At 61.4% G+C, this 56,335-nt stretch carries 55 protein-coding genes (1 of these 55 only partly in view); 25 read left to right on the top strand and 30 right to left on the bottom strand.

Annotated elements, in window-relative coordinates:
- The 4 genes from E4021_RS07905 to queG all read left to right on the top strand — a co-directional run.
- Positions 1 to 1,014, top strand: the 3' portion of a protein-coding gene (locus E4021_RS07905) for a thioredoxin domain-containing protein (RefSeq protein WP_168797516.1). Its footprint begins 999 nt before the window's first position; only the last 1,014 of its 2,013 coding nucleotides appear in the window; its start codon lies beyond the left edge, outside the window; its stop codon occupies positions 1,012 to 1,014.
- A 6-nt stretch (positions 1,015 to 1,020) separates the two neighbouring features.
- Entirely contained in the window at positions 1,021 to 2,004 is a 984-nt protein-coding gene (locus tag E4021_RS07900) for a PorP/SprF family type IX secretion system membrane protein (protein WP_136458102.1), read from the top strand.
- A gap of 148 nt (positions 2,005 to 2,152) precedes the next feature.
- On the top strand, positions 2,153 to 3,385 hold the full coding sequence (porK, locus tag E4021_RS07895; protein WP_136458100.1) for a T9SS ring complex lipoprotein PorK/GldK: 1,233 nt from the start codon (positions 2,153 to 2,155) through the stop codon (positions 3,383 to 3,385).
- Between the two features lie 67 nt (positions 3,386 to 3,452).
- On the top strand, positions 3,453 to 4,406 hold the full coding sequence (gene queG / locus E4021_RS07890; RefSeq protein ID WP_136458098.1) for a tRNA epoxyqueuosine(34) reductase QueG: 954 nt from the start codon (positions 3,453 to 3,455) through the stop codon (positions 4,404 to 4,406).
- 6 nt (positions 4,407 to 4,412) lie between these two features.
- Here the strand turns inward: queG and lspA are convergent, their stop codons facing one another.
- A complete protein-coding gene (lspA, locus tag E4021_RS07885; protein ID WP_136458096.1) occupies positions 4,413 to 4,931 on the bottom strand; it encodes a signal peptidase II in 519 nt (172 codons plus the stop codon).
- A 33-nt stretch (positions 4,932 to 4,964) separates the two neighbouring features.
- A complete protein-coding gene (locus tag E4021_RS07880) occupies positions 4,965 to 6,314 on the bottom strand; it encodes a TlpA family protein disulfide reductase (RefSeq protein WP_211096991.1) in 1,350 nt (449 codons plus the stop codon).
- A 150-nt stretch (positions 6,315 to 6,464) separates the two neighbouring features.
- Here E4021_RS07880 and E4021_RS07875 point away from each other — a divergent pair, with 150 nt between their 5' ends.
- Positions 6,465 to 6,944 (top strand): hypothetical protein, encoded by a 480-nt coding sequence (locus E4021_RS07875; RefSeq protein WP_136458094.1) that lies wholly within the window; start codon positions 6,465 to 6,467, stop codon positions 6,942 to 6,944.
- Entirely contained in the window at positions 6,945 to 8,084 is a 1,140-nt protein-coding gene (locus E4021_RS07870) for a glycosyltransferase (protein WP_136458092.1), read from the top strand.
- Positions 8,085 to 8,092: 8 nt separating this feature from the next.
- Here E4021_RS07870 and tsaD read toward each other — a convergent pair whose 3' ends face one another.
- The gene (gene tsaD, locus E4021_RS07865; protein ID WP_136458090.1) at positions 8,093 to 9,085 is read right to left on the bottom strand and encodes a tRNA (adenosine(37)-N6)-threonylcarbamoyltransferase complex transferase subunit TsaD; all 993 of its coding nucleotides are present in this window, start codon (positions 9,083 to 9,085) and stop codon (positions 8,093 to 8,095) included.
- A gap of 150 nt (positions 9,086 to 9,235) precedes the next feature.
- On the opposite strand from tsaD, the gene E4021_RS07860 reads away from it, so the two are divergent.
- The 7 genes from E4021_RS07860 to E4021_RS07830 all read left to right on the top strand — a co-directional run bounded on the left by E4021_RS07860 (position 9,236) and on the right by E4021_RS07830 (position 15,267).
- On the top strand, positions 9,236 to 9,817 hold the full coding sequence (locus E4021_RS07860) for a hypothetical protein (RefSeq protein WP_136458088.1): 582 nt from the start codon (positions 9,236 to 9,238) through the stop codon (positions 9,815 to 9,817).
- Entirely contained in the window at positions 9,808 to 10,656 is an 849-nt protein-coding gene (locus E4021_RS07855) for a DUF3822 family protein (RefSeq protein ID WP_136458086.1), read from the top strand. The genes E4021_RS07860 and E4021_RS07855 overlap by 10 nt, the downstream gene beginning before the upstream one ends.
- A 22-nt stretch (positions 10,657 to 10,678) precedes the next feature.
- A complete protein-coding gene (locus tag E4021_RS07850; RefSeq protein WP_136458084.1) occupies positions 10,679 to 11,245 on the top strand; it encodes an RsmD family RNA methyltransferase in 567 nt (188 codons plus the stop codon).
- Positions 11,246 to 11,325: 80 nt separating this feature from the next.
- Positions 11,326 to 12,018 (top strand): porin family protein, encoded by a 693-nt coding sequence (locus E4021_RS07845; RefSeq protein ID WP_136458082.1) that lies wholly within the window; start codon positions 11,326 to 11,328, stop codon positions 12,016 to 12,018.
- Between the two features lie 69 nt (positions 12,019 to 12,087).
- A complete protein-coding gene (locus E4021_RS07840; protein WP_136458080.1) occupies positions 12,088 to 13,629 on the top strand; it encodes a GH3 family domain-containing protein in 1,542 nt (513 codons plus the stop codon).
- 243 nt (positions 13,630 to 13,872) lie between these two features.
- Positions 13,873 to 14,550 carry a type 1 glutamine amidotransferase domain-containing protein gene (locus E4021_RS07835; protein WP_136458078.1) on the top strand — a complete coding sequence of 226 codons (678 nt, stop codon included), beginning with the start codon at positions 13,873 to 13,875 and terminating at the stop codon, positions 14,548 to 14,550.
- 267 nt (positions 14,551 to 14,817) lie between these two features.
- A complete protein-coding gene (locus tag E4021_RS07830) occupies positions 14,818 to 15,267 on the top strand; it encodes a nuclear transport factor 2 family protein (protein ID WP_136458076.1) in 450 nt (149 codons plus the stop codon).
- Between the two features lie 53 nt (positions 15,268 to 15,320).
- Here E4021_RS07830 and E4021_RS07825 read toward each other — a convergent pair whose 3' ends face one another.
- A complete protein-coding gene (locus E4021_RS07825) occupies positions 15,321 to 16,808 on the bottom strand; it encodes a Na+/H+ antiporter NhaC family protein (protein WP_136458074.1) in 1,488 nt (495 codons plus the stop codon).
- 127 nt (positions 16,809 to 16,935) lie between these two features.
- On the opposite strand from E4021_RS07825, the gene E4021_RS07820 reads away from it, so the two are divergent.
- From E4021_RS07820 to E4021_RS07810, 3 genes are read left to right on the top strand one after another with little or no spacing between them, the layout of a single operon-like run.
- Positions 16,936 to 17,214, top strand: coding sequence for a hypothetical protein (locus tag E4021_RS07820; RefSeq protein ID WP_136458072.1), 279 nt, complete (start codon positions 16,936 to 16,938; stop codon positions 17,212 to 17,214).
- A 4-nt stretch (positions 17,215 to 17,218) separates the two neighbouring features.
- Positions 17,219 to 18,118, top strand: coding sequence for a TIGR01777 family oxidoreductase (locus E4021_RS07815; RefSeq protein ID WP_136458070.1), 900 nt, complete (start codon positions 17,219 to 17,221; stop codon positions 18,116 to 18,118).
- A complete protein-coding gene (locus E4021_RS07810; RefSeq protein ID WP_136458068.1) occupies positions 18,115 to 18,885 on the top strand; it encodes a TIGR03915 family putative DNA repair protein in 771 nt (256 codons plus the stop codon). The genes E4021_RS07815 and E4021_RS07810 overlap by 4 nt, the downstream gene beginning before the upstream one ends.
- On the opposite strand, the gene E4021_RS07805 is transcribed toward E4021_RS07810, so the two are convergent.
- From E4021_RS07805 to E4021_RS07790, 4 genes are all read right to left on the bottom strand, one after another.
- Positions 18,869 to 19,351: a GNAT family N-acetyltransferase gene (locus tag E4021_RS07805; protein WP_136458066.1), complete on the bottom strand. Its 483-nt coding sequence runs from the start codon at positions 19,349 to 19,351 to the stop codon at positions 18,869 to 18,871. The genes E4021_RS07810 and E4021_RS07805 overlap by 17 nt on opposite strands.
- Positions 19,352 to 19,353: 2 nt before the next feature.
- Complete coding sequence (gene hpt, locus E4021_RS07800; RefSeq protein WP_136458064.1) at positions 19,354 to 19,914, bottom strand: hypoxanthine phosphoribosyltransferase; 561 nt, start codon at positions 19,912 to 19,914, stop codon at positions 19,354 to 19,356.
- Positions 19,915 to 20,351: 437 nt separating this feature from the next.
- A complete protein-coding gene (locus tag E4021_RS07795; protein ID WP_136458062.1) occupies positions 20,352 to 20,903 on the bottom strand; it encodes a hypothetical protein in 552 nt (183 codons plus the stop codon).
- 31 nt (positions 20,904 to 20,934) lie between these two features.
- Entirely contained in the window at positions 20,935 to 23,187 is a 2,253-nt protein-coding gene (locus tag E4021_RS07790) for an outer membrane protein assembly factor BamB family protein (RefSeq protein WP_211096990.1), read from the bottom strand.
- A gap of 57 nt (positions 23,188 to 23,244) precedes the next feature.
- Here E4021_RS07790 and E4021_RS07785 point away from each other — a divergent pair, with 57 nt between their 5' ends.
- Positions 23,245 to 24,420 carry a cystathionine gamma-synthase gene (locus tag E4021_RS07785; RefSeq protein WP_136458060.1) on the top strand — a complete coding sequence of 392 codons (1,176 nt, stop codon included), beginning with the start codon at positions 23,245 to 23,247 and terminating at the stop codon, positions 24,418 to 24,420.
- Here E4021_RS07785 and E4021_RS07780 read toward each other — a convergent pair.
- From E4021_RS07780 to E4021_RS07770, 3 genes are read right to left on the bottom strand one after another with little or no spacing between them, the layout of a single operon-like run.
- Positions 24,417 to 25,691, bottom strand: coding sequence for an aminotransferase class I/II-fold pyridoxal phosphate-dependent enzyme (locus tag E4021_RS07780; RefSeq protein WP_136458058.1), 1,275 nt, complete (start codon positions 25,689 to 25,691; stop codon positions 24,417 to 24,419). The two genes, E4021_RS07785 and E4021_RS07780, sit on opposite strands and share 4 nt — an antisense overlap.
- A 16-nt stretch (positions 25,692 to 25,707) precedes the next feature.
- On the bottom strand, positions 25,708 to 26,421 hold the full coding sequence (locus tag E4021_RS07775; RefSeq protein WP_136458057.1) for an NUDIX hydrolase: 714 nt from the start codon (positions 26,419 to 26,421) through the stop codon (positions 25,708 to 25,710).
- 54 nt (positions 26,422 to 26,475) lie between these two features.
- Complete coding sequence (locus E4021_RS07770; protein ID WP_136458055.1) at positions 26,476 to 27,906, bottom strand: nicotinate phosphoribosyltransferase; 1,431 nt, start codon at positions 27,904 to 27,906, stop codon at positions 26,476 to 26,478.
- Positions 27,907 to 28,054: 148 nt separating this feature from the next.
- Here E4021_RS07770 and E4021_RS07765 point away from each other — a divergent pair, with 148 nt between their 5' ends.
- Entirely contained in the window at positions 28,055 to 28,399 is a 345-nt protein-coding gene (locus E4021_RS07765) for a hypothetical protein (protein ID WP_136458053.1), read from the top strand.
- Positions 28,400 to 28,434: 35 nt separating this feature from the next.
- Entirely contained in the window at positions 28,435 to 28,788 is a 354-nt protein-coding gene (locus E4021_RS07760; RefSeq protein ID WP_136458051.1) for a hypothetical protein, read from the top strand.
- Positions 28,789 to 28,791: 3 nt separating this feature from the next.
- Here E4021_RS07760 and E4021_RS07755 read toward each other — a convergent pair whose 3' ends face one another.
- Together E4021_RS07755 and E4021_RS07750 are read right to left on the bottom strand one after the other, a co-directional pair.
- Positions 28,792 to 29,799, bottom strand: a complete 1,008-nt coding sequence (locus E4021_RS07755; RefSeq protein WP_136458049.1) for an SAM-dependent methyltransferase — start codon at positions 29,797 to 29,799, stop codon at positions 28,792 to 28,794.
- A gap of 147 nt (positions 29,800 to 29,946) precedes the next feature.
- Entirely contained in the window at positions 29,947 to 31,095 is a 1,149-nt protein-coding gene (locus E4021_RS07750; protein WP_211096989.1) for an exo-beta-N-acetylmuramidase NamZ family protein, read from the bottom strand.
- 149 nt (positions 31,096 to 31,244) lie between these two features.
- Between E4021_RS07750 and E4021_RS07745 the strand changes: the two genes are divergently transcribed.
- A complete protein-coding gene (locus tag E4021_RS07745) occupies positions 31,245 to 32,654 on the top strand; it encodes an exonuclease domain-containing protein (protein WP_136458045.1) in 1,410 nt (469 codons plus the stop codon).
- 92 nt (positions 32,655 to 32,746) lie between these two features.
- Here the strand turns inward: E4021_RS07745 and E4021_RS07740 are convergent, their stop codons facing one another.
- From E4021_RS07740 to E4021_RS07720, 5 genes are all read right to left on the bottom strand, one after another.
- Complete coding sequence (locus E4021_RS07740) at positions 32,747 to 33,553, bottom strand: sterol desaturase family protein (protein WP_136458043.1); 807 nt, start codon at positions 33,551 to 33,553, stop codon at positions 32,747 to 32,749.
- 89 nt (positions 33,554 to 33,642) lie between these two features.
- On the bottom strand, positions 33,643 to 34,785 hold the full coding sequence (locus tag E4021_RS07735; protein WP_136458041.1) for a T9SS type A sorting domain-containing protein: 1,143 nt from the start codon (positions 34,783 to 34,785) through the stop codon (positions 33,643 to 33,645).
- Positions 34,786 to 34,862: 77 nt separating this feature from the next.
- Positions 34,863 to 38,546, bottom strand: coding sequence for a methionine synthase (gene metH, locus E4021_RS07730; RefSeq protein ID WP_136458039.1), 3,684 nt, complete (start codon positions 38,544 to 38,546; stop codon positions 34,863 to 34,865).
- A 132-nt stretch (positions 38,547 to 38,678) separates the two neighbouring features.
- On the bottom strand, positions 38,679 to 39,674 hold the full coding sequence (locus E4021_RS07725; RefSeq protein ID WP_136458037.1) for a YihY/virulence factor BrkB family protein: 996 nt from the start codon (positions 39,672 to 39,674) through the stop codon (positions 38,679 to 38,681).
- The gene (locus tag E4021_RS07720; protein ID WP_136458035.1) at positions 39,655 to 40,077 is read right to left on the bottom strand and encodes an acyl-CoA thioesterase; all 423 of its coding nucleotides are present in this window, start codon (positions 40,075 to 40,077) and stop codon (positions 39,655 to 39,657) included. Before E4021_RS07720 ends, E4021_RS07725 begins: the two co-directional genes overlap by 20 nt.
- A 201-nt stretch (positions 40,078 to 40,278) precedes the next feature.
- Between E4021_RS07720 and E4021_RS07715 the strand changes: the two genes are divergently transcribed.
- Together E4021_RS07715 and E4021_RS07710 are read left to right on the top strand one after the other, a co-directional pair.
- On the top strand, positions 40,279 to 41,088 hold the full coding sequence (locus E4021_RS07715; RefSeq protein WP_136458033.1) for an NINE protein: 810 nt from the start codon (positions 40,279 to 40,281) through the stop codon (positions 41,086 to 41,088).
- A 30-nt stretch (positions 41,089 to 41,118) separates the two neighbouring features.
- Positions 41,119 to 42,261: a DUF819 family protein gene (locus E4021_RS07710; protein WP_136458031.1), complete on the top strand. Its 1,143-nt coding sequence runs from the start codon at positions 41,119 to 41,121 to the stop codon at positions 42,259 to 42,261.
- Between the two features lie 19 nt (positions 42,262 to 42,280).
- On the opposite strand, the gene E4021_RS07705 is transcribed toward E4021_RS07710, so the two are convergent.
- The 11 genes from E4021_RS07705 to map all read right to left on the bottom strand — a co-directional run bounded on the left by E4021_RS07705 (position 42,281) and on the right by map (position 50,925).
- Positions 42,281 to 43,663, bottom strand: a complete 1,383-nt coding sequence (locus E4021_RS07705) for a sodium-dependent transporter (protein WP_136458029.1) — start codon at positions 43,661 to 43,663, stop codon at positions 42,281 to 42,283.
- 14 nt (positions 43,664 to 43,677) lie between these two features.
- The gene (locus tag E4021_RS07700; protein WP_211096988.1) at positions 43,678 to 44,889 is read right to left on the bottom strand and encodes a multidrug effflux MFS transporter; all 1,212 of its coding nucleotides are present in this window, start codon (positions 44,887 to 44,889) and stop codon (positions 43,678 to 43,680) included.
- Between the two features lie 40 nt (positions 44,890 to 44,929).
- Positions 44,930 to 45,967, bottom strand: coding sequence for an LLM class flavin-dependent oxidoreductase (locus E4021_RS07695; RefSeq protein ID WP_136458027.1), 1,038 nt, complete (start codon positions 45,965 to 45,967; stop codon positions 44,930 to 44,932).
- Between the two features lie 108 nt (positions 45,968 to 46,075).
- On the bottom strand, positions 46,076 to 46,618 hold the full coding sequence (gene rplQ, locus E4021_RS18555) for a 50S ribosomal protein L17 (RefSeq protein ID WP_136458025.1): 543 nt from the start codon (positions 46,616 to 46,618) through the stop codon (positions 46,076 to 46,078).
- Between the two features lie 204 nt (positions 46,619 to 46,822).
- Entirely contained in the window at positions 46,823 to 47,824 is a 1,002-nt protein-coding gene (locus E4021_RS07685; RefSeq protein ID WP_136458023.1) for a DNA-directed RNA polymerase subunit alpha, read from the bottom strand.
- 159 nt (positions 47,825 to 47,983) lie between these two features.
- Positions 47,984 to 48,598 (bottom strand): 30S ribosomal protein S4, encoded by a 615-nt coding sequence (rpsD, locus tag E4021_RS07680; RefSeq protein WP_136458021.1) that lies wholly within the window; start codon positions 48,596 to 48,598, stop codon positions 47,984 to 47,986.
- A 112-nt stretch (positions 48,599 to 48,710) separates the two neighbouring features.
- Positions 48,711 to 49,109 (bottom strand): 30S ribosomal protein S11, encoded by a 399-nt coding sequence (gene rpsK, locus E4021_RS07675; protein WP_136458019.1) that lies wholly within the window; start codon positions 49,107 to 49,109, stop codon positions 48,711 to 48,713.
- Complete coding sequence (gene rpsM / locus E4021_RS07670) at positions 49,109 to 49,486, bottom strand: 30S ribosomal protein S13 (protein WP_136458017.1); 378 nt, start codon at positions 49,484 to 49,486, stop codon at positions 49,109 to 49,111. Before rpsM ends, rpsK begins: the two co-directional genes overlap by 1 nt.
- A 17-nt stretch (positions 49,487 to 49,503) precedes the next feature.
- Entirely contained in the window at positions 49,504 to 49,620 is a 117-nt protein-coding gene (rpmJ, locus tag E4021_RS07665; RefSeq protein WP_136458015.1) for a 50S ribosomal protein L36, read from the bottom strand.
- Between the two features lie 38 nt (positions 49,621 to 49,658).
- Positions 49,659 to 49,877, bottom strand: coding sequence for a translation initiation factor IF-1 (gene infA / locus E4021_RS07660; protein WP_099105792.1), 219 nt, complete (start codon positions 49,875 to 49,877; stop codon positions 49,659 to 49,661).
- A gap of 172 nt (positions 49,878 to 50,049) precedes the next feature.
- Positions 50,050 to 50,925, bottom strand: a complete 876-nt coding sequence (map, locus tag E4021_RS07655) for a type I methionyl aminopeptidase (RefSeq protein WP_211096987.1) — start codon at positions 50,923 to 50,925, stop codon at positions 50,050 to 50,052.
- A 261-nt stretch (positions 50,926 to 51,186) separates the two neighbouring features.
- Here map and E4021_RS07650 point away from each other — a divergent pair, with 261 nt between their 5' ends.
- Both E4021_RS07650 and E4021_RS07645 read left to right on the top strand, forming a co-directional pair.
- Entirely contained in the window at positions 51,187 to 51,969 is a 783-nt protein-coding gene (locus E4021_RS07650) for a ParA family protein (protein ID WP_136458011.1), read from the top strand.
- Positions 51,966 to 53,474 carry a hypothetical protein gene (locus E4021_RS07645; protein ID WP_136458009.1) on the top strand — a complete coding sequence of 503 codons (1,509 nt, stop codon included), beginning with the start codon at positions 51,966 to 51,968 and terminating at the stop codon, positions 53,472 to 53,474. The genes E4021_RS07650 and E4021_RS07645 overlap by 4 nt, the downstream gene beginning before the upstream one ends.
- A gap of 7 nt (positions 53,475 to 53,481) precedes the next feature.
- Here the strand turns inward: E4021_RS07645 and E4021_RS07640 are convergent, their stop codons facing one another.
- Positions 53,482 to 54,753, bottom strand: coding sequence for a metal-dependent hydrolase family protein (locus tag E4021_RS07640; protein WP_136458007.1), 1,272 nt, complete (start codon positions 54,751 to 54,753; stop codon positions 53,482 to 53,484).
- Between the two features lie 188 nt (positions 54,754 to 54,941).
- Between E4021_RS07640 and E4021_RS07635 the strand changes: the two genes are divergently transcribed.
- Positions 54,942 to 56,300, top strand: coding sequence for a sugar porter family MFS transporter (locus tag E4021_RS07635; protein WP_262712772.1), 1,359 nt, complete (start codon positions 54,942 to 54,944; stop codon positions 56,298 to 56,300).
- Positions 56,301 to 56,335 lie beyond the last annotated feature (35 nt).

The raw sequence follows: 56,335 nt of genomic DNA, 5'->3' as shown, positions 1-56,335 counted from the left end.
CTGGAAGCGCTGCTGCCCCCCGAGGACGTGGAGCTGGTGGCCGACTTCTACGGCATCACCCGAGCGGGCAACTGGGAAGAGGAGCATACCAACATTCCGTACCGCCCCGGGCCGCTGCCGTCGGTGACCGGGCTTAGTCCGGACGTAGCCGTAGCCAAAATCGCCGCGGCGCGCCGCCAACTCGCCGAGGCCCGTCGCCTGCGCATCCCGCCCGGGGCCGACGACAAGCTGCTGCTCCAGTGGAACGCCCTGTTGGTTTCCGGGTGGACGTGGTGTTTCCGCGCCACCGGTGAGGACCGCTACCTGACCCTGGCCCGCGAGCTCTACGAGAGCCTGCGCCGGCAGCTGCAACACGAAGGCCGCTGGTACCGCAACCGCACCCGCGGGCGGCTGGGCGCGCCGGCCTTCCTCGACGACTACGCCGCCCTGGCCGCCGCCGCCCTGGACCTTAGCGAGGTAACTTTCGACCTGGACTACGCCCTGACCGACGCGCGAGAACTGGTCGATCACGTGCTGGAAACCTTCTCCGACGAATCGGACACCATGTTCTACCTGCGCCCGCCCCAAGACAGCGAATTGCCCGTGGCGACCCAGGATTTCTACGACAACGCCCTGCCGAGCGGCAACTCACAGATGGCGCACAACCTGTACCGCCTGGGCCGGCTCACCGAAGTGGAGCGCTACACCGCGCGGGCCGAGAAGATGCTGACGGCGATCGGCGGCGCGGTCAGTCGGTATCCCAGCAGTTTCGCGGGGTGGGGGCTCACCGCTCTGCTGCTGCAGCAGCCCGGGCGCGAACTGGTGATCACCGGTCCGGGGGCGCGGGCTGCGGCACGACCGTTCTTGTCGGACTACCGACCCGGCTTGCTGATCGTGGCCGCCGAGGAAGACCGCCATGACCTTCCCTTGTTGCGCAATCGTTACCTTTCGGACCTACGCTTCTTCGTCTGTGAAAACCGCAGCTGCCGTCTGCCCGTTGATACTGCCGAGGCCGCGCGCCACCAATTGAACTGACCGTCCATGATCCGCAAGCTGTTGCCCTTTGTGTTCCTTCTGCTGCTGGGCGGGCTGGCCCCCCGGTCGGTCGGGGCGCAGCAACTGGCGCAGTACAGCCTGTTCTGGCTCGACCCGGTGCAGTTCAATCCGGGCTATGCCGGTCTGGACAACAGCCTGAGCGTGACGGGCACCTACCGCACCCAGTGGGTCGGTCTGGACGGACAGCCCCGCGGCCAGCAGATCAGCGCCCACCTGCCAGTATACTTTCTCAGCAGCGGGTTTGGCGTGGAAGCCGAACGCGACCAGCTCGGGGCCCGCAGCCTGAACCGTTTCGGCGCTACGTGGAACTACCAGCTGGTCACTTCGACGGCCGTATGGTCGGTGGGCCTGTCGGGCCGCTACTACCAGATGAGTCTCGACGGTGCGGCCCTGCGTACGCCCGGCGGCGATTATTCCGAGCCCAATTTCGTGCGACACAACGACGACCTGCTCCCCGCGGGCAACGAAAGCGCCGGCACCTTTACACTGGCGGCCGGCCTCTACTACCAGGCCGAACGGCTCGAGGGCGGCGTGTCGGTGCGCAACCTGACCGAAAGCGCGCTGTCCTTTCCAGGACTGGACTACGTGCTGGGCCGGCAGTACCACGCCTACTTGCGCGGCCGCTTCGAGATGCTGCGGTCGTGGGAAGTGATGCCCATGCTCTTCGCCGTCAGCGACGGGGTGCAGCACCAGCTCAGCGCAGGCGGCATCGCGCGTTACAACGAGAACATTTTCGCCGGGGCCGCCTACCGGGGTTACAATAATCAAACCACGGACGCCATTGTACTAATGGCCGGGATGAACCTCAGCGATAAATTATCTTTGGCCTACGCCTTCGACCTTACGCTGTCCGATCTGCAGACCGTGCAGAGCGGCAGCCACGAGATTACCCTGAAATACAACCTGCGCCAGCGGATCGGCGCCGGGGTACCGCCCCCGATCATTTTCAACCCCCGAACCAAACAATGAGGCGCTTTGTCGGCTTGACGCAATTAGATGAGGTCCTTTTGTTAAATGTATATTCCAGGTTGTCCTTTCGATACTAATCATGTTTTACCCTTCGTTCCCCCCCTACATACCTTTCCCCTCTAGCACGAGGAAAATTCCGGTTTTGCGCATGAAAAAGCACTTACAAACTATCCTGGCCGTAGCCATACTGGCCGTCACCCTTTCCAGCTGCGGCGGCGGTCGGGAAACCGGCGAACTGGTCGGCTCCCTCAATCGCCCCACCTGGAAGGGCGTCCAACCCTACGGCATGGTCTACGTCCCCTCGGGCTTCGTGCACGTCGGCAACAGCGACCAGGACATCACCGGAACCTTCATCCAGCGTCCGAAAGCCGTGACCATCAACGGCTTCTACATGGACGACACCGAGATCTCCAACAACGAATACCGGCAGTTCATCGACTGGGTGCGCGACTCGATCGCTCACGTGATCCTGGGCGACGTGGATGAGGACGGGAACATCGACTGGGAAATCCCCATCGACTACTCCGACGAAACCCTCGCCGAACTGTACCTGGAAGAAGCCTACGCCGGCCGCCGCCAGATCAACACCAACCTGTACGAGTACACCTACAGTGAGATAGACTGGACCGAAGCCTCGCTGGCCCGCCCCCGCGGCATCGACGGACAGGGCATCACCGACTACATCTCCGAGAAGACGGTCAACATCTATCCCGATACGCTCGTCTGGGTGCGCGACTTCGCCTACGCCTACAACGAGCCCATGGCCCGTGTTTACTTCAGTCACCCCGCCTACGACAACTACCCGGTAGTGGGCATCGACTGGCACATGGCCCGCGCTTTCAGCCACTGGCGCACCACCCTTTGGAACACCTACAATGAGGAAACCCTGATCGAGGAGTTCCGCCTGCCCACCGAATACGAGTTCGAGTACGCCGCCCGTGGTGGCAAGGAGCACGCTCCCTATCCCTGGGGTGGCCCCTACGCCCGCAACAGCAAGGGCTGTTTGCTCGCCAACTTCAAGCCCGGACGCGGTAACTACGCCGACGACGGCGGTTCCTACACCGTCCCCGTCGACGCCTACTACCCCAACGACTACGGCCTCTACAACATGGCCGGTAACGTGGCCGAATGGACCATCACGGCCTTCCAGGAGAACGCCACCAGCTTCGTACACGACTTCAACCCCGACATCCGCTACAACGCCAAGGACGACGACCCGATCTCCTACAAGCGCAAGGTGATCCGCGGCGGCAGCTGGAAAGACATCAGCTTCTACCTGCAAAATGGCACCCGCACCTACGAATACCAGGACACGACCAAGTCCTACATCGGATTCCGCAACGTAATGTCCTTCACCGGCCGTTCGATCAACGACTTCTAACAACCCAACAGCGCATACCTTTGAACGGCCGCTCCGATACCCGGGGCGGCCGTTCTGTTTTACGCCCATGAACCCGACGCAACTGGCCACCCTCATCAAGACGACTGCCTACGAACTGGGCTTTGGATTCGTGGGAATCGCCCGGGCCGAGCGCATGGAACCCGAGGAACGCCGCCTGGAAGCGTGGCTGAACGCCGGCTACCACGGCACCATGCACTGGATGGAGAACCACTTTGACAAGCGGGTAGACCCTACCAAGCTGGTACCCGGCGCCCGGTCGGTGGTTTCCCTGCTCTACAATTACTTTCCCGCCGACGATACACCGAGCCGCGAAGCACCCAAGCTCGCCCGCTACGCCTACGGAGAAGACTACCACCGCGTGGTGCGGGCCAAACTGCGCGAATTGGTGGCCCGCCTGGAGGACACTCTGGGTGCGCCCATCGACGGACGGGTGTTCGTCGACAGCGCCCCGGTGCTGGAGCGCGACTGGGCCGCCCGCGCCGGAACGGGCTGGACGGGCAAGAACACCCTCCTGCTGAACCCCAGGGCCGGCAGCTACTTTTTTCTCGCTGAGCTCATCTCCGATCTGGCCCCCGCCACGGATGCCGGCATCCGCGACCACTGCGGCACCTGCACGCGCTGCATAGAAGCCTGTCCTACCGGGGCGATCAGCCCCAGCGGCTACGTGGTCGACGGCAGCAAATGCATCAGCTACCTAACCATCGAATTGCGCGAGGCCATCCCCGAAGAATTCGCCGGCCGCATGGAAGGCTGGGCCTTCGGCTGTGATATCTGCCAGGAAGTGTGTCCCTGGAATCGCTTCAGCGAACCGCACCGGGAACCCGCCTTCGAACCCCACCCCGACCTGCCCGGAATGGGCGAACGGGAGTGGAAGGAGATGACCGAGGAAGTGTTCCGGCGGGTCTTTCAGAAATCGGCGGTCAAGCGCACCAAATTCAGTGGGCTGCGCCGCAACATTGATTTCCTGGAAGCAAAACCGGAAGGCGACACGGAAGCGTAAGGTTACCTAGCGAACGGTCTCCCGCTCCTCGCTTTCCTCCGCCGGGGCGGGGCGCAGGGCGAACGGCAGCATGATGAACATACCGGCCATGATGGCCATATCCGCTACGTTGAAAATGCCCGTCTGCAATCCGAACGCCTTGAGGTGAAGCATGTCGACCACGTGGCCGTAGAGCAGCCGGTCGACGATGTTGCTGAGGCCACCCCCGACGATGAGCGCCAGGGCAATGACCTGCCAGCCGTTGAGGAACTTCTCCTTGAAGATGTAGTAGAGCAGGGCCACGAGCAGCAGGGCCGGGAACAGGTTGAGCAGCAGGGGCCGCCAGAAATCGTTGAGACCGGAGCCGATGCTTAGAAAGGCGCCCGTATTATGGACGTGGGTCAGGCGGAGCACATCGCCGAAGTAGAACTGATCGGGTTCCCCCTGGAGGTGCACGGTGGCGAGGTACTTGGTCCACTGGTCCAACCCAACGGTGACCCCTACCACAACGAGCACGACGATCAGCCGCGATTTAAAAGTTTTCATTCGGACAAAGTTAGCTCCTGAACGGCTAGCCGACTACCGGGCACCGAGTATCTCTTGCAGTTTTCGTTCCAGGTCGGCCCCTCGGAGGTTGCGCGCCACGATCTTGCCCTGGGGATCGAGCAGTACCGTCTGGGGAATGCTGGTGACGCCGTACAGCTGTGCCAGGTCGCTGCGCCATCCCTTCAGGTCGGAAACGTGGCGCCACGTCAGCTTGTCGGCCGCGATGGCCTGCAACCAGCGTTCGCGGCGGTCGTCGAGGCTGATGCCCAGGATCTCGAAACCGCGGTCCCGGAATTTCTCATACATCCGTACCACGTTGGGATTTTCGCGGCGGCAGGGGCCGCACCAGCTGGCCCAGAAATCCAGCAGGACGTAATTGCCGCGCAGGCTCTTCAGCTGCAGGGAATCGCCCTCCGGGGTAAGGCCCGTAAATTCGGGGGCGGTAGCGCCGATGAGGAAACTCCGCAGGGCGTCCGCCTGTCGTTGCAGGGTGGCCACGGGGGCCGGGAAGACGGTGGCGTACTCCGCCACGAGTTGGTCGGCGACGGCACCGGCCGCGGGGTGCTTTACGGGCAAGAGGGCCGCGAGGGCACCACTGCGCGCGAGAAAGCGGGCGCGGCTGCCGGTCGGCCAGCGGCCGGTCTGGGTAAGTACGGCCTCGGCCAGCTGGTTGCCGTCGAGGTTCTGCGTAAGGTTGCTGGCGAAGCTGCGGCCCGCCTCGTAGGTCCAGGCCAATTGCCCGTAGCCGGGATCGGTGAAGTCCACAAAGCGGAAGTAGGTATCGACGTAGTGCTCCAGCGGGTTGGCGTAGCGGCCGCTGTCGGCGGAGTAGTAGCTCAGGTAGGTGTTCAGACTGGCGATGCGGCCCAGGAGGGGGTGCTCCGCGGTCAGTCGGTGCACGAGGGCCTCCTTTTCCGCGTCCAGTTCGCGCATCATCTCCCGTCCTTCCTCGTTGACGCGCGCGTCGCGGATTACCTCGATGTCCTGCTGCAAGGTGGTGTAGCGTTCGTGGAAGGCGTCGAAAGTTTCTTTGAGGTCGAGGTAGGCGGTATTGATCGGGCTGCCGGCGATCTCCGCTTTGCGGAATTGGCCGCACTTTCCGGTGACCGTCAGGGTCTCCTCCGCGCCCACGATGACCGGTAGTACGTCGGCTCCCGAAGTGCCCAGGTAGAGGAAGCGCGGTTCCAGCAGTCGCAGGGTGGTGCGGTAAACGCCAGGCTCAATTTCCTCGAGGGTGGTTTCCGCTTCGAAGCCGGCACCCGTGAAGTCAAACAACTGTGGGGCCGCGGAGCACCCGTCGACGCGGGCCGTCAGGGTGCTCGTACGTTGCGCGCTTAGCAGGGCGGCGGCCAGGAGGCCGAATAGGGTCAGGGTCAAACGCATGCCGCAAATTTAGGGCTTACGGGTGGCACCACCCGTCCCGCCGGCGACGGGTGGAGGGTATTGCTCGAATAATACCGCCATTCCGCCGAAAAAGCCCCGCCCCGGCCTTTCCTTCGCCAACCCCGCGTGCGGCTCATCCGTTTACCTCGCATGGCAACTTACCGCTCTCCCTTCGATCGCTCGCCGGTCGGCACCGTGGCCAGCATCATTATCACGATCGTGGTGCTCTATTTCCTGTTCACCCTCGTGGGCTGGCTCATCGCCATGCTTTACCGGTTCTCGCCGCTCATCCTGATCGCCGCGCTGATCATCGATTACAAGGTGGTCCTGAACTACCTCAAGGGCATCAAGAAACTCTTCGACCGCAACCCGATCTACGGTCTACTCGCCGCCGGCGCCACCGTGGTGCTGTATCCCTTCGTGTTCCTGTACTTTCTGGGCATGGCCCTGTTCAAGAAAAAGGTCAAGGAAGCCCGCCGCGAGGCCGATATCCGCCGCAATGGCAAGTGGGTAGACTACGAGGAAGTGAACGAGGAACCCCTCGACATCGATACCCACTACGAGGAACTGCCGCCGCCGCCCACCCCGCGCCGCCGCGACGAGCCCGGCTACGACGAGTACTTCAAATAGGTGTTCGGCTGGCTCGCGGCCGGTCCGCCCCTGCTGTCCCTCCTCTACCTGCTCTGGCAACGCCGCAACCTCCGGTTCTGGCACCAGGCCCACCGCCCCGCAACCCGTCCGCTCCACCGCCCGCTGCCCACGCTTGCCGTGGTGGTACCTTTTCGCAACGAAGCCCCTCACCTCCCCGGCCTGGTGACCGATTTGCTGGCGCAGGACTATCCCGCCGACCGCTACGAGATCATCCTGGTAGACGACCATTCCGAGGATGGCGGGGCCGCGGGTGCCGTACCGACCAACACAAACATCCGGGTCCTCCGGCTCCGCGACCACCCCCCCGCACCGGATACCAGGGCCTATAAAAAGGCCGCGCTGCAACTGGGCATTGCGCACGCCCGGTCGGAGGTAATCGTAACCACCGACGCCGACTGCCGTTGCCCGCCGACTTGGCTTTCCACCCTCGCCGATGAATTCGTGGGGGGAGCCGACGTGGTGCTGGGGCCCGTCTTCGTGACGCCCGCCCGCAACTTCTGCGAGGGCTTTCAGGCACTCGACCTGGCCGCCTACCAACTTTTCACCGCGGCGACCGTGGCTGCCGGTACCCCCGCCCTGGCCAACGGAGCGAACTTTGCCTTCCGCCGTGCGGCCTTCACCGCCGTGAACGGCTACGCCGGGGTGGATCACCTGCCTTCGGGCGACGATGTGTTGCTCCTGCACAAATTTGTGGCCGACGGACGATTCACCGTCGCCGTCTCCGCGCAGGCAAGGGGCCTGGTGGATACACGCCCCGTAGGCGGCTGGCGCGCCCTCTGGGACCAGCGACTGCGGTGGGCGGGCAAGGCGGGCCACTACGGCAGCGAGGCCCTGAAGCAGGCACAGGTCCTGGCGTACCTCACTTCGCTGGGGGTGTTGTTGGGCCTTTTATTTGGCTTTTGGGACTGGCGGTTTGCACTCGGCGGACTGCTGGCCTGGGCCATTAAGGCCGGAATCGATCTTCGGCTGCTGCGGGCGGTATGCCGCCATTATGGTCATCCCGGACTGCTGCGGTGGTACGCTGCCGCGCAGCTGTTGTACCCGTTCTATCTGGTTGGTGTAGGTTCGGCCGCTCTGCTCGGCCTTCGCGCAGGGTGGAAAGGGCGGCCCCCTGCCTGAGCGAGAAGCTACAGCCTGGCGGCGGGGGCAATGCTCTGTTCGGCGAAGAGACCCCGTTCGTAGCGAAAGGTGGCCGTCACCCCGATCATGGCCGCATTGTCGGTGCAGTATTCGAGGCGCGGAACAAAGGTCTGCCAGCCCCGCTCGGCTCCCGTGGCCTCGAGTCGTTGCCGCAATTCCCGGTTGGCGGAGACGCCCCCGGCGAGGGCGACGCGCGACAGGCCGGTCTGTTCGCTGGCCGCGATGAGCTTGCGCAGCAGGGTACTGATGATGGCGTCCTGGATGGAGGCGCAGATGTCGTTGAGGTGGTGTCGGACGTAATCTTCTTCCTCCCGTGCTTTTCGCTGCAGGGTGTAAAGAATGCTCGTCTTGAGTCCGCTGAAACTGAAATCCAGACCGCCGGGATCGGGCTGCGCGAAATCCAGTTCCGGCGTGCCGAGGGCGGCGAGTTTGTCGATCTCAGGGCCGGCGGGGTAGGGGAGTCCGAGCAGCTTGCCCGACTTATCGAACGCCTCCCCGGCCGCGTCGTCGATCGTGCGGCCGATGATCTCTTGCTCGAGGGGGGAATGCACCACTACCAATTGGGTGTGGCCCCCGGAGACGGTCAGACAGAGGAATGGGAACTCCGGTTTTGGGTCTTCGGCAAAGTGGGCCAGCACGTGGGCCTGCATATGGTCTACTTCGATGAGGGGGATATTGCGCGCGAGGGCAAAGGCCTTGGCGAAGCTGACGCCTACCATAAGGGAACCGATGAGGCCCGGCCCCCACGTGAAGGCTACGGCATCTACGTCCGCGCCCGAAACCCCTGCGCGGCGGAGCGCTACCTCGACGGTGGGCACGATATTACGCTGGTGGGCCCGGCTGGCGTACTCGGGTACCACGCCGCCGTATTCAACGTGGACGCCCTGGCCGGCGGTGACGTTGCTGAGCACGACACCGTCGCGGACCACGGCGGCCGAGGTGTCGTCGCAGCTGGATTCGATGGCGAGGATGGTGGGCATGGGGCGCGAAGGTAGGGTGGTCGCGACAGAAAATGCGCCGCCCGCACACCAAAAGCACCGGCGGCCGCATCTTTGCGGCGTATATTTATCCCCGGCCGGTTCCACGGCTTAAGGGAAATGTTTTATACTTGCACAAACTAACAGCTCACGATGCGTAAAATATTTAGTCTGGCCTTTATGGTCCTCGCCTTCTTCCTCGGCTGGCTGCTCTACCGCAGTATCGAAGAACCCATCACCTTCGCCGATGAGCGGGCGGTCCGTCAGGATGCGGTTGCCGATAAGCTGAAGACGATTCGGACTACGCAGGAAATGTACCGTGACATCACCGGGGTGTTTGCCCCCAATTTCGATACCCTGAAGCAGGTGTTGCGCACCGGTCGGTTCATGGAAGTACGCATCATCGGCGACCCCGACGATCCGAATTTCGACCCCGCCACCGCCTACGATACGATTTATTCCCCGGCCATCGATAGCGTGGAATCCCTGGGCATCAACCTGGACGAACTCGACATCGTACCCTATACCGACAATGTCCGCTTCGATATCGCGGCCGATACCATCGACTACCAGTCGACGAAGGTACCCGTGGTGCAGGTTGGTATCCCCTACAAGGAATTTATGGGCCGCTTCGCCGATGCCCGCTTCAAGCGCTACGACCAGCGCTACGACCCCAACGCGCCGCTCAAGTTCGGTGACCTCAGCAAGCCCAGCTTGGCGGGGAATTGGGAGTAAGTAACTACGACATAGCCTCCGCGGCCTTCCGGCGCGACCGGACGCAGGATTACGAACTGTCCATCCTTACGGGGGTGGACAGTTTTGCGTATATCATCCGTGACCGCACGCAGAACCAGCTGCTGGCCTACCGCTCCTACAGCTTCGGCCGGGAGGAGCGACAGTCCTGGCCCGCCGCCCTGGAACGCATCATCGCCGCCGACGACCGGCTGCGCGAGACCCGCTACGGTAAAACCGTGCTGGCGTGGGATACGCCCGTCCTGACCCTGGTGCCGGAAGCCCTCTACACCCCGGGCAACCCGGCCGCCTATCTGGAGCAGCTCACCGTCGTCGGCCTCGACGATGAGGTGCGCCACGAGCATTTCCAGGAACTGGGCAGCGAACTCATCTACTCCGCCAAGCGCGACCACATCACGGCCGCGGAAGAGCAGCTGCACGCCCTGCGTACGCAGCATTACGCCGGGGCACTGCTCACGGCCTGGGGCCGGCGGTCGCGGCGCCTGGCGCACGAGTCCGTCTCCTGCTCGGTGCGCGAGAACCGCCTGTTCCTGGCCGGCCACCGCAACGGGAACCTCGAATATTTCAACACCTTCCGCTACGACAACTCGCAGGATGGCGTTTACTTCCTCCTGCTCGCCTACGACCAGTGCGGATTCGCGCCCGACCGGGTGCCGCTGTACCTGAGCGGCGACGTAACGGCCAGCGGTGAACTTTACAACCAGTTTTACCGCTACGTGGAGGACGTCCGGTTCAGTGTCTACCCGACACCGCCGGCCGCGCCGCCGGAACTTTCCGGACTGGCGCCCCACCTCTACTTCGACCTGCTGTGCCTGGGCTGATCCCGGCCGAAAACCTACTGCCATGCGTATCATTTCGGGGAAATTCAAGGGCCGCCGCTTCAATCCGCCCGCCGACAACTGGCCCACCCGCCCGACCACCGATTACGCCAAGGAAGGACTGTTCAACCTGCTCAATAACCGACTTTACTTCGAAGACCAGCGCGTGCTCGACCTCTTCGGTGGTACCGGCAGTCACGACTACGAGTGGATCAGCCGCGGCTGCTGCGACGTGACCTACGTCGACAAGCACCCGCCCGCGGTGGCCTTCGTCAAACAAACCGTCGCTACCCTCGGGGTCGAAGACTGTATTCAGATCCTGCGTATGGACGTTTTCCGCTTTCTGGAGCGCCCCGTAAGCCAGCCGTACACCTACATCTTTGCCGGTCCGCCGTACCCCCTGCCCAATATTCCTGAGCTTCCCGACCTGGTGTTCAAGGCCGGACTGCTCGCACCGGGCGGGCTGTTCGTGCTGGAGCACAATCCCCACCACGATTTTACCGAAGACGAGCGGTGCACGGAGGTGCGCAAGTATGGAAAGACGATCTTCAGTTTCTTCCAGACCGACACGGAGGGAGGGGCCGGGGAATAATGCGGCTTGCAGACTAAAGTCTGGGCTTACCAGTAGGTCATTTTTCCACCAGGCGGCGTTATAGGGCCAAATCTTCCGGCATGCGCTTTCTGCTGATCTGTTTCCTGTTGTCTTCCACCCTCGTTTCCGGCCAAACCCTTGAGCGCAGCTTCGGGCTGGAGCTTTCCCCGCATTACAATCACCGGCGGATCTCCGGCACCAACAACATCACCTTTAACCAGCTGAACCGTATGGACAGCCTGGAGACCGGCTCCGCTGGCTTCGTGGTAGGTTTGAGCTACGAAAGCCGGGTAGACCGTATCGGCTACACCACCGGCGTCCGCTACGCCCAGGTTGGCTACGCGTCGCTTGAACAGGAGGGTGCGGGGAGCGGAGGGGGCACCTTCTCGGACCGCGTCACGGGACATTACCTTACGCTGCCCTTCGAGATCAACTTCTACCAGGACGTGACGGAGAAAGACCGCGCTCTTTTTCTGCTCGGCGTGGCCGGGCAGTACCACCTGGCGACGCGGACCCGCCGCACCTCCTTTGCCGATGGGGGCGAAACCGGTTCGGAACTGCTGACCGACGACGCCAGCTACCGGCCGGTGGTACTTTCGCTTATCACGGGCATCGGATTCGATCGAAAATTGTCGACGGACTGGGCCATCCGCTTCCAGCCCACCTTTCAGTTTTTCCTGAACGGCAACCTGCGGCCGGACACCGACATCCTGGCCAACCGCAACTACTACCAGGTCGGACTACGGGTGGTGGTGCGGAGATTGTTTATCTGACGGGCGAACGCCGGATTTGAAAGTTGTGTTGGGCTAGGACGATCCTGTCTCACCTACTCCCTTTCCTCTATGGCCTTCTACGGACACGTTATCAAAGCCCTGATCCGCACCAAACACACCCTGCTGCCCCACGAGCCCGCGGACCCGGCCGCCGCCCAGGAAGAGCAACTGCGCCACCTGCTGGAAACGGCAAAGAACACCGCCTTCGGCAAGTATTACAACTTCTCGCGTATTCTGGAGGCCGACGACATCCGCGCCGCCTACCGCAAGGAGGTGCCGATCCACGACTACGATACGATCAACGAGGAGTGGTGGAAAAAGCAGCGCCACGACCCGGATATCACCTGGCCGGGCCGGCCGCGCTTCTTCGCCCTGAGCAGCGGCACCACCGGTAAAAAGAGCAAGCGTATCCCCGTCACCGACGAGATGCTCGAGTGTACCCAGCGGGTGGGCCGCGCCCAGGCCGAGTGCCTGGCAAATTTCGACTTCGACGCCGACCTGTTCGAGAAGGATATCCTGATGCTTACCAGCTCGGCCGACCTGCGTGAACGCGACGGGTACAAGGAGGGAGAGATCAGCGGCATCAACGTGAGCAACATGCCCGAATTCATGGAGGGCGTGTACAAGCCCGGACTGGAAATTGCCCAGATTGAGGACTGGGACGAGCGCGTGCAGCGCATCGCGGAGGAAGCCCCGAAGTGGGACGTCGGTGCCCTGGCCGGCATTCCCTCCTGGATGGTCATGATGCTGCGCCGGGTGATCGAGCACAACAAGCTGAAAAATATCCACGAGATCTGGCCCAACCTCTCCATCTACACTACCGGGGGGGTAGCTTTCGAGCCCTACCGCCAGACCTTCGAGAAGCTTCTGGACCACTCGATCACCATCATGGATACCTACCTGGCCAGCGAGGGGTTCTTCGCCTTCAACGCCCGGCCCGATACCATGGCGATGGAACTGGCCCTGGACCACGGCATGTACTTCGAGTTCGTGCCCCACGACAGCCGTGGATTCGACGAAGCGGGTACCATGCTGAAGAAGCCCCAGGTCTTCGATTACCGTCAGGTAGAGGAGGGGGTTGACTACGCCCTGATCGTTTCTACCCCCGCCGGCGCCTGGCGGTACATGATCGGGGATACGATCAAGTTTACCGACCTCAGCCGCATGGAGATGGTCATTTCCGGCCGCACGAAATACTTCCTGAACGTCGTCGGCAGTCAGCTCTCCGAGGAGAAACTGAACAAGGCCATCGCCGACCTGAACGAGAAGACCGGGGCGGCAATCAAGGAGTTTACCGTCGGTGCCCTGAAGCGGGAGGAAGACGGGGAGTACATCCACCAGTGGGTGCTCGGCCTCGAGAGCGGCGAACTCGACCCCCAGCGGGCGGAGCAAATCCTCGATGATCACCTGCAGGACGCCAACAAGAACTACAAGGTGGCCCGCCAGAAAGCGTTGAAGGGGCTGCGCGTGCGCGTCGAGCCGGCCGACCGCCTATATGCCTACCTGGAGCAGACCAAGAAGAAGGGCGGGCAGATCAAGTTCCCGAAGGTGATGCCGGAAGAGAAGCTGCGGGAGCTGCTGGCGTTTTTAGGTGGCTCATCCGGTAATTGAGTGGTCGGATGACTTCAATGGTCCGAGCACATAGCAATGGATCAGGTCAACTCATCAGCAGTGCCGTCCGCCCTCCAATGCTAAACATTAATGCCTGGGCTCCCTTATGAAGTAGCCGACGGCCAATTGGTCTTCCCTTGAGGGAATTCCATGTGGAGTGACCTTTCATTGCCAATTATCCGTCCAAACTCATGGCGAGTACGCAAGTGCCGCCTCACCATTAATGCTAAAAATCAAGCCACTATGAACGTATTATTCGTACTTACCTCTCACGACAAGCTGGGCGATACCGGCAAAAAGACCGGATTCTGGATCGAAGAATTTGCCGCTCCCTACTACACGCTGCTCGACAAGGGCGCGAACATCACCGTAGCCACCCCAAAGGGCGGAAAGGCTCCGATCGACCCAAGCAGCGACACCGAAGACACCCAGACCGAAGACACCAAGCGGTTCAAGCAAGACAAAGCCTCTCAAGCCGTAATCAACAACACCAAGAAACTGAGCGACGTCTCCGCCGAGGACTTTGACGCCGTCTTTTACCCCGGTGGTCACGGCCCGCTCTGGGATCTCGCCGAGGACAAAACCTCCATCGAGCTGATCGAAACCTTCAACGAACAGGAAAAACCGATCGCCTTCGTTTGTCACGCCCCTGCGGCACTTAAGAACGTCAAAGGCGCAAATGGAGAACCCCTCGTTAAAGGAAAGAAAGTCGCCGGTTTCACCAACAGTGAAGAAGAGGCGGTGCAGCTTACCGACGTCGTCCCCTTCCTCGTCGAGGATATGCTGAAGCGCAACGGTGGCAATTATACCAAGGCGGGGGACTGGAAAGTACACGTCGTCCAGGATGGCAACCTCATTACTGGCCAGAATCCGGCAAGTTCAAACAAGGTAGCCGAAATGCTTTACGCGGCAGTGAAATAGGGCCGCTGCCAGCTCCGGATCAAGTAGCCAGTATTCCGTAGGGATACCGGCTACTTTTACTTCTGGGGGTAGTGGGCTTGTCCGACTATTTGATCGTCGGACCACTTAAGTCGTCCGACCAGGCCCCTGCCACGCACCCCCACAACCCGTAAACAGGGTAGGCATCCCCGTAATCCGGGTAAGGTAGTGCCTTGCTCAACTCCCTAACTTGTGGCAGTATCGGGGCCATTCAAGACCCATCACCAGCCATTACCAAAATCAGAAACCATGAAATCAATATTTATCGCCCTGCTCTTTTTAACCCTCTCGTCTTTATCCTGGGCGCAGACCACGAGCACCGAGCAACACATCACCGAACTGTCCAAAACCAAGTGGGAATGGATGGCCGACAAGCGAGTAGATAGCCTGGCTACCCTCTTCGACGACCGGTCCAGGTTCGTCCACATGAGTGGCACCTGGGGCAAGGAGCGGGAGCTGGAAATCATCGAAAGCGGGAGCATCCACTACAAGCAGGCCGACGTGCACGACCTCGTGGTCGAGGTATTTGGCCACACTGCCATTGTGTGGAACCGCATCACCCTCACCGCCCATGTTAGGGGCAACGACGTTTCCACTGAGTTCACCGTAACGGAAGTATATCAGAAACAGGACGGCGAATGGAAACTGCTGGACCTGACGTTCAGCAGCGTCCGGGATACTCACGAACTGGAGCACTAGCCCTGGTTGGTCGGCGGACTTAAGTGGTCTGACCGCTGAGCAGCAGGACCAGCTCACATCAGCCCCAGGATCAGATACAATGAGGCCGCAATCCCCCCCGCCAGCCCCGCGTAGGGTAGCTGCGTCTTGACGTGGTCGATGTGGTCGGTGGCCGAAGCCAGGCTCGACAGAATGGTCGTATCCGAGATCGGGGAGCAGTGGTCGCCGAAAACGCCCCCGCCCAGCACCGCGGCAATGGCCATCAGTACGTTGGCGTCCATCTCCTGCGCCATCGGTACGGCGATGGGGATCATGATCGCGAAGGTGCCCCAGCTCGTCCCGGTGCTGAAGGCGATGAAGCAGGTGACCACAAAGACCAGAAAAGGGACCAGCCCCGGCGAGAGCCAACCACGCGCGAGTTCCGACACGTAGATGCCCGTCTCCAGTTTCTTGCAGAGCGCGCCGATGGCAAAGGCCAGCAGCATCAGCAAGGCCAGGGGGATGAGGCCGGCAATGCCCTTCAGGACGAGGTCCACCGACTCCCGGATGCCGAAGATGCCCTGGGCCTTGTAGATCGCCATGGAGACCAGAATGGAAATGGTCACCGAGGTGAGCACGGCCGTGGAACCACTGCCGCTGCCGATGGATTGGAACAGCATGGCACCCGCGCCCGCGCCCTCGCCTAAAAGCGTCCGCGCGTCCGCCCAGCCCGTATAGGCCAACATAAACGGCATGCACACGACCATGACCACGATGGGCACCACCATGTTGAAGGCTCGGTGTTCGATGCCCTCCTTGGCCTCCACGCTGGTGAGCGACTCGTCGACCACCGGCTGGGCGTTGTCGTTGAGCACCTTGCCGGCCCGCGCCCGCCGCTCGGCGTGTTTCATGGGGCCCCACTCGATGCCCGTAAGCACCACGATGGGCACCAGCGCCAGGGCCGCGAAGGCGTAGAAGTTGTAGGCCAGCGCCCGCAGCATGGTACCGAAGGGGTTGGCAAAGCCCTCGGCCGCCAGCAGGGTCATGATGAAGGCTCCCCAGCCGTTGAAGGGGATCAGGATGGAACTGGGCGCAGAGGAAGAATCGGCGATGTAGGCCAGCTTTTCCCGGCTCAGCCCCAGCTTGTCGAAGATCGGTCGGTAAAGGGTGCCCACCGTGAGCACGCTGATACTCGACTCCACGAAGACCAGCACGCCCGTGAACCAGGCCAGTAGTTGCACAACGATGCGGCTCGAGCCGTCCTTGCGATTCTCGTAGGCACGCAGCCGCCGGTCTATGCTCTCGATGAAGCCGTTCACGCCCCCGCTGCGCTGCATGAACACGATGAGGGCCCCCACCAGCGCGCAGAACATGATGGTGCGCGTATTGCCGGCGTCTGCGAAGACGTCGACCAGTCCCTGCAGGGTATCCAGGAAACCCAGCCACGGGTTGCCGCCGGCCAGGATTACGTAGCCCAGAAAGATGCCGACGATAAGGGATATGAAGACCTGCCGCGTCAAGATGGCCAGTACAATGGCGATGACGGGGGGCAGCAGGGTGAGAAATCCTAGGGTTTCGGACATGAGGCGGTATCTGGTAAGTGGACTGACCCGCAAGGTCGGGGCGGCGGCGCGCGGGTGCAATGCGTAGCAAACCTAAACATTCGCCCGTCAACCTGCGGTTAGTAGATAGACCAAATGCTAAACCCCGATGGCTACCACGATAAAGACGATCGACCACAATTTAATCAAGGCCTTCGCCAAGTCGCGCAACGGCACCCCGGCTATGGTCGACCAGGTCGCCGACGGGTACAGCAGCCAGCCCCTGCGCATCCACTTTGACGAGCACGACAATGAGGACACCTTTGACCTCAACCCCGTAAGCTGGGAAGTCTTCTTTGCCGAGATGCGAAACCGGGAACTCGCCCTGGCCTTCGAGGAAGACGGCGACGACCCCTATTACTACGAATTCGTGCCCGCAAACGGTTAATCGCATGGCAGTTGTACTCATCGGCGGCGGAAGCGGATTCGTGGGCATGCACCTTTCCCGGCGCCTGCGCCGCGACGGGCACGAGGTACGCCACCTCAGCCGCAGCCCCCGACCCGACGGACCCTTCGCCACCTACCTCTGGGACGTGGCGGCCGGCACCATCGACGAGGCGGCCTTCCGCGGGGTCGACTTCATAATCAACCTGGCCGGTGCCGGCATCGCCGACGCGCGGTGGACCGACGAACGCAAACGGCTCATCATCAGCAGCCGTACGGAATCCACCCGGCTGCTGGCGGCCACCCTTGCGCGTCTCGAACTTCGCCCAGCGCTTTACCTCTCCGCCAGCGCCGTAGGCTACTACGGCGACCGCGGTGATGAAATCCTTACGGAGACCGCGCGGCCGGGTACAGGCTTTCTCAGCGAATCCTGCGTAGCCTGGGAAGCATCCGTGGAGGACATCACCCGACTGGGCATACCCACCTTCATCAACCGCACGGGTATCGTACTGCACCCGGATGCGGGTGCCCTGCAGAAGATGCTGATCCCCCTGAACGTGTGGACCTCCACCTACTTCGGCGACGGCCGGCAATACTACAGCTGGATTCACATCGAAGACATCGTCGGCATCTATGCCTACGCCGTAGAGCACCGCCTGACGGGCATCTATAACGGATGCTCGCCCAATCCGGTCCGCAACCGCCACTTCGCCGAAGCGCTTGGCCCCGCCCTCCAAAAGAACGCCCTGGTACTGCCCGCCCCCGAAGCCGCCCTGAAGCTGGCCCTGGGAGAAATGCGGCATACCGTCCTGGACAGCGTCCGGTGCTCCGCCGCCAAGATCGAATCGGCCGGCTACCGCTTCGTCTACCCGGAATTAAGTCAGGCCCTCGAACAGTTGGTGGGGTGACCTTTACCTACGACGGCACCTTCCCCGGCCTGCTCTCGGCCATCTTCGAGGCTTTCCGGCTCCGGGCGGAAGAGGCGGATATTGTTGCGGAGGACCGTTACCAGGAACAACTCTTTTCTTCCCCCCTGCCGGTCGTTACCGACCGCGGGCACGCCGCCCGGGTAGCCAACGGCCTCAAAAAGAGGAGCGGCAACGACAAGATCGTCGAACTGCTGCACCACGCCTTCCTAACCGAGCAACCTGAGGTCGAGCGGTTGATCTATTACTTCGTCCAGCGACAGATGGCCGTCCACAGCCTCGACGTAACCAAAGACGCAGGCGACGACCGGATCCGCCAGCTGCTGAGGCTCAAGCAGCAAATGGGCCGCGAGGTCCACCGCATGCACGCCTTCGTGCGCTTTCAGCAGACGCCGGACGGACTTTACGCGGCGCTGGTCAATCCCGACTTCAACTGCCTGCCCCTGATCGGCGATCACTTCGCCGCGCGCTATCCGGCCATGGAGTGGCTGATCTACGATACACGCCGCCACTACGGACTGTACTGGGACAGTCAGGTGAAAAAGGCAGACTTCATCACGCTGGATGCCGAGCAGGACGGGAAACTGCGCAGCTTATCGGCGGACCAGCTTGCTGCGGCCGAGACCGACTACCAGCAACTGTGGCAGACCTACTTCCGCGCGGTCGACATCCCTGAGCGAAAGAACCTGAAGTTGCACCTGCAGCACGTACCGAAGCGCTACTGGAAGTACCTCACCGAAAAGATTTGATCAGGAAGCGGTCGCAACCGCTGTGCCCCGTATTCCCGAGCGGCCGGTCCAGAGGTGTAAAGCCGTTTCTGGCGTAGAGGACCGCCGCGGCGGTCATGCCGCGTACCGTCTCGAGGTACATCTGCGCGTAGCCGTCGGCCTGCGCCCCCCGCAAGCATTCCTCCAGCAGCATTCGCCCACCGCCCCGCCCCCGACTTTCCGGCAGGAGGTACATCTTCCGCAGCTCGCAAATTGTGCCGTCGGCGCCCGCCAAGGGAGCGTAACCTCCCACCCCGATGGGCCTGCCATCGTCGGTGAGAAGATAGTAGGCCGCGCCGGGAACGGAGTAGGCCGAGTACATATCTTCCAGTTCGGGATCGTTACTGGAAAAGCCTTCCCCGACGCAGTTGAATTCGGCCATTACCGTGCGCACGATGCGGGCCACGGTGGGGTTATCGGCCGGTGTAATGGGGGAGAGGCGCAGCATGGCTAGTAAGATTCATCCAGTTGGTAGATGGCGGGCAGGTTGCGACCGAGGCCGTCGTAATCCAGTCCGTAGCCGACCACGAATTTGGTCGGGATGGTGAAGCCGATCAGGTCGATGGGTACCTCCACGCGTTGGGCGTCGGGTTTGTGCAGCAGGGTGACCAGGGTGATGGAACGTGGTTCCAATTGCTGGAGGATGGGTAGAAAAGCCTTCATGGTGTACCCGCTGTCGATGATGTCCTCGATCAGGACGATATCCTTGCCGCGTACCAACTCGGCCTCCGGCGGGATCAGCAGTTTTACTTCGCCCACGGTGTTGGTGCCCGAGTAACTGCTGGTGCGCACGAAGCACACTTCACCCTCCAAACGGCTGGCCCGGACCAGATCGGCGGCAAATACAAATGCACCCTTGAGCATCACCACGAAGCAAGGGTTGGCACCGGCCAACTGGTCGTGTAGGGCCATGCCTAACTCCTTCACCCGGACTTCCAATTGCTCCCGGGACAGAAAAGGCCGGAAATAATGCTCGTGCAATCGGATGCGGTCGGTAAGGGGAGCAGACATAAAATAAACAAGTTTTTACGACGTGAAAGCCACTTCGTGGAACCCCACGGGGAACCTGGATAATAAAAAGCGATTATTCGCTGAAGGCCTGGTTGGAACAAAATTGCGGTGCAGGGTAGGAAGCAAAATTATATTTCAATAATGATAATGCGACAGGCAAAAATACCGAGACCTCCAATTAACTGATTTTGTTATTTTTGGAATTTCCGACTTAAATTGGGCATAATGACGCCTTTGTAAAAGGAAAGTTTTACGATTCCGTAAAATGCCCAAATAGGGGAATGTCAAGATTTTTGGGGTTTTGGTAGGAATATCACTTCGATTAGCCCTTATATTTGAATCAACGCTTGGCCAACCGGCCGTCAAAGCGCCTGAAAATAATTTGGTTTTATTTGGTTAGGGCTGAGGTAGTGCTGTGGTGGCACTGCCTCTTTTTTTTACCAGGTCACCTCGATGTTGGCGTCGAGGTCATCGCCGAAGCGGTTGACCTGCTCGGTCCGCATTCGGTAACCCCTGGTAGGGTCGTACACCAGCCGGTGATCACCCTCGGACAGCACCGTGCCGGTCTTGCGAATGATCTCCAGATAGATCGGTCGGTCGTCACGGCTCACTACCGTCAACCGGCGCGTCTGCATCGTACTGTCGGTTGCGGTATAGGTACGGACGATTCGGTCGGCGGATTCCTCACGCTGCACTTTGTACTTGTCCAGGTAGGCCGGTTTGTTGATGTCGGATTCCCGGAACACCTTCAGGTCGTTTCCGAAATTCAGGTCGGTGATCTTTTTGGTTTCCGTGGTCCCGTTCAGAAAAATGGTTTTGGTCACCGCGGTGCCGGCCTGTTCGAGACTGTCGACCTGGGCGTCGATGTAGGCGGCCAGATCGAAGAAGGGTTCCTCGTTCATTTCCTCGCGCAGGTCATCGGCGTAACAACCGGTAAGGAAGAGGGATAGCAACAGGATGCGGAACATGCGGGGCAGGGGGTTTGGCATATAACGTATAACCTACGGAATAGTCAAAGCCTCATTCCGGAAGGGCGAAGGCCACGTAGCGGTCGCCGGAGGCGGTGCCCAGTTTGCCGCCGCCGCAGGCGATGACCACGTACTGCCGGTCGCCGATGGCGTACACCGCGGGCGTGGCGTAGCCGGCCGCTGGCAGCGGGGCCTCCCAGAGCAGTTTGCCGTCGCGGCTGCGGAAAGCACGGATTTTCTCATCCAGCGTTGCCGCGATGAAGACCAGTCCGCCCGCCGTAGCCACGGGGCCGCCGTAGTTCTCGCTGCCCGTTTGCCGGATGCCGCGTTCCACCAGATCGGGATATTCGCCGAGGGGGACCTGCCAGCGAATGGTCCCGCCGTCCAGGTCGATGGCGGTGAGGGTTCCCCAGGGTGGGGAGGTGATCGGGTGACCACTGCTGGTCTTGAGGCGCTTGTAGCCGTCCATGATGTAGGGGTAGGGCCAGGCGCCCTCGCCGCCGGCTTCTTCTTTGTCGCTCTCTGCAGCCTCGGCCAGTATATCCTCTGGCGCGGTGTCTGCGTCCAGGGTCAGCAACCAGTCCGTTACCGCTTCTACCTGCTTGTCGTCCAGCCAACTCACCGCCGGCATGGCCCCGCGGCCGTTGTGAACGATCCGGGAAATGGCCGGTCCGTCGAGGCGCCCGGCCAGTCCGAGAAGAGAGGGGCTCTGAAAGACGCCCCCGCCCCGGAGATCGGCCCCGTGGCAGGCCTGACAGGCAATGGCGTAGACCCCCCGCCCGGAATCCGCGCCGGCCAGTCCTTCCACCGGGTTCATCTTGAGCATCCAGGGCATTTCGTTGGCGTTGACGAAGAACAACCGGTCGTTGGGCGACCAGGCGGCACCGCCCCATTCCGCTCCGCCGTCGAAGCCGGGAAACATGATGGTGCCCTCCTCACTGGGCGGTAGGAAGGGACCACCGTAGCGGCTTTTCTCCAGCAACTCACGCGCCTCGCGGTTCATGCTCGTATCGAAAGGGTACAAATCCTCAACCCTAAGCTCCTGCCGGGTAAAGGGGGGTGGGGCAGTAGGCATGGGCTGGGTAGGACTGGTGTACTCCCCAGCGAGGTCCGAGGACGGGTACGGCCGTTCCTCCACCGGGAAGAGGGGCTCGCCGGTTTCGCGGTCGAGCAGGAAGAGGTATCCCCCCTTGGTGGTCTGGGCCACGGCGTCGATGGCCCGGCCACCGTGGTTGACGGTTAGCAGGACGGGGGTGGACGGCAGGTCGCGGTCCCAGATGTCGTGGTGTACCGTCTGGTAGTGCCAGATCCGCTCGCCCGTCCGGGCGTTGAGGGCGAGTACTGAATTGGCGTAGAGGTTGTCGCCCGGTCGGTTGCCCCCGTAGAAGTCGTAGGATGCCGAGCCGGTCGGCACGAAAACGTAACCGCGTTCCACGTCCAGGCTCATGCCGGCCCAGGCGTTGGCGCCTCCGGTAAGCGGGGAGCGTTCCTTCGGCCAGGTTTCGGCGCCGGGGGTGCCGGGGTCGGGCAAGGTCTTGAAGGTCCATCGCAGGGTACCAGAATGCAGATCGAAGGCCCGGATGTACCCTGGCGCGGCGCCCAGATCTTCACTCACGCGGCCGCCAACGATGATGAGGTCCTCGAAGATGATGCCCGGACTGGTTGAGATAACAAACTGCTCACGGGCGGCGTCCCCAAGCCCGGTATGCAAGTCCACCCGCCCCCCCGTGCCAAAGGCGGTCACCGCCTGCCCGGTCGTGGCGTCCAGGGCGTAGAGGAACGACCCGGCGGGATAGTAAATGCGTTGCTCCTCCCCGTCAGTCCAGTAACTGAGCCCCCGGTTGGTCCCCATGCCCAGAAGTTCCTTGTTAAAAACGGCGGGGTCGAAGGTCCACCGCTCCTCCCCGGTTGCGGCGTCAAGCGCGAAGGCCTTGAGCTGCGGGTTGGTTCCGTACAGGATGCCGTCGACGATCAGGGGGTTGCACTGGATCTGACTCCGGTCGAGGGAATCGCGGTCACCGGAGGCATACGACCATACCTGCTGCAGTTGGGATACGTTGCCGGTATCGATCTGCGTGAGGGCACTGTACTGGGTAGTGGCCCGGTCGCCCAAGTAGTGAGGCCAGTCGGCCGGGTCAGGCGATACGGCGTCGGAATCTCCACAGGCCATGAGGACAAAAAGACAAACGGGGACGAGGCAACGGAAGGCATTCATCGTGGCAATATCGACAATCGCCGGATCAGTAGCGTAGGGGCGGCAGCAGCGAAATATGGGGGTCTCACGACCCGGGAGAAAGCGAAGCAAGCGCTCAGGCATGCAACAACGCCACCACCCATCTGTTAATACGCCCAAATCGAACGTATGAAAGCCGCCCCCGACGCCAACTTTGCCACCCAGTGTATCCACGGAGGACTGGAGCCCGATCCCCAGACCGGTGCCGTGATGACCCCCATCTACCAGACCTCTACCTACGCACAGTCGGCCCCCGGCGAACACAAAGGCTACGAGTACGCCCGCACCGGTAACCCCACCCGCACCGCCCTGCAGGACAACCTCGCCGCCCTGGAAAAGGGCAAGTTCGGCATCTGCTTCAGCAGCGGACTGGCCGCCATGGACGCGATCCTGCGCACCCTGCGCCCCGGCGACGAGGTGCTGGCCAGCGACGACCTCTACGGGGGAAGCTACCGACTGCTGACCGCCGTCATGGGCAATTTCGGCATCAAGAGTCGTTTCGTCGACATGCGCGACACCGACAAACTGGCCGGCCTCATCACCGAGGAAACCAAGTTGCTCTGGATCGAGACGCCCACCAACCCGATGCTCAACATCGTTGACATTCAGGCCCTCACCGCGCTGGCGCGCAAACGGGGCATCCTCACTTGCGTCGACAACACTTTCGCCAGCCCCTATCTGCAGCAACCCCTGGAAATGGGAGCCGACCTCGTACTGCACAGCGCCACCAAATACCTGGGCGGACACAGCGACGTCGTGATGGGTGCCATCATTACCCGCGACGAGGAACTCGCCAAGCAACTGTACTACCTGCAGAACGCCGTAGGTGCCGTTCCCGGGCCGCAGGATTGCTTCCTCGTACTGCGCGGCATCAAGACCCTCCACCTGCGCGTGCAGCGCGCGTGTGAGAATGCCCGCCACATCGTCGAGGTACTCCAGCAAAACGAGCTGGTGGCCAACGTTTACTACCCGGGCCTGCCCGATCACCCCCGTCACGAAATTGCCGCCCGGCAAATGCGCGATTTCGGCGGCATGGTCAGTTTCGACCTCAAGGAGGACACCCTGGAGGCGGCCACCGAGGTCATGAAGAATACCCACTACTTCACCCTGGCGGAAAGCCTCGGTGGCGTGGAAAGCCTCATCGGCCATCCCGCCTCCATGACCCACGCCAGCATCCCGCGCGAACAGCGCCTCAGCGTCGGACTCACCGATAGCCTCATCCGCCTCAGCGTGGGCGTGGAAGACGCCGAAGACCTGGTCAAGGACCTGCAGCAGGCCCTCGCCGCGGCGGTAGCCGTTGGCTAGGCCAGTCTGTTCAGAAATTCTCGCAGGCGCCGCATGGCTTCCCCGAGTTCCTCCGGGCCTACTCCGCTGTAAACGATCCGGTACCAACCCGCGTCGGGCTGCCCCAGTCCGCCGGGTGCGGTAAGCAGCACCCCGGTGTGGGTGAATATCTCTCCCCACAGCTTTTCGGAAGCCGCCCGGGTGCGTTCGGGCAGGTAACCGGAAAAATCGGCCCATACGAAAAGACTGCCCCGCGCCGGGGTATACGGCACCTTCAATTCGTCCAGTGTGTCGGCCACCGACCGGTAGGCTGCGGTGAGCAGGCGGCGGTTGTTGTCGAGAAAGTCCGTGACCCACCGGTCGTCGCGCAGCAGTTCGGCCAGTAGCCACTGGGTCAGGTTACTGATCTGGTGCGGGGCGTTGAAGTTGGTATAAGCACGACGGAAGGTTTCGTTGCGGCTGTATAGCAATCCTACGCGGAAGCCCGACACCCCGAAATCCTTGGAAAAGGAATACCACCAGTGCAGGTATGGACTGTCCCGCTCCTCCAGCAGCGGGAGGAAAGAAGTGTAGTCAGACCGGTTGTCGATCCCCGGGGCGTCGCGGCGAAACTGGCTCAGGGCGTAAATCTCGTTGACGATCAGGTGGATGCGGTGCGAAATGCACCAGTCGGTGAACGCCCGGAGTTGGTCCTCCGAGTAGACGGCCCCGGTCGGGTTGTCCGGCTGGGTCAGTACCAGCATGCGGAATCGGTCACCGAGGGTGGCCCGGGCGGCGTCGAGCTCGTCGACCGACAGGGGGTGGTATCCGCTACCGAAGGGCTTCGCGTATTCGGCAATGTCGTGGCGCAGCAGACCGGCCTTGTTGTTGATATCGGGCAGATAGGCTTGATAGGCGGGGGCGGGGAAGACCGCGTAGTCGCCGGCATCACCAAGGCACAGGGCGCTCACCTCGACCACCGCCGTGGCACCCGCGCTCGCGCAAAAAAGATCCGCATTCAGGGGCTGACCCGCAATGTGGAGACCCACGAAACGCGCTACGGATTCCCGAAACTCCGGGGCACCCGCCAGGGAAGCGTATGCCGCGATCCAGTCCGGCCAGGGCCGCATACGGGCGATCTCCTGCAGCCGGTCGCGCAGGTACGGCCATTGCAGGTGGTTCTCCGCGATGCAGAGCGTGATGGCGCCGGTGGGATTTTCCGGTCCGTAGGGGTTTTCCGCCGCCCGATTGAAGAGCGCGAAGTCGGGCCGCAGCGGCTCATCCGCTGTCTGGCGTCCACGTTGAGAGAGCATGGAAGACGTTTAAAGGTTAAATCTCAAAATCAAGCGCCCGGCGCAACACTCCCGAATCCCGTTGTTCCACCAGCCGCCGGTAGGTCACTTCGTTGAAGCGGTAGAGGGTAGCGGGCCGGTGCGCCACGTTTTTCTGCCGGCCCACCTCTTCGAGGATGCCGGTGCGCAGGATGCGGGTGCGGAAGTTGCGCTTGTTGAATTCGGGCACACCGAGCACGGTTTCGTACAGGGCCTGCAGTTCGCCCAACGTGAATTCCTCCGGAAGAAGTTCGAAGCCGATCGGCTGGTAGCGCACCTTAGCGCGCAGTCGGCTGGTGGCCAGTTCGATAATCTGGTCGTGGTCGAAGGCCAGTTCGGGCAGGTCGTCCAGACTGAACCACTCCACCCGCGAAGCGTCGGATGAAGCCGCAGCGGGGTGGTTGCTCAGGTTCACCAGGGCGTAGTGGGCCACGCTGATGACGCGGCCGCGGGGATCGCGACCCGGCTTACCAAAGGTATAGAGCTGCTCGACGAAGAGGTCCTTCACGCCGGTTTCCTCCTCAAGTTCGCGCAGGGCCCCTTCTTCGAGGTCCTCGTCCATCTCTACGAAGCCACCGGGCAGCGCCCATTGTCCCTGGAAGGGCTCGCTGCCGCGCTGGATAAGTAAAAGCTTGAGGTGACTGCCGCCGTCGTAGCCGAAGACCACAACGTCGACGGTAACGGAGGGGCGGGGGTGTTCGTAGGTGGGCACGGAGGTCAGGATTTACGGTTTACCAGTTACGTTTTGGGCGGGCGGCCGGCTCGCTCAGCGGTTGAGTAGTTCTTCCTTCTGCGCCAGCAGCTCCGGGGCCATTCCGTGGTGGAAGGTGTCCCAGTCGAAGCTGTTCCACCGCTGCCAGTTTAGGAGGGCGCGGTCGCGGGTGCAGTGCAGGTCGCAAGCGCGATGCACGCGGGTTCCGTCGCGGAAGACCGGCTCCAGCAATTCCCGGCTTTCCCCTTCGAGTTCGTAGCGGTTTCCGGCGGTGTCGGTGATTTGTCGGGAAGGCTCTCCCTGGAAAGCATTATACAGCTGGCTGGCCACCGGCCGATCGCCCCGGTAGTAGCGGCGTACACCCAGCTTGCCGGGCTGACTCGATTTGATGATCTCTTCCGAGGCTTTGACCCGGGGTTCCCAGTCGCCGGCGGCGTTCTGCACGGCGGCAAGTTTATACACGCCCCCCAGCGCGGGCTGGTCGTGGGCCGTGGCCAGGCGGGTACCGATGCCCCATACGTTGATGCGTGCTCCGGCGGCCTTCAGGTCGCGGATGGCGTATTCGTCCAGGCTGTCACTGGCCACGATCCGGGCTTCGGGGAAGCCGGCTTCGTCCAGCATGTGGCGGGCCTGAATGGACAGTGCCGTGAGGTCGCCGCTGTCGAGCCGGATGCCGCTCATCTCGTAGCCGCGCTTGCCCAGTTCGCGACCCACGGTGATGGCGTTGCGCGTGCCCTCCACCGTATCGTAGGTGTCTACCAAAAAGATGCAATTGGCCGGCAGCACTTCCGCGTAGGCTTCGAAGGCGGTCAGTTCGTCGGGAAATACCATCACCCAACTGTGGGCGTGGGTGCCCCGGACGGGTATGTCATAGTAGCGGCCGGCCCAGACGTTGCTGCTGGCGTCGCAGCCGCCCAGATAGGCGGAGCGGGAGGCGGTCAAACCCCCGTCGATGCCCTGCGCCCGCCGCAGACCGAACTCCAGAACGGGGTCATCGCCCGCCGCCGCCTTGATGCGGGCCGCTTTCGTCGCGACGAGGGTAGAGAAATTCATCACCGTCAAAAGGGCCGTCTCCAGCAGTTGCAGTTGCAGCAGCGGACCCTCGATGCGTAAGAGCGGTTCCTGCGGTAGCACGATCTCGCCTTCCGGCACGGCGTCCACGTGTCCGGTGAATTTCATCCGCTGCAGGTAGTTGAGAAAGGGCTCGCGGAACAGTGGACTGCCGTCGTCGCTTTTCAACCGGCCCAGATACTGTACATCGTCGGCACTGAATTGGTAGTTCTCAATCAGGTCGATGGCCAGCGGCAGTCCGGCGGACAGGGCGAAGTGCCCCCCGAAAGGTGGAGTACGATAAAACAGGTGGAAAATGGCCCGCCGCTCGTGGAGACGCTCGTGGTAGTAGCCCGCGGCCATAGTGAGCTCGTAGAGATCGGTCAACAATCCGAAATCCGGCCGGTAAACCCGGGGGAGGTGTGAAAGGGCCATTCCTTCGTTTAAAATTTAAGCAAAGGTACGCAGTTCCGGCGGAGTGGCCAACGCGTTACTCGTTCGACGATTTACCGGTTGAATCACTAAGTGGTCCGACCAGGTCAGTTCCTATCTTGGCGAAATCAACCCCGGCCAACGCTCACTCATGTTTTCTACGAAAACCACCACCACACTTACGTCCTTAATTTTGGCTACTTCGGTAGTGGTAATACTGTACGCTCCCTGGCACCCGCCGGGGTGGGAGGGATTTTCGTTCGCCCTGGCCCTGGGGCTGATCGGACTGGGTGGCTACGTAACCTGGCGATCTACGGCCGGCGATCCGACGCGAAACCGCTTAAGCAGCCCGCCGGGGGTATGCTTTTTCGCCGCTGCGGTATGCATCACAGAAGACTACCAACCCTTCGGTGAGCCCGGTTTACTCATCATCCTGGGTCTGGCCTTTCTGACCCTTGGCGGTTACCTAACCTGGCGGACCCAGTCCCGGGCCTGATGCCCGGGTTTCCAGTCAAGTTTTATTTTTAAGCTATGAAGACCGCAAAGCAACCCCGGGGATCCAAATTCTGGGTGGCGGCCACCTGCGGCGTGGCTGCCCTGGTATTGGTATTGATGGCGTGGCACGGCTATCCATGGGTACAAATTTGCCTTGTTCTGGGGTTGGTCATTTCGGCCGGCATCCTGCTATGGTTTAATCATACCAGAGCATCCCGCGAGCAGCGTCTGCACACGGTAGCACAGACCATCCTATGTTGTGGACTCATTTTCTTGCCCCTCGATGAGGTTCCGGAAGGACTGGACACCTTCCTGGCCGCGGCCTGTGTGGCTTACCTCATCATCATGGGGTACCTCGGCTGGCGCCAGCACGTGGTACGGGAGTTCTGAACCCTATACCTGTGCCACTGGAACCTGGGGCAGCACGAAGTCCATCCACAGCAGGGGGGAAGGATCGATCTGGTAGGTAAAATCAATGGACTCGAGGGGGTGTTCCGCATCGGGGTAGTCACCGATGATGCGCGGTACGGTCAAACCGCTCTCGTAGTCGGTCAGTCCGTAGCCGCCGTACACTTCTACCGCGGTGCGGATCGCCAGTTGACCGTAGGCAACGCCGTGCGACGGGGGTACGGAAAGGCGGGTGGTAGGGAAGTCTGAAGTGTTGGGACTGCGTTCGTAAGCCGCCAGGCTCGCCCGGTCAACGGTGAAAATGGTGCCCAGGTCCACGGCCACGGCCTGGTCCCGGGTATCTTCCAGCACTGCCAGCATCAGCGTGATCCGCTCCGGGATCATGATGACCTCCGGCGGCAATTGCGCCATCAGGTTCAGGGCAATGGGCACCTGCATTTCATCGATGAGGCAGTACTGCATCGTTTCACTGAGCATGATGTCTACCGGCAATGCACTGTCTATGCGGAAAGTGGAGGCGTCGGTCTGGATAACGTCGATGATGTAGTCCTCAAGTTCCAGGTTGGCAAATAGCCGCTTAACGGCCGAGTAACTTGCGTTCGTGATCTCCAGACAGGTGAACTGCAGCTGATCCGGCGTAAAGCGGGTCATCAGGGGTAGGGCCAGGGTGGCGAAGGGGCCGGTGCCCGCGTAGAACACGTGGACCGGGCCGGGCCGCCGCGCCATCACGTCCTGCACCGCGCGGTGCAGTCCGCTGACGAACCGTTTGGTCCGCACCAGGTCATCAACGCAAAGAGCCGCCCAGGTGGCCCCGATGGCTACGCCGGTGCCGGTATCGAAGTGGTCGATGCTTTCCTCGCCGCCGAGGTCGATGCCTGAGGCGGTAAGCAGCAGGTCGCGGTAAATGTCGATGGTATCGCGCAGGAGGTCGGCCCCGGTCGCATCATCTAAGAGTACATCGGTGATGGATGCGAGGACTTCATGTCGGGTCATTCACGGTAGTTGGCGGACGGCCAACGGTGGCGGTGACGCTTTGGGCAAAGGTACCGCGGATTATGGTAGCGTAAGCATACAACCGTCCAACCGTCCACCCGTTGGACGGTCCCCCCACCGTCCAACGGGTGGACGGTTGGACGGGGTCTAGGGATACAACAAATACTTCTCCCGCATCGTCCGGTAGGCAGCCAGTTCCCCGACCCACTCCTGGCGGATCTCGGCTTCCGTCCTGCCGGCTTCGATCTGTAGGCGCAGGGCGTCGGTGCCGGCCAGGAGATCGAAGAAGTCCGCCCGCGAAAAGAACTCAACGCCTTTATCGGTCAGCTCCCGGTAGGTGGCCAGCAGCGGTGCCAGGTTTAACTGTTGCATCCGGAAGTTTTCCGTCGGCTGGTCGCTGAGGTCGTAGCCCCGGCAGGTCTGTCCGTTCAGTTTGGGATCGGCCGCGCCAGGGCCGGGGCGGGGCGTGAAGGTGTCCGGACCCGACAGTTGCGGGTGGCCGTAAAGCTGAAACTGCCGGTCGGTGCCCCGACCCACACTCAGGGAGGTGCCCTCGAAGAAACACAGACTGGGGTACAGGTAGATACTGCGCTGGTTGGGCAGGTTGGGGGAGGGGGGTACTGGCAATTCGTAAACAGTTTCGTGGGTGTAGTCGTGACAGGGTACCACCGTAAGGTCGCATTTTAGGCCATCGCCGAGCCAGCCTTCGCCGTTGACCATGCGGCCGTATTCTCCCACCGTGAGGCCATGGACCACCGGGATGGGGTCGAGCCCGACGAAGCTTTCAAAACCCGGTTTGCGGATTGGCCCGTCTACGTAGTGGCCGTTGGGGTTGGGTCGGTCCAGGATCAGCACCGGCTTGCCGGAGCGGGCGGCGGATTCCATGACGTAGTGCAGGGTGGAGATGTAGGTGTAGAAGCGCACGCCGACGTCCTGAATGTCGAAAACGATCAGGTCAAGGTCGGCCAGGTCGGCTTCGGCGGGCTTCTTGTTCCGGCCATAGAGAGAGCGGATGGGTAGTCCGGTGCGTGAGTCGACGCCATCGGTGATCTCCGCGCCGGCGTCGGCTTCACCGCGGAATCCGTGCTCGGGAGCGAAGATGCGGTGCACATCCATGCCCAGGGCCAGCAGGGTATCCACCAGATGGGTGTTGCCTACCGTGGATGTCTGATTGACGACCAAGCCCAGCCTTTTCCCCTTCAACTGGTCGAGGTACGATTCGGGGTGGTAGGCGGCGGGGTACGCAGGTTCCGGAGCAGGTGGGGAAGTGCGGTATTGCTCGGTTTCGGCTGCCACGTCGGCCGGCGCGTTCCGGCTTTCTACGGCACCCGCGTCAGCGCCCGATTTAAAACAATTTGCGGTAAGCGTAAAGGCAAAACAAATAATAAGGTATACCTTGGCCATTACAGTGCATTGAAGATCGCCAAAGGAGGCGAACCGGAGCTATGAGTAAGAAAGAATATGCGATCGTAGACATCGAAACGACCGGCGGCCGTGCGTCGCGATCACGGATCACCGAGATCGGCATCGTAATCTACGACGGCGAAAAGGTAACGGAAACCTACGAGACCCTGATCGATCCCGAGCAGTACATCCCGGCCGGGATTGTCGAGCTCACGGGCATCACCCAGGAAATGGTGACTGGGCAGCCCAAGTTCTACGAGGTCGCCAAGCGCATCGTGGAGCTCACCGAGGGCCGCATCTTCGTCGCGCACAACGCCAAGTTCGACTACGGCTTCCTGCGGGCGGAGTTCGGTCGGCTCGGATACACCTTCTCCCGCCGCCAACTCTGCACGGTGCGCCTGGCGCGCAAGTGCTTTCCCGGACTACCAAGCTACAGCCTGGGCAATCTGATCCGGCATTTTGGCTTCCAGGTCGATGCCCGTCACCGCGCCCTGGCCGACGCCCAGGCCACCGCCGAATTGCTGGAACGCTGCCTGGCCGGAGAGGACTGCGCCGCCGAAGCCCAGCGACTGATCAATCACGGCATCAAGGAAACGCGGTTGCCCAAGCAGATCAAGCTCGAGCAAATCATGGAACTGCCGGAAGAAACCGGCGTCTACTACTTCCACGACGCGAAGGGCGACGTAGTGTACGTAGGCAAGAGCACCAACATCCGCAAGCGCATCGCTCAGCACTTCAACGACCACACCACGAAGGGGAGCCGCATCGCGGAGAAGGTAGCCGACATCACCTACGAGATTACCGGCAGCGAACTCGTGGCCCTGCTGCTGGAAAGCGAAGAGATCAAACGCCTCCAACCCCGCATCAACCGCGCCCAACGCGGACAACGCTTCAGCCACGCCATCCACAGTTACGTCAACGAGCGGGGCTTCCGCTGCTTCGACGTGGTCCGCAACACCGCCCAGGCCCGCAAGGAGCTGGACATCATCAGTGAATACCCCTCGATCAGTAGGGCCAAGGGGCGCCTCAACTTCGTGCGCAAGCACCTGGAGCTTTGCAGCGCTTTCACCAACATTTACCCCAGCAAGTCGGCCTGCTTCCATTATCACCTCAAGCAGTGTCGCGGCGGCTGCGCCGGAGAGGAAGACCCCATGGAATACAACCTCCGCGCCGAAGAGGCACGCCTGCACCTGCGGTCGGTATTCGACGACGATTTCCTCCTCTTCGACTGCGGCCGGAGCCACGACGAAGCCTCCGTCATCCTGGTCGAGGAAGGGAAATACCAAGGCTTCGGATTCATCGACAAGGAATGCGCACACGACATTGCCATGGCCATCGACAGCGTCAAGCGGACGGTTACGTATCCCGATACGGCCCGGATCATTCAGCGCTACGTAAGCGAAAAAGGGGGAAAAATGGTGAATCTCAGTACTGGGAAGGTGGTGCGGTAGTTGTTTAGGCTATTAGTCTTTTAGTTCTTTAGGGCAGTACACCACTACCGTACTAACCCCCTAAAGAACTAAAGAACTAAAGAACTAAAGAACTACCGTCGCTCAAAAGGAATCCCCAGCATCCGGCGAATACTTTGGTGGTGGTCTTCTTCCATGTGGGTGTCGACGCCGTACCGGATCTGTTGGTGATCGAGTTCCTGGTAAGTACCGAAAAGACGATCCCAGAAACTGAAGATGTTACTGTAGTTGCTGTCGGTGTACGGGAGGACGTAGTGGTGGTGCACGCGGTGCATGTCGGGCGTCACGAAGACGTAGCGGAGTACACGGTCTACGCGCCGGGGGAGGGTGATGTTGGCGTGATTAAACTGGCTCAGTACCACGCTCATGCTCTGATAAAGAAAGATCAACCAGATCGGGGCACCCAGGAGCACCACAGCCAGGGTAGTGAAGGCGAATCGGACGACGCTCTCGCCCGGGTGGTGGCGATTTGCGGTAGTGGTGTCGACGTTCTGGTCCGTGTGGTGGATGAGGTGAAAGCGCCACAGTACAGGTACCCGGTGCTGCACCCAATGGGCGAGGTAGGCCCCCAGCAGGTCGAGCAGCGGCAGGCCCAGCAGGAGCACCCCCCAGGTGGGCAAATTCAGCCAATGCAACAGACCGAATTCGTTCGCAACCGTCCACTGACTCCCCCGGATGAGGAGGAAGGCCAACACGAAGTTGACTACGATGGTCGTGAAGGTGAAGAAAAGGTTGATACCGGCGTGGCGCCAGCGCCTGTACTCCGCCGTAAACAGGGGTACGGCACTTTCCAGCAACCAGAAGATCGTCAGTCCCCCCACCAGGATCAGGGTGCGGTGACTGCTGGGGATGGTCTCGAAATACGCAGTGATCGCTTCCATGCCCGGAAGGTACTTCGGTTAGGGGAGGAAATGGGGCAATTTGGCAGACAAGACACGCCAACTGGCGCGCGGGTACGGTACCGGAATCACTAGCCGCCGACGAGCAATCGTTGGGTGGTAAGGGTCCGCCCGCGTTCATTCGTAATGCTGTAGAGGTAGGTGCCCCGCGGCAGCCGGCTCACGTCGAGGTCCACGCGTGCCGAAAATCCCGTGGGAAAAAATTGCTGGGTCGCAACCTGCCGGCCCAGCACATTCACCACCCGCAAGGTATACGTGCCGGCATCCAGCCCTTCCAGTTCGATGGTGGCGAACCGACTCGCCGGATTAGGATACAAATGGATGCGGGCCTGGTGCAGGAATGGGTCGCCTACCGAACTGGTGGCGTCGCTGCGGATGTAGGTGATGCCCTCAGGATTTCCGTCTTCGTCAACGGCGACGGTGGCGATGGCCTCCTTTTCGGTATCCGACCAGAAATAGTAGGTGGTCTGCGGCGGCTGGAGGCCGAAGAATTCCGAGAACTCGGGAACCTGCGGAGCCACCAGTGAAGTGACGTCGGTATAGGGCAAGGCGCCTATTTTGATCTCGATGCGGTTGTTCAAGACTTCCGTGCGGCGCTCGCGGAGTACCGCGTAGGTTTGTCCGTTGAGGGTTAATGTCCCGTAGGCATCCACTACGTCTTCCCGCGCGCTTCTGGAGATGATGCGGATGGAGTCTACCCCGTTGAGCACGTTGCCGAATTGCTCCCTTGCGGAGGTGGGAAGGCTGTCGGTGGCCACAGTCAGGGTGATGGTGGTATTGAGATCGAAATTGTCCTGGTACGAGAGGGGCGCCCGGCGTTCGGGGCGTGCGGGACTGACCGGGGCTTCAAAGGTGTATCCCGGCAGCACGTCCAGGCTTCCGCGTATCCCGATCAGGGAATAGGCGTCAGGCGTAACCTGGAACAGCCCCACCGTGGCCGAATCGACCTCAATAGACAGGCTGGCATTGGTGAAACGCGGATCGCCGGCCACCGCGGTCACTACCTGGTCCGCTTCCGCCCCCGCGCTCAGGGTGCCGAAGTCCCATTGCCGGTCAGCGCCCGGATCGAGTAGTACGACGGTGGAGACCTCTTCGGTGGTGTTGTAACGCAGGGTATCGCCGGCAACCGGGAAATACGCGTCGGTGAGTACGATCTGTCCGGAGAGCGTAGCCGTGAACGCCAGCAATAACAGCAAAGTTAGGATTCGTGGCATCGGGGAGGTTTCAACGCATCCGTAAGTTACTGTCTTTTAACCGCACCGCGCCGGGGGTGTTTGCATTTGCGGGCGAACTATCCACGGATGGGGCTCAGCCAGCGGTCCGCCGTGACCGGATCCCAGTTCTTACGCTGGGCATAATCGCGCTCCTGATCGGGTTGTATGCCCCGTACGGTGAAGTAGCTGGATTCCGGATGGCTGTAGTACCAGCCGCTGACGCTTGAAGTAGGGTACATGGCGAAACTCTCCGTGAGTCGCATGCCGGTGGCCGCTTCCACATCGAGCAACTCCCACAGCTTGGCCTTTTCGGTATGCTCCGGACACGCCGGATAGCCGGGTGCCGGCCGGATGCCGCGGTACTGCTCCGCGATAAGGTCATCATTGGTCAGGGCTTCGTCACACGCGTAGCCCCAGTAGTCGCGCCGTACCCACTGGTGCAGGGCTTCGGCGAGTGCCTCGGCTAGGCGGTCGGCCAGCGCCTTCAGCATGATGGAACTGTAATCGTCATGGGCTTCCTCGAATCGGCGCAGGTGGTCTTCGATGCCGATGCCCGCCGTGACGGCGAAGGCACCGAGGTAGTCCTGCTTGCCGCTGCCGGCGGGAGCCACGTAATCGGTCAGGGCCTGGTTGGGTCGGCCGGCGGCCTTTTTGCTCTGCTGCCGGAGCTGATAGAGTTCATACTTCCGGTCTCCATTCTGCAACCGGATGGTATCGGTATCGACGTCGGCCTCGGCGGGGAAGAAGCCGAATACGGCCTTGGCCCGTAGCCACTTTTCGGCTACCAGGCGGTCCAGCATTTCCCGGGCTTCCCGGTACAGTTGGGAGGCCTGCTCACCCACCACCTCGTCGGTCAGGATGTCGGGGTATTTGCCGGCCAGTCCCCAGCTGGTGAAGAAGGGGGTCCAGTCGATAAATTCTACCAGGTCGCCAAGTGGCACATCGTCCAGCACCCGGGTGCCGGTGAAAGTGGGCGCCGGCGGCGTGTAATTTTCCCAGTCGAGCTTCAGGCCGTTGCGTCGGGCGGCTTCGATGGGTAGGTATTTCTTGTTGGATTGCTTGTTGGCCCGCTGTACGCGCACCCGCTCGTAATCGGCGGTAATGCTTTCCAGGTAGCGTTCCCGCCCGGCGTCCTCGGCATTGAGGAGCTCGCTCACCACGGTCACGGCGCGGCTGGCGTCGAGCACGTGCACGGTAGGTCCGCTGTAGACCGGCTCGACCTTCAGCGCGGTATGGGTCTTGCTGGTAGTGGCACCACCGATGAGGAGCGGGGTCTTCAAGCCGCGGCGTTCCATTTCGGTGGCCACGTTGACCATCTCGTCCAGGGAGGGCGTGATGAGCCCCGATAGTCCGATCACGTCAACCCCCAACCGCTCGGCTTCGTCGAGGATCTTGTTGGCCGGGACCATCACCCCGAGATCGTGGATCTGGTAGTTGTTGCAGGCCAGCACCACGCCCACGATGTTCTTGCCGATGTCGTGGACGTCGCCCTTCACCGTAGCCAGCAGCACACTGCCTTTGTGGTTGGGCCCGGCACCCGCGTCCCCGCCCAATTCCACCCGCTCGGCCTCGATGAAGGGCTGGAGGTAGGCAACCGACTGCTTCATGACCCGGGCGCTCTTGACCACCTGGGGCAGGAACATCTTGCCGGCGCCGAAGAGGTCGCCCACGACGTTCATGCCGTCCATGAGCGGGCCTTCGATGACGTGCAGGGGCCGGGGGTACTTCTGTCGCGCCTCCTCGGTATCTTCCAGGATGTACTCGGTAATGCCGCGCACCAAACTGTGGCGGAGGCGCTCCTCGACGGTGCTTTCCCGCCAGCCCAGGTCGCGCTGCACGGTGCGGCCGCCGACTTCTTTCAGCCCCTCGGCGAATTCCATGAGACGGTCGGTGGCGTCGTTGCGCCGGTTTAGGATGACGTCCTCGACCCGCTCGAGCAGGTCAGAAGGAATGTTTTCATACACCTCGATCAGGCCCGCGTTCACGATGCCCATATCCATGCCGGCGCGAATGGCGTGGTAGAGGAAGGCCGAGTGCATGGCCTCGCGCACCACGTCGTTGCCCCGGAAGGAGAAACTGACGTTGGAAACGCCGCCGCTCACCTTGGCGCCGGGACAGAGTTGCTTGATGCGGCGCGTGGCCTCGATGTAGTCTACCCCGTAGTTGTTGTGTTCCTCGATTCCTGTTGCGACCGCGAAGATATTGGGGTCGAAGATGATGTCCTGCGGGGGGAAATCCGCCTGTTCGGTCAGCAGCTTGTAGGCGCGCACGCAGATGTCTACCTTGCGGTCGATGGTATCGGCCTGACCGCGCTCGTCGAAGGCCATTACGACGGCGGCGGCCCCGTAGCGCTTGACCAGACGGGCCTGGCGGAGGAATTCCGCTTCGCCTTCCTTCATGCTGATGGAGTTGACGACGCATTTGCCCTGGACGCAGCGCAGGCCGGCCTCGATGACGTCCCATTTAGAGGAATCGATCATGACCGGCAGTTTGGCGATGTCGGGCTCCGCCATCAGTAAATTCAGGAATGTCTGCATGGCTTCCTGGCTGTCGAGCAGGCCCTCGTCCATGTTGACGTCGATGATCTGGGCGCCGCCCTCCACCTGGTCGCGGGCTACGTCTAGGGCAGCGGCGTAGTCCCCCTGCTTGATCAGGCGGGCAAATTTGCGGGAGCCGGTGACATTGGTGCGTTCCCCGACGTTCACGAAATTGGTTTCCTGGCGAATCTCCAGGGGTTCCAGTCCGCTCAGCCGGGTATTGGTCACCGGCTCGGGGAGTTGGCGCGGACGCAGGTCCCGTACCGCGTCGGCCATGGCCGCGATGTGCGCCGGGGTGGTGCCGCAGCAGCCGCCGATCATATTAACCAGGCCACTGGCGGCGAAGTCGCGGATGTATTCCCGCATCTCCTGGGCGTCCTGGTCGTACTCACCCATTTCGTTGGGCAGTCCGGCATTGGGGTAGGCGTGGACGAAGCATTCGGCGATCTTCGAAAGGGAAGCCAGGTGGGTCCGCATCTCCCGGGCCCCAAGGGCGCAGTTGAGTCCGACGCAGAGCGGTCGCGCGTGGGCCATGGAGATGTAGAAGGCCTCCACGGTTTGCCCGGAAAGGGTGCGGCCGCTGGCGTCGGTGATGGTACCGGAGATGATCACCGGCAGTTCGATGCCGCGGGTATCGCGCACCTCCTGCAGGGCAAAGAGGGCGGCCTTGGCGTTGAGGGTATCGAAGATCGTCTCGATTAGGATGCAGTCAACTCCGCCGTCGACCAGCCCCTCCATCTGGGTCTGGTAGGCCGCAGCCAGTTCCGCGAAGGTGATGGCCCGGTAACCGGGATCGTTGACGTCGGGGGAGATGCTCAGCGTCCGGTTGGTAGGCCCGACCGCGCCGGCGACGTAGCGGGGCTTGTCGGGCGTGGAATACGCGTCGGCGGCCTGGCGTGCCACTTCGGCGGCGGCCTTATTGAGCTCGTAGATGACGCCCTGGGTGCCGTAGTCTGCCTGGGCGATGCTGGTGCCGCTGAAGGTGTTGGTTTCGATGAGGTCGGCCCCCGCTTCCAGGTAAAGGCGGTGGATCTCCTCGATCACGTCGGGGCGCGTCAGGACCAACAGGTCGTGGTTGCCCTTCAGGTCGCTGGGGTGGTCCTCGAAGTGGCCGTTGCGGTAGTCGGCCTCCGTCAGTCCGTAGCCCTGGATCAGGCTGCCCATGGCGCCGTCGAGTACCAGGATGCGTTCAGCAAAGCGTTGGGAGAGGGAAGGTCGCGTCATAAGCTACAGGTAGGTTTCCCGGGGCCGGGATGGGGTATCGAAAGCAAGCGGCAAAGATATACAATCGCTCCCCGCGGATGGTTGGACCAGCAGGCCGCGCGGCAAGGGCAAAATCGGCTGAATACCGACGCCTCACTCCTCCTCATCCACCTGGGTAAGGTCGCGGTGCACGGCGATTGCCGCGTTCAGCTCAAAGCCGATAATCAGGATCAGGGCATTGAGTTGCAGCCAGAGCATCACGATGATGATGGTGGCGATGGAGCCGTAGAATTTGGTGTAGGTATCGTAGCGGTTGAATCCGTCGATGTAGAAACTGAAGGCTACCGAGGTGGCCAGGCTCAGGATGGTGGCCAGCGTGACGCCGGGGCTCACGTAGCTGAAGCGCTTGATGGTGGCCGCCCCGTAGCGGTACAGGGTGCCGATGATGATGTAGTAGAGGGCGAGCATGGTCGTCCAGCGCACGGCATTGATCAGGAAGCGCGTGAACCCACCCATGGAGGTGTAGTAGTCGATCCAGCCAATGATGCTGTCGCCGAGGATGACCAGCACCACGCTCGCGATGATGAAGATGCCCACCAGGAACGTCAGTCCGACGGCCACCATGCGCTTGCGCAGGAAGCCCCGCTGCCGGAACACCTTGACGTAGCTTTTCTCGAAGGCCTGCATAAGGGACAGCATGCCGTTGCTCGAAAAGAAGATCGCCAGCAAGAAACCAAAACTCAGCAGGCCCACCTTCGGCGAGTTGGTTATTTCCTGCACGAAACCGAAGACGATGTCGCCGGCCTGTCCGGGCATCACCCGCTTAATCTCCTCATATAGGGTCATGTTGAAGTTCTCCAGCGCCGGGAACCAGATCGTGAGGAAATCGAGGGCGAAAGGTACCAGAGTGAACAGCGTCAGGATGGAGGGGAACAACGACAGAAAGATGCTGAAGGCTACGCTGTTGGCGCGGGTGAAGAGGTCGTCGCGTGTAGCCTCGTTGATCACGAACACCACCACGTCGTACAGCGGCACCCCGTGAAAACCGATGAAGCTGTTTTCCTTGGCATACTTCTTTACGCCGATCACCACCGGGTGCTCGGTAAAGAACCGCTTGAAAGCCGACGTGTCAATTTTTTTCTTGCTCAAAATGGGGTCGTATGACCTGCAGAAGGTACTCGGGAGCGGATACCGTTCGCTCGGTCTTTACATCGACGAAACACAATTTTATGGAGCCCCCGTTCACCAATTTACCCTTTTCATTGTGTATCTCGAAGTGGAAGGTAATCGTGCGGTCCGGAACCTGACGCAGCGTGGTGGTGATGGTGAGCACCTCATCGTACCGCGCCGGCCGGATGAAGCGCTGGTTCATGCTCATGACCGGCATCATGATGCCGTAGTCGCCCTCCAGTTCGGCGTAGCTCCGGCCTACGTCGCGCAGCATCTCTACCCGGCCGATCTCGTACAGGAGCGCGTAGTGGCCGTGGTAGAGGTACCCCATCTGGTCGGTTTCTGCGTAACGGACGCGGTGGGTGGTCTGGGTGGTAATCATATGCAAGGCAGTTTTCGGTCCGCCGCTGTCGAGCGGGGCGGGGTGCAAGGTAACCGACGTACCAGCAATGCGGTGAAGGCAGACGCTCCGGCGCGGGCGTACGTATAGGGCTGCGCGCCCTTCGCGCCCCACCGGACCGCGTGGGTCGAAAGTTGGGCGCCACGATTTGTGTTATCTTGGCTGGGGTGCGACCTTCACCGTATGAAAAGTAAAACCACCGCCGGAATATTCGCCCTGGTCTTCGGCGGACTGGGCGTACATCGCTTCTACCTCGGACAGAAGGGGCTGGGCATCCTCTACCTCTTATTCGTCTGGACCTTCATCCCCACCATCATTGCCATGATCGACGGGATCGTGTTCCTCACCCAGGACGAAGACAAGTTCAACCGCAAGTACAACACCGAATACTGGGCGATGCAACAGCAGCAGCAACAGCAGCAGCACCATTACCACCATTACCGGCAGCCGCCCCCGCAGTACAATTACGCCGACACCCCGAATAACCCCCCGCCCCGGCCCGCCTACGCCGAGGAAGCGGCGACCCCCAAAAAGGATCCCTTCCAGATCAGTGCCGACCGCAAGTACGCCGACTACGACTTCACCGGAGCCATCCAGGACTACCGCCGCTCCCTCAACGTGGATCCGCGACAGGCCGACGTGCACTTCAAACTGGCCTGCCTGTACTCCATCCACGAAGACACCGATACCTCCCTCTACCACCTGAGCCAGGCGCTGGAACACGGTTATTTCGACTTCGATGAGATGGAAAAGCACGACCACCTCGCCTACCTGCGCTCCACCCCGGAGTTCCTCGCCTTCAAGTCGAACGGCTACCGCATCCCCGCCAGCACGCCGGAGTCCGCCGAACCGGAATCCGCCCAACCCGCCGATACCCTGGAGTTGAGCGACGACCTCATCACCCGCATCGAACGCCTGGCCAAGCTTAAGGAAGACGGCATACTTTCCGAAGACGCCTTCAAGCGGGAGAAAGCCAAAATTCTGCGCTCCTAGCCGCAATACGCTGCACCCGCGACCCCGCCCATGGCCACCGAACCCCTGCTCCTGCTCGCTATTCTCTGCGGTAGCGTGGTGTTCTCCGAGTGGCTGGCCCGCCACACCTTCCTGCGCCACCTGGGCACCGCCCTTGTAGTGATCATCGTGGTGGCGGTATGGGCCAATCTCGGCCTCATCCCTTCCGCTTCCCAGGGCTCGGAGGTGTATACGGGCGTATTTCGTTACCTGGCGCCGCTGTCGATCTTCTACTTGCTGCTCGACGTAAACCTTGCCAGTATCCGGCGGGCGGGCGCACCCATGCTGGGCATGTTTTTGCTGGGCAGTCTGGCCACCGCGGCGGGCGTACTCACGGGCATGTACGTGATCGACGGGCCCACTCACTTTGGCGAGTTTTACCCGGCCATCAGCGGCATGTTCACCGGCACCTACACCGGCGGCAGCATCAATTACAACGCCATTGCCATCCACTACGACATGATGCGTGAGGGGGTCCTCTACGCGGGTATGACGGCGGTCGACAACATCATCACCGCCGTTTGGATGGTCGTAACCCTGGCCGTACCGATGCTTTTGCGGCGCGGACGCGGGTCCCGTATCGATCCCAAAGCCGCGGCCGCCTCCGGGGAGCGGGAGCGGGAATCGGTGAGCGTACTGTCGCTCGGTATCCTGCTGGGGATCGGTTTTCTGGCGCTGGCGACCGCGGACTGGCTGGCCGCGTGGTTTGCCGCAGTGGGCTACAGCGTTCCTTCCATTCTGATCCTGACGACGATTGCCCTGCTGCTGGCTCAGGTGCCGCGGATGCACCGTCTGGCCGGGGGGCAGGTCCTGGGGCTCTTTTTCGTTTACCTCTTTCTGGCGGTGATCGGGGCTTTCTGCGAGCTGGCGGCCCTCGGACAGATTGGCGATCTGGCCTGGCGCCTCCTGGCCCTGGTCACGATGACGGTGCTCGTCCACGGCGCCATCGTGTTCGCCGGTGCTTTCCTCTTCAAGATCGACGCCGACGTGGCGGCCGTAGCCTCGCAGGCCAATATCGGTGGATCATCCTCCGCCCTGGCCCTGGCCAAGAGCCTGGACCGTATGGACCTCTACCTGCCCGGCATTCTGGTGGGTGCCCTCGGCAACGGTTTGGGCACCTATCTGGGCTTCCTGGTTGCCGGAATGGCCAGTTAGATAAGGTGAATGCCGCGTACTACAAGAGGGTCCAGACCTTGGCCAGCAGCAGCACTACGATCATGAAGGGTATCAGGTACCGGAACTGAAAACTGAGCCGGTTGCGGTCTTGTACCGTTACGGGGTTCCGCCCGTACTGCAGCTCATCGAAGAAAGCCGGCAGCCCCCATACCTTCAGCAGGAAAACGCAGAGTAGCAGTTCACCCACCATTAGCGAGATGCTGCCGAACCACTCCAGCAGGAAATTGAAGTAGCCCAGACCGGGGTCGCCCATGGCGGCGAAATTGGTGAGCCACTCCGGGCCGTCGGGGGAGCAGGAAATCACCACGGGCACGGCCAGCGCGAAGACCAGCAACCCGATGACCGGGCCACCCCGGCTCCGGCTCCACCCGTAGCGCTCGGTGAGGGTACGCAGGGCGGGCTCGAACAGGGAAACCGCCGAGGTGAGGATGGCTACTCCCAGCAGGAAGAAGAACAGCAGGCCCACCCACTGGGCGGCGTCGCCGTAGGTTTTGAAGATTTCCACGAGGTTAATGAAGACGAGCGGCGGACCGCCGTAGATGTCGCCCTCCACTCCACCGAGCAAGGGTACGACCAACACGGCACCCAGCACGGCCACCGCCGTATCGAGGTGTACGATCTGGGGAGCGGCTCGCAGGACGTCGGTATCCCGATCCGCGTGGGCGGCGAAAGTGAGCATGCCCACCGCGCCAAGGCCCAGACTGAAGAAGGCCTGTCCGAGGGCGTGCAAGATGCCCAGTTCCCGGTTGGCGTTGGGCACGAACAGACCGTGCCAGTCGAACTTCAGCAGATTGCCGTAGTCCACCGCATCGGGCCGCAGCAGGGGCAGGGACACAATGAGAAAGATCAGCAGAATACCCAGCAACGGCATGGCCAGTTTCCCCAGCCGCTCGATGCCCGCGTACAGTTCCCGGCTGCAGACGAGCGAGACCAGAGCGGTAAACAGTCCCGTGAACAGGAGGGCCCGCGGGATATCGGCGATGGCCGCCCCGAAGGCCGGCGCGGCGGGCGTAGCGGCCAGGGTGGCGTAGTCGGCCAGGTATTTCCAGACGTACTCCAGGGTCCAGCCGGCCAGTACCAGGTAGAAGGAGGCTACCATGATGCCGGTGAAGATGCCCAGCCAGGCCACCCACTTCCATTGCCGGGCGGCCCCCGGCCATTCGAATGCCGCAACGGCGTCGGTGCCCTGCCGCTTGCCCATGGCATTCTCCAGTACCATCAGGGGGATGCCCATCAGCAGGGTGAAGGCTACGAAGGCCAGGATGTAGGCGCTGCCGCCGAAGTAGTGGACCCGGTACGGGAAGATGACCAGGTTGGCCACTCCGATCGCGGCACCGGCCGAGGCGAGAACGTGGCCGACCCGGCTGAAGCGAATGGACATGGGCGCAAGATAAGTTAGGCGGCTTCGACTGCGGCCGGCGACAGGCGCCGCGACCCTACCGCCAACAGCAACAGCGCAAGACCTCCGCACAGAGCCATCATCCCCGCCATTGGCAAGGCCGTTTCGTTCTGCAACACCCCCACCAGCGCGGAGGCCAGGGCACCCACCGCCATTTGCAGCGACCCCATCAACGCCGAAGCACTGCCCGCCGTATGGCGCATGGTATCCAGCGAAAGCGCAGAAGCATTGGGGAAGATGAACCCAAGGCAAAACAGGTAACAAAAGATCAATCCGGTAGTGAAGTACAGATTACCGAAGCCCAGGCCTACGTCGGCCAACAACAGCAGGGCCACGGAAAACTGGCCGACCAGCGCGAGAAAGACGATGCGTTCACTGGAGCGCAACTTCAGGATCCGGCTGTTTAATTGGGTAGCCGCGATCAGGCCCGCGGCAATGACGGCAAATACGATTCCGTACTCCTGCTCACTGATACCGAAGAGTTCGAGATAGAGGTGCGGTGAACCACTGATGTAGGCGTACAGTCCGGCGGAGGAGAACGCACCGGTCATGGCGTAGAGGATAAAGTGGGGGTCGGTGAGAATGGACAGGTAGTTTCTGCCCACCGCGCTCGGCCGCAGGGAATACTGTCGGTTCTTCCGCTCGTATCCCGCCAGCAGGACATAGGCACCGGTGAGGACGAGCAGGGCCAGCAGGGTCAGCAAGCCAAAAACGTATCTCCACCCAAAGGCCGCGGCGATGACACCGCCGAGGGTAGGAGCGATGATTGGCGAAACGGCGATCACCATCATCAGCAGGGAAAAGACCCGGGCCATTTCCCGGGTATCGAAGAGGTCACGCACGATGGCGCGGGAGGCCACCAGGCCGCCGCAGGCACCCAGGGCCTGAAAAAAGCGAAAGACGATGAGGGCCTCCACCGAAGTCGACAGGGCACAAGCCACCGAGCTCAACGCATAGATCAGCAGGCCGATGTACATCGGTCGCTTGCGGCCGAAGCGCTCCAGCAGGGGTCCGTAAATCAGTTGACCGACGGCGAGTCCGACGAAAAAACTCGACAGCGAGAGCGAAATGCGGCTGATGTCGGTACCCAGGTCGTCAGCTATGCCGCCGAAGGCCGGCAGGTACATGTCGATCGACAGGGGCCCGATCGTGGTCAGGGAGCCCAGAATGAGGATCAGCAGGGTCCGGCTTTGCAGAGGATCTTTCACGGCGTTTTGGGGTAGGGGGGTAAGCGAAAGGAAATACAGCTCAGGTGGTCACGCCGTCCTTGACCCGGGGCATTACTTCCTGTCCGATGAGCTCAATGGCGCGCAGACGTTGTTCATGGCTGAGTTCGGCACTGTCCATCTGGAAGGTGAGGCGGTCAATACCCCCGAGGGCCTCGGAGTGACGCAGGATCTTTTCCGCTACCTCTTCGGGACCGCCGACGAGCAAGGCACCCAGTGGACCGCGCTGGGCATCGAAGTGGGGCCGGCTCTGGGGTCGCCACCCCCTTTCCCGACCGATTTTATTCATCGTGCGGGTATGGCCGGGGTAGAAATCCTCCACGGCCCGTTCGGTAGTTTCGGCTACGTATCCGAGGGAGTGCAGGCCGACGCGCATGCCGGCGGGGTCGTGACCGGCCTCGTGCCAGGCTTCGCGGTACAGATCCACCAGCGGGCGGAAGCGGTGGGTCTCCCCGCCGATCACCGCCACCATCAGCGGCAGGCCCAGCGTGCCGGCGCGGGCAAAGGAGGCGGGGGTACCACCGACACCAAGCCAGATGGGAAAGAGATCCTGGCTGGGCCTGGGATACACCGGTTGATCGTTGAGGGCGGGACGGAAGCGACCCGACCAGGTGACCCGTTTGTTGTCTCGGATCTTTAGCAGCAGGTCGAGCTTCTCGGTGAACAGCTCATCGTAGTGGGCCAGGTCATAGCCAAACAGGGGGAAGGCGTCAATAAAGGAGCCCCGGCCGACGGTCATCTCCGTGCGGCCTTTGGAGATCAGATCGAGGGTAGCAAAGGCCTGGAATACCCGCACGGGATCGGCGGCGCTGAGTACGGTGACGGCGCTGGTAAGTTTGATGCGCTCGGTGCGGGCGGCGGCGGCGGCCAGGATGGTCACCGGAGAGGAATCGAAGTAATCCGGCCGGTGGTGCTCACCCATGCCGAAGACGTCGATGCCCATCCGGTCGGCGTGCACCATCCGGTCAAGCAGTTCGGCCATGGAGCGTTCGGCGTGCCGGGCTTCTCCGGTGGCTTCGTCGAGGACGGCCGAGCCAAAACTGTCAAAACCAATTTCCATGCGGCGTTATTTCGTGTACCAACCGGTAAAAGCGGGCAGAGTTTCCCGGAATGAAAAAAGCCCGGAACGCAGGGCGTTCCGGGCTGTCGTTCCAATGGTGGGCGGAGGCTATTCTTCCTCGTTACCCGCTTTGGTCTCCTTGGTTTCCTTGGTTGCGGCGGCGGCAGTGGTAGCGGCGGCAGCTTCTTTGGTTCCGGTGGTTTCGGTCTTGGCGTTGTTGCTGCTTCCACCACGACGGCGGCGGCTGCGGCGGGTACGACCTTTTGACTTGTCGGCGTCCTTGTTGTAGACATCGTTGAAGTCGACGAACTCGATCATGGCGGTTTCGGCACCGTCGCCAAGACGGAAGCCGGTCTTGATGACGCGCAGGTAACCACCCGGGCGATCCGCGACCTTATCGGCTACGGTGCTGAACAGCTCGTTGACCGCATCTTTGTTCTGCAGGTAGCTGAACACGGTGCGCCGGTTGTGGGTGTCGTTACTCTTGGCCTTGGTGATCAGGGGCTCGGCGAAGGTGCGCAGGGCCTTGGCCTTGGCCAGGGTGGTGTTGATCCGCTTGTGGGTGATCAACGCGATGGTAAGGTTGCGGAGCAGGGCCTTACGGTGGGCGCTCTTGCGACCCAAATGGTTAAACTTCTTACCGTGACGCATGTCAGGAAAATTTGCCGACAACACTCACCTCACGCTCATGTGCGGATCGGGCAACCGCGAGGGGGAGGGGTAATTGTCGTTGTGTTTTATGAATAAAACTGCATCCTTGCGGATGACCCGGGGAGGAGGTAGTGCTTTAGTCTTCTGGTTCTTCAGGCGGGTAGTCTAAAGAACCAGAAGACTAAAGCACTAAAAACCTCCTCCTTACTCTTCGTCCAGCTTGTACTTGCTCAGGTCCATGCCGAAGGTCAGCCCTTTCTCGACCAGAAGCTCCTCGATTTCTACGAGGGATTTCTTGCCGAAGTTGCGGAACTTGAGCAGTTCGTGCGTGTCGTAGCGGACCAGTTCGCCGAGGCTGTTGATCTTGGCTGCCTTGAGGCAGTTGTAGGCACGTACGGAGAGGTCGAGGTCTTCGAGGCTCGTCTTGAGCAGCTTGCGCATGTGCAGGATGTGCTCGTCAACGATCGTCTCCTCACGGGTGCCGGTGCTCTGGAACTCGATGGGCTCGTCGGTGATCAGCATAAGGTGCTGGATCAGGATACGGGCGGCTTCGCGGACGGCATCCTCGGGGTGGATAGTACCGTCGGTTTTGACTTCGAGGATCAGGTTCTCGTAGTCGGTGCGCTGTCCTACACGGGTAGACTCCACGCGGTAGGCTACGTTCTTGATGGGGGTGTAGATCGCGTCTACGGGAATGACGCCGATGGGGGCGTTCTTGGGCAGGTTGTCGTCTGCGGGGATGTAGCCGTAACCCTTGGTGACCGTCAGTTCGACCTCGAGGTTAACGAAAGGCTCCATGGTACAGAGCACCAGCTCGGGGTTCATCACCTTGAACATGTTGGTGTGCTCGTCGATGTCGGCCGCGGTGAACTGCTCTTTGCCGCTGATGGTGAGGTAGATCTTCTCCTCTTCCATATCCTCGTTCTCAATGACCTGCTTGAGGCGGATCTGCTTGAGGTTGAGGATGATCTCGACTACGTCTTCCACAACGCCGCGGATGGTACCGAACTCGTGGTCGACGCCAGCGATACGCACGGCGGAAATGGCAAAGCCCTCGAGGCTGCTGAGCAGCACCCGACGCAGGGAGTTACCGATGGTCTGGCCGAACCCGGGTTCCAGGGGCTTAAATTCGAAGTTGCCGTGGAAGTCGTCCGACTTCTGCATCGTGATCTTGTCCGGCTTCTGGAAATTTAGGATACTGCTCATACGTTATTATCTGACTTAGAGTGCATTATGGCCGCGGGGAAGCGGAGCAACAACACCAGGACTATAAAAATTAGTTTGCCCCAACCGGTGCGTGACCGAATCAGGGCGAAGAGGGGTGGCCAAAGCCCGGTGGTGGTTACGGCCACCCCTGTCCAAAAATTACTTCGAGTAAAGTTCGACGATCAACTGGGTGTTGATCTTCTCCGGAATGTTCTCGCGCTCGGGGTAGTCGAGGAAAGTACCTTCCATCTTCTCGGGGTTGAAGGAAAGCCAGCCGTGGCTGCGGACGTCGCTCTTACCGTTCATGGTATCACGAATGACGTCGAGGCCCTGCGACTTGCCACGTACCGAGACTACGTCACCGGGACGGATCTGGGTCGAGGGTATATTGTTGAGGCGGCCGTTAACCATGATGTGCCGGTGGGAGACCAACTGGCGGGCGGCGCGACGGGTGGGGGCGAGGCCGAGGCGGAAAACGATGTTGTCCAGGCGGGCCTCCAGAAATTGCAGCAACAACTCACCGGTAATGCCCCGCGAAGCGGCGGCTTTCTCGAACAGGTTGTGGAACTGGCGCTCGAGTACTCCGTAGGTGTACTTGGCTTTCTGCTTCTCCGTAAGCTGGAGCTTGTAGTCGGAGGGTTGACGGCGACGGCCGCGGCTGTTGCCGTGCTGACCGGGCTTGTATTTCTTGCGTTCGAAGGCGCGGCTGTACCCGAAAATGGGTTCGCCTAACGCACGGGCTTTTTTAGCCTTGGGACCAGTATATCTAGCCATAGTGACGTATTGTCTTTAGTTGTTGCTGAATATCTCCTCCGGGACGGGAGATGGGATAGCGTCTTGCCTTCACCGCGGCGGGAAAGGCAAGCCCGGATAACGCGCCGGGTGATTAGACGCGGCGGCGCTTGGGAGGACGACAGCCGTTGTGGGGCATCGGGGTTACGTCCTTGATCTTGGATACGCGGATACCGGCACCGTCGATGGCGCGGATGGCGGCTTCCCGACCGCTGCCGGGGCCCTTCACGTATACTTCCACCACGCGCAGGCCGGCCTCGTAGGCTACCCGGGCGGCGTTACCAGACGCCACCTGAGCGGCGTAAGGGGTGCTTTTCTTGCTGCCGCGGAATTTCTCCTTACCGGCACTGCCCCAGCTGATGACGTCACCCTGCTTGTTGGTGATCGAAATGATGATATTGTTGAAGGTAGCCTGGATGTAGGCCAGTCCTTCGTTATCAACTTTTACTTTCCGCTTTTTGGCAACGCGGCCGCTTGCCTGTCTCTTAGCCATTACTTAGTCGCTTTTTTCTTGTTCGCTACGGTCTTCCGCTTGCCCTTGCGGGTACGGGCGTTGGTCTGGGTACGCTGGCCGCGAAGCGGCAGGCCCTTCCGGTGGCGGAGGCCCCGGTAACAGCCGATGTCCATCAAACGCTTAATGTTGGTCTGTACTTCCGTACGCAGATCACCTTCAACCTTGTACTCATTGGTAATGAGGTTGGAGATGGTACGAATGTCTTCGTCCGACCAGTCCTGCACCTTGGTGCTGTGGTCTACACCGGCGCGGTCGAGGATCTCTCCGGCGCGGGTGCTGCCTACGCCGAAGACGTAGGTCAGGCTGACGATGCCGCGCTTGTTACGCGGCAGATCTACTCCTGCAATTCTTGCCATAGTAACTCTAGCTTAGCTTATCCCTGACGTTGCTTGAACTTGGGGTTCTTCTTGTTAATGATGTAAACTTTGCCCTTGCGCCGGACGATCTTGCAATCGGACGAACGCTTCTTGACGGAGGGTCTGACTTTCATAGTAAAAGAGATTTACGACCAGCGGCAGTGCAGCGGGTTTATTTGTACCGGTAAGTGATGCGCCCGCGACTCAGATCGTAAGGACTCATCTCCACCGCTACCTTGTCTCCAGGGAGGATCTTGATGTAATGCATCCGCATCTTCCCGGAGATCGTCGCCTTGATTTCGTGGTCGTTTTCCAGCCGCACGCGGAACATTGCGTTCGAGAGGGCCTCTTCAATCACGCCATCCTGCTTGATCAGGTCTTTTTTGGACATGTTTTAAATTTCGGAGGGCAAAGGTAAGATTATTTTCTTACCCGCCCAAATGGTTTGCTAAGCTATTTTCATATAGTAAAGGCCTGGAAGATGGAAAGGGTTGACCACTACGGAAGTAGCGGGCACCTTACTGCACCGCTTAAGTCCCAATCCGCCTGGGGCTGACCCGACTTCAGACCACCGCTGCGGGCTGGTAGACCGCCACGAGTTCCTCGTCGAGGTTGTCGACGTACTTCAGATTGGGGTTGTTCCGGATGGCCTCCTCGATGGGGCGGTGATCGCTCATCAGATCGGCGGGGGCACCGTCGGCACTGATCGCAATGGAGTGCTCATAGTGGGCCGCGGGGCTGCCGTCGATGGTGACGATCGTCCAGCCGTCTTCCCGGCTCACCACGTTGCGCTTGCCCAGGGTGATCATGGGCTCGATGGCGATGATCAATCCGGCCTTCAGCAGGGGCCCGCGGCCGCGCTTGCCAAAGTTGGGTACGTCGGGGGCCTCGTGCAGGCTGCGGCCGAGACCGTGTCCTACCAGTTCGCGCACCGCACCGTAGCCCGATTCTCGCTCCGTGTAGTGCTGCACGGCGTGGCTGATGTCGCCAACGCGCTTGCCGGCGCGGGCCGCGTCGATGCCCAGGTAAAGGCTGTGCTTGGTGCGCCGGCAGAGCTCCATGATCTCCTCGGCCACATCGCCCACGCAGAAGGTGTAGGCCGCGTCGCCATAAAATTCATTGACTACGGTGCCGCAGTCGATCGACAGGATATCGCCATCCTGAAACACCTGCTCCTTGGTGGGCAGGCCATGGACCACTTCCTCGTTGCGTGATACCAGCAGGGTCGAGGGGCAACCGTAGAGCCCCTTGAAGCCGGGAACGGCACCGTGGTCGCGGATGTATTCCTCGGCGAAAGTGTCGATTTCCTGGCCCGTCAGTCCGGGGCGTAGCATCTTGCCCACCTCGGTGAGGGTCTGGCACACCAACAGGCAGGCGGCACGACTGCGCTCGATCTCCTCGGGCGTCTTGTAAATCATTTTTCGGCCATTCCTGCCCATAGTAGTAGGTTGCGTTCGGAGGTTGTTAACGCTGAGGGGGTAGAGTGGTTGAATTTGCCATCCGCTTTAGTTCCGGAGGGGTAGCCACCGGACCCGGCATCTCTCGCGCCATACACCGGCACCCGCGACCGCGCCCCCGGACTGTAACGACCATTCGTATGGTGGGATAATGCAAGCAACGCGACCGCCATAAGTCTGCCGTCCTCTCATTTACCTGCCGAGGGAGCTTCACCTTTGGTCCTTTGCCGTACCTTCGCGGCCATGGCGAAAGTTGTTGCGATTGCGAACCAAAAGGGCGGGGTAGGGAAGACCACCACGACCATAAACCTGGGGGCCTCACTGGCCATCCTGGAGCGCAAGGTGCTCATCGTCGATGCCGATCCCCAGGCCAACGCCACCAGCGGCGTGGGCATCCCGGCCGAGGAGGTGGAAGCCAGCATCTACGACGTGATGATCAACAACCTCGACGTCAACGAGGTGATCTACGAAACGGAAACGCCCAACCTCCATATAGTGCCCTCCAGCATCAACCTGGTCGGCGCCGAGGTAGAACTCATCAACCGCTTCCGCCGCGAAGACGTGATGAAGAACAACATCATCGAACCGCTGCGCTCGTACTACGACTACATCCTGATCGACTGTCTGCCGAGCCTCGGACTCCTCACCATCAACGCCCTTACGGCGGCCGATTCGGTGCTCATCCCGGTGCAGTGCGAATACTTTGCCCTGGAAGGCCTCAACAAACTGCAGAATACCATCAAGCTGGTGCAGCAACAGCTCAACCCCCGCCTCGAGCTGGAGGGCATCCTGCTGAGCATGTACGACCAGCGACTGCGCCTGGCCAACATGGTGGTCGACCGCGTACGCGAAGCCTTCGCCGACGAGGCCTTCAAGACGATCATCCACCGCAACGCGCGCATCAGCGAAGCGCCCAATATGCACCTGCCCGTAGTGATGATCAACGCCGGCAGCCGGGGCGCGAAAAACTTTCTGTCCCTGGCCGAAGAGTTTCTGCTGAAAAACGGTGAACGCATCTCCCGGTGAGCAGAAAGAAACGACGTAAGGCCAAACCCACCCCCGCAACCGCCCCGCCCGCCGAGCCCATGGTCTCCAGCCGGTGGCGCTTCTTCACGTGGATGTCGGCCTTTTTCTTCCTGGCCGCCCTGGTGGTACGCCTCGACGTGATCACGGCCTGGCCGGGCGGGGAAGGTTACGCCCTGGCCCTGTCGCTTGACGCCGGCTGGAGCGATTACCTGCCCGCCGCCGTCAATCGTGCCCTGATGCCTCTCGGAGCGGCGGTCAACGACAATCCAGACGCCCCCTTCCTCTTCCCGCGACTGCTGTCGGCATTCTGGCTGGTGCTGGCCGCCTTTTTCACTTACCGCTGGACGGGCCGCCTCTTCGGCAAGACGGTTGCCTCTCTTGCGCTGCTCTGCGCCGGGGCCTCCTTTTTCCTCCCCTTCTTCGGGAAGGTGGCCACCGCCGACACCTTGGCCCTGCTGGGGCATTCCGGCATGCTTTGGTCGGTGCTGCTCTACGGACTGGCCAACGATAAAAAGAAGATGCTGCCCTTTGCCGTCTTCGCCCTGCTCGGGGCCATTGCCGCCCCCATTTCCACCCTCCTGCTGTCATTGATGCTGGTGGTGCTGGCGGTTTTTCAGCGTACCGACTACAACTGGCAGACCCCCGCCGCCGTAGCCGTCGGCATCAGCTGCGTAGTGCTGGCCCTGCAGGGCCCCCAAGGGGCGAGCACCTACTGGTATTACGGACAGGAAGACAGCCGCGTGCTCGACCTGCTGTTTTACGGACTGCTCGGCATGCTTCCACTGGCGGGCTGGGTGGTGGCCGGCTTCCGCGACCTGGTCTTCAAGGGGCGGCAGTTCGAGCAGTTTTCCCTGCTGATCATCATGGCCCTGGTGGTCACCCTGCTGGCGCAGTCGCTGCTCTTCATGTACCTGGTGGCCCTGGTGGCCGGCAAGCAGATGCAACTGTACTTCCAGGAGCCCAACTACCCCTGGAAAGACTGGGTCAAGTCGGTCTCGGTCCTCCACCTCGTGCTGGCTTTCGGGGCGGCCTTTCTGCTGCTGGCGGGCGGCGGCGTGGCCTTTCCCGGGGCGGGCTTCCGGGCGGCGTTGGGTATGGCCGGCGCGTACTGGATCTTCAGTCTGCTGGCGGTGCTGGGTATTTTCGGCGACCGGCGCGACTTTGCCATCGGCGGTTCCGTCCTCTCGGGCTTGTTGACGGTGATGTTCTTTTGGGTGCAGGTCTACCCCTACCTGGAGGTGGAGCGTTCCTGGCCGGACAATTTATTGGAGGCGGGGGCCGTGACGCCTTCCACGCTACAGTGGCCCGATGAGGCCGACGAGAGTGAGCTGAGCACGGCGCTTCCCTACTTCCGGCGGGCGGGCTGGGAGCTTGTGCCGGAGGGCGGTGACTATCAGTTGATCCACTACCTCGCAAGCGATTCCACGGCTCAGGCGGGCGGCGGCGCGCAGGTGCCGGGGCGAGCCATCGTACGCCAGCGCGTGTTTGGTCTCCAGCCGCGATAGCCGCGGGCTATTCAATCACTTTTCCTTCCTTCATCACGAAGTTGACCTCGGTCATGGTACTGATGTCCTCCGCGGGATTACCGGGTACGGCTACGATGTCGGCCACGTAGCCCGGTTTGATGCGGCCCAGGTCGTCCGCACGGCCCAGTACCTCGGCCGCGGTGACCGTGGCTGAACGGATGGCGGCCATTGGGGGAACGCCGGCCTCGACCATGTAGATGAACTCGCGGGCATTATCGCCGTGGGGGCTCACGCCGCTGTCCGTGCCGAAGGCGATTTTGACACCCCGGGCGTAGGCCTTCTCGAAGGTCTCGCGCAGTTCGCGACCGATGCTGAGGGCTTTGGGCACGATGATGGCCGGAAAGTAGCCGGGCTCCTTGGCCTTCTCGGCCACGAAGGTGCCGGCGCTGAGGGTGGGTACGTAGTAGGTACCGTGCTCGATCATGAGGTCCATCACTTCCTCGTCCATCAGGCTGCCGTGCTCGATGGTGGTGATGCCGGCCTTTACCGCCCGCTTCATGCCTTCGGTGCCGTGGGCGTGGGCGGCGGTGTGCATGCCGTAGTCTTTGGCGGCGGCTACGATGGCTTCGATCTCTTCTTCGGTGAACTGCGGCCCGGAACCGTCCTTGGCTACGCTCAGCACGCCGCCGGTAGCCGTGATCTTGATGCAGTCGGCCCCGTTCTTGTACCGGCTGCGTACGGCGTGGTAGGCTTCCTCCGGTCCGTTGATCACGCCCTGTTCCGGTCCGGCATCAAAGGCAAGTTCCCGGTTGCGGCCGTTGCTCGGATCGGCGTGGCCGCCGGTGGTGCCGATGGCTTTCTCGGCGGTGTAGATGCGGGGCCCCTGGATGTACCCCCGGTTGATGGCGTTGCGCAGGCTTACGTTGACGCCCGAACCGCCGAGGTCGCGGACGGTCGTAAAACCGGCTTTCAGTGTTTTCTCACAATAGCCGGTGGCGCGCAGGGCTACGTCGGCCGGGTCCAGGGTAAACTCCTCCAGGTACCGCATCGGACTGCTTTCTCCCTCGATGTGGACGTGCAGATCGATGAGTCCGGGCATTACCGTGCGGTCTTTCAGGTCGATGACCTGTGCCCCGGCGACCGGCGACGCATAGCCATTTTCCACCGCCGTGATGGCTCCGTCGGTCACTACGATCGTCTTTTCCGTTTGGACGGCGTCTCTGGTACCGTCGATCAGTCGGCCGCAGTGCAGGTAGGTGACCTGCTGGGCGGTGAGCAGCAGGGGAAGGGCGAAAAGAAGGCTCAGGAATACTTTCATGGTGGGTAAGGTAGCCAAGTTTTGATTTTTTAACCAGTGCCCGGTTGCCCGTTTGGTGGCTGCATCGACCGTTGGCTTGAACGTTGTGCGCACGTATGCATGCACCGGTATTCCGCGGGATAATCGCGTAATTAATCCGTCGGGTACCCGGTAAGCCAAAGGAACTGCTACATTTACGGAGGTAGGGAATATCCCGTACCGCCAAAACTAACTGCATGAATACCGCGCGCGTCTGGACCTGGGCCATCACCGTAGCCCTCGGGGGCTTTCTTTTCGGATTCGACACCGCCGTCATCAGCGGTGCGGAGCGGGCCATTCAGGCGGAATTCGGACTCAGCGACCTGGCGATCGGGCAGATCGTGGCTATGGCCCTTTACGGTACCATTATCGGGGCCATCTTCGGTGGCGTGCCGGCCGATCGCTATGGCCGCAAGGTCACCCTCATCGCGATCGCAATCCTGTACCTCATTTCCGCGGCCGGTTCGGCCCTGGCGGCTGACCCGTTGCAGTTGAACATCTTCCGTTTTCTCGGCGGATTGGGCGTAGGCGCCAGTTCGGTGGTTGCGCCGCTGTACATCACCGAAGTTGCCCCCGCCAACCAGCGCGGTCAGCTCGTGGCGGCCTTTCAGCTCAACCTGGTCATCGGTATCCTCGTGGCCTACTTCAGCAACTACCTCATCGTGAACGCCACCTCGGGAATCGACTGGCGACTTATGCTGGGGGTAGAGGTTATCCCGGCGGCGCTGTTCCTAATCCTTCTGTTCTTCGTACCCCGCAGTCCACGCTGGCTGCTCACCAAGGCGGGCAACCGGGAGGAAGCGTTGAGCGTACTCATGCGCGTCGACCCGACCACCGCACAATACGAACTGGAGCGGATCGAGGCCTCGAATACCACTCGGGAGACCGTCGCCCTGCGCACCTTCTTCAGCGGTAAGTACAACCGGCCCATCCTGTACGCCTTCCTGTTTGCCTTCTTCAATCAGGTATCCGGCATCAACGCGGTGATCTACTACGCACCGCGCATCTTCGAGGCCGCGAGCCTGGGTACCGAGAGTGCCTTCCTTTCCTCCGTCGGCATCGGCATCGTCAACGTACTGTTCACCTTCATCGGCATGTACCTGATCGACCGGAGCGGCCGCAAGAAGCTGATGTACATTGGAACCTTCGGCTACCTCATCTCGCTGTCGGCCGTATCCTGGGCCTTTTTCACGGGCAACCTGGAAGGGCTCACCGTGCCCATCTGGCTGTTCGTCTTTATCGCCAGCCACGCCATCGGGCAGGGTGCCGTTATTTGGGTGTTCATCAGTGAGATCTTCGGCAACGAGGTCCGTGGACTGGGGGCTTCGCTCGGCAGCACCACGCACTGGATCTTCGCCGCCCTCATCGGGGGCAACTTCCCCTTTCTGGCGAGCACCTTCGGGGAGGGTCCGATCTTCGCGCTTTTTGCCCTGTTTATGTTGGGACAACTGGCCTTCGTCTACTTCCTGATGCCGGAGACCAAAGGCGTGGAGCTGGAGGACCTGCAGGAGGAGCTGATCCGTCACTAGGTCTTAGCCTCAAATGGAAAGGGGAGGATGCCCGG

The organism is Neolewinella litorea, assembly GCF_004803465.1.
Classification (GTDB): Bacteria; Bacteroidota; Bacteroidia; order Chitinophagales; family Saprospiraceae; genus Neolewinella; species Neolewinella litorea.
This window is presented reverse-complemented; position numbering and strand designations above follow the sequence as displayed.

What these genes read in the sequence shown, in the direction of transcription:
- E4021_RS07840 (WP_136458080.1), top strand. Translation starts at nt 12,088, where the DNA reads ATGGCCTTCTACGGACACGTTATCAAAGCCCTGATCCGCACCAAACAC.
- E4021_RS07900 (WP_136458102.1), top strand. Translation starts at nt 1,021, where the DNA reads ATGATCCGCAAGCTGTTGCCCTTTGTGTTCCTTCTGCTGCTGGGCGGG.
- E4021_RS07860 (WP_136458088.1), top strand. Translation starts at nt 9,236, where the DNA reads ATGCGTAAAATATTTAGTCTGGCCTTTATGGTCCTCGCCTTCTTCCTC.
- E4021_RS07780 (WP_136458058.1), bottom strand. Translation starts at nt 25,691, where the DNA reads ATGCTCTCTCAACGTGGACGCCAGACAGCGGATGAGCCGCTGCGGCCC.
- E4021_RS07640 (WP_136458007.1), bottom strand. Translation starts at nt 54,753, where the DNA reads ATGAAAGTATTCCTGAGCCTTCTTTTCGCCCTTCCCCTGCTGCTCACC.
- E4021_RS07685 (WP_136458023.1), bottom strand. Translation starts at nt 47,824, where the DNA reads ATGAGCAGTATCCTAAATTTCCAGAAGCCGGACAAGATCACGATGCAG.
- E4021_RS07720 (WP_136458035.1), bottom strand. Translation starts at nt 40,077, where the DNA reads ATGATTACCACCCAGACCACCCACCGCGTCCGTTACGCAGAAACCGAC.
- E4021_RS07795 (WP_136458062.1), bottom strand. Translation starts at nt 20,903, where the DNA reads ATGCCAAACCCCCTGCCCCGCATGTTCCGCATCCTGTTGCTATCCCTC.
- E4021_RS07650 (WP_136458011.1), top strand. Translation starts at nt 51,187, where the DNA reads ATGGCGAAAGTTGTTGCGATTGCGAACCAAAAGGGCGGGGTAGGGAAG.
- lspA (WP_136458096.1), bottom strand. Translation starts at nt 4,931, where the DNA reads ATGAAAACTTTTAAATCGCGGCTGATCGTCGTGCTCGTTGTGGTAGGG.
- E4021_RS07880 (WP_211096991.1), bottom strand. Translation starts at nt 6,314, where the DNA reads ATGCGTTTGACCCTGACCCTATTCGGCCTCCTGGCCGCCGCCCTGCTA.
- E4021_RS07740 (WP_136458043.1), bottom strand. Translation starts at nt 33,553, where the DNA reads ATGGAAGCGATCACTGCGTATTTCGAGACCATCCCCAGCAGTCACCGC.
- E4021_RS07715 (WP_136458033.1), top strand. Translation starts at nt 40,279, where the DNA reads ATGAAAAGTAAAACCACCGCCGGAATATTCGCCCTGGTCTTCGGCGGA.
- E4021_RS07785 (WP_136458060.1), top strand. Translation starts at nt 23,245, where the DNA reads ATGAAAGCCGCCCCCGACGCCAACTTTGCCACCCAGTGTATCCACGGA.
- E4021_RS07770 (WP_136458055.1), bottom strand. Translation starts at nt 27,906, where the DNA reads ATGGCCCTTTCACACCTCCCCCGGGTTTACCGGCCGGATTTCGGATTG.
- infA (WP_099105792.1), bottom strand. Translation starts at nt 49,877, where the DNA reads ATGTCCAAAAAAGACCTGATCAAGCAGGATGGCGTGATTGAAGAGGCC.
- E4021_RS07695 (WP_136458027.1), bottom strand. Translation starts at nt 45,967, where the DNA reads ATGGAAATTGGTTTTGACAGTTTTGGCTCGGCCGTCCTCGACGAAGCC.
- E4021_RS07820 (WP_136458072.1), top strand. Translation starts at nt 16,936, where the DNA reads ATGGCTACCACGATAAAGACGATCGACCACAATTTAATCAAGGCCTTC.
- rpmJ (WP_136458015.1), bottom strand. Translation starts at nt 49,620, where the DNA reads ATGAAAGTCAGACCCTCCGTCAAGAAGCGTTCGTCCGATTGCAAGATC.
- E4021_RS07815 (WP_136458070.1), top strand. Translation starts at nt 17,219, where the DNA reads ATGGCAGTTGTACTCATCGGCGGCGGAAGCGGATTCGTGGGCATGCAC.
- E4021_RS07835 (WP_136458078.1), top strand. Translation starts at nt 13,873, where the DNA reads ATGAACGTATTATTCGTACTTACCTCTCACGACAAGCTGGGCGATACC.
- E4021_RS07710 (WP_136458031.1), top strand. Translation starts at nt 41,119, where the DNA reads ATGGCCACCGAACCCCTGCTCCTGCTCGCTATTCTCTGCGGTAGCGTG.
- metH (WP_136458039.1), bottom strand. Translation starts at nt 38,546, where the DNA reads ATGACGCGACCTTCCCTCTCCCAACGCTTTGCTGAACGCATCCTGGTA.
- rplQ (WP_136458025.1), bottom strand. Translation starts at nt 46,618, where the DNA reads ATGCGTCACGGTAAGAAGTTTAACCATTTGGGTCGCAAGAGCGCCCAC.
- E4021_RS07745 (WP_136458045.1), top strand. Translation starts at nt 31,245, where the DNA reads ATGAGTAAGAAAGAATATGCGATCGTAGACATCGAAACGACCGGCGGC.
- map (WP_211096987.1), bottom strand. Translation starts at nt 50,925, where the DNA reads ATGGGCAGGAATGGCCGAAAAATGATTTACAAGACGCCCGAGGAGATC.
- E4021_RS07830 (WP_136458076.1), top strand. Translation starts at nt 14,818, where the DNA reads ATGAAATCAATATTTATCGCCCTGCTCTTTTTAACCCTCTCGTCTTTA.
- rpsK (WP_136458019.1), bottom strand. Translation starts at nt 49,109, where the DNA reads ATGGCTAAGAGACAGGCAAGCGGCCGCGTTGCCAAAAAGCGGAAAGTA.
- E4021_RS07875 (WP_136458094.1), top strand. Translation starts at nt 6,465, where the DNA reads ATGGCAACTTACCGCTCTCCCTTCGATCGCTCGCCGGTCGGCACCGTG.
- E4021_RS07765 (WP_136458053.1), top strand. Translation starts at nt 28,055, where the DNA reads ATGTTTTCTACGAAAACCACCACCACACTTACGTCCTTAATTTTGGCT.
- porK (WP_136458100.1), top strand. Translation starts at nt 2,153, where the DNA reads ATGAAAAAGCACTTACAAACTATCCTGGCCGTAGCCATACTGGCCGTC.
- hpt (WP_136458064.1), bottom strand. Translation starts at nt 19,914, where the DNA reads ATGTCTGCTCCCCTTACCGACCGCATCCGATTGCACGAGCATTATTTC.
- E4021_RS07705 (WP_136458029.1), bottom strand. Translation starts at nt 43,663, where the DNA reads ATGTCCATTCGCTTCAGCCGGGTCGGCCACGTTCTCGCCTCGGCCGGT.
- E4021_RS07845 (WP_136458082.1), top strand. Translation starts at nt 11,326, where the DNA reads ATGCGCTTTCTGCTGATCTGTTTCCTGTTGTCTTCCACCCTCGTTTCC.
- rpsM (WP_136458017.1), bottom strand. Translation starts at nt 49,486, where the DNA reads ATGGCAAGAATTGCAGGAGTAGATCTGCCGCGTAACAAGCGCGGCATC.
- E4021_RS07755 (WP_136458049.1), bottom strand. Translation starts at nt 29,799, where the DNA reads ATGACCCGACATGAAGTCCTCGCATCCATCACCGATGTACTCTTAGAT.
- tsaD (WP_136458090.1), bottom strand. Translation starts at nt 9,085, where the DNA reads ATGCCCACCATCCTCGCCATCGAATCCAGCTGCGACGACACCTCGGCC.
- E4021_RS07760 (WP_136458051.1), top strand. Translation starts at nt 28,435, where the DNA reads ATGAAGACCGCAAAGCAACCCCGGGGATCCAAATTCTGGGTGGCGGCC.
- E4021_RS07735 (WP_136458041.1), bottom strand. Translation starts at nt 34,785, where the DNA reads ATGCCACGAATCCTAACTTTGCTGTTATTGCTGGCGTTCACGGCTACG.
- E4021_RS07825 (WP_136458074.1), bottom strand. Translation starts at nt 16,808, where the DNA reads ATGTCCGAAACCCTAGGATTTCTCACCCTGCTGCCCCCCGTCATCGCC.
- E4021_RS07850 (WP_136458084.1), top strand. Translation starts at nt 10,679, where the DNA reads ATGCGTATCATTTCGGGGAAATTCAAGGGCCGCCGCTTCAATCCGCCC.
- E4021_RS07805 (WP_136458066.1), bottom strand. Translation starts at nt 19,351, where the DNA reads ATGCTGCGCCTCTCCCCCATTACACCGGCCGATAACCCCACCGTGGCC.
- rpsD (WP_136458021.1), bottom strand. Translation starts at nt 48,598, where the DNA reads ATGGCTAGATATACTGGTCCCAAGGCTAAAAAAGCCCGTGCGTTAGGC.
- queG (WP_136458098.1), top strand. Translation starts at nt 3,453, where the DNA reads ATGAACCCGACGCAACTGGCCACCCTCATCAAGACGACTGCCTACGAA.